Source organism: Actinoplanes sp. L3-i22 (genome assembly GCF_019704555.1).
Classification (GTDB): Bacteria; Actinomycetota; Actinomycetes; order Mycobacteriales; family Micromonosporaceae; genus Actinoplanes.
The window spans coordinates 6731274-6787848 of sequence record NZ_AP024745.1; the positions used below are offsets into that span (position 1 = coordinate 6731274).

The window sequence follows — 56575 nt, forward strand, 5'->3', positions numbered from 1 at the left end:
CCGGTCCGACGCCGTCTTGCTGGCGATGCTGCTGCACGAACGATGGGGCCAGCTCCAGCCCCTTCCCCAGACCAGCCCGGCAGCCGAGGCGATCACCGTCTTGACCCGCGCCCAGCATCAGGCTCAGCTGCTGCGCGAGAAGCTGCAGGCGAAACTGCGCAGGCTGCTGCACCAAGTCCATCCCGCCGCAGTCAACGCCTGGGAAGGCCGCGACTTCGGCCTGCGCCGGGCAGAGGCCCGGGCGGTGCTCGCCGCCGGGCCGACCGCGGAGGCCGCGCAACGACTGACTCAGTACCGGCTGACGAAGATTCTTGCCCCGGTGCGGCTGCGCCTGGTCGACGACGAGGCGTATCGGCTGCGAGATTTGTTCGCCGTACCCGTTTTGCGGCTACCCCGCGACATCGAGATAGCCTCCGCCGTTGAGGTACGGGCCCTGTTGAGCCAGTTCGACCACGCGTGCCAGAGCACCGACAAGCTCACCGCCCAGTTGAGCGAGGCCTTCCTGAACCACGAGCAGGCCGCGGTGTACCTGTCGTTTCCCGGCTGCGGCGCGCTCACCGGCGCCCGGCTCCTCGCGGAACTCGGCGACGACCCGAACCGGTTCGCCAGCCCGCGCGGCCTACGCGCCTACGCCGGTGTCGCCCCGCTGACCTGGTCCAGCGGCAAAAGCCGGCAGGTCACCCATCGCCACATCTGCAATCGCCGTCTCAAAGCCGTCTGCCACCAGTGGGCCTTCACGTCACTGACCCGCTCACCGGGAGCCCGAGCCCACTACGACCAACGCCGCGCAGCCGGCGACACCTACGCCGGCGCGCTGCGCCGCGTCGCCGGTCACCTCCTGTCCGGCCTGCACCACTGCCTGACCACCGGTGCCAGCTACGACGAACAGCAGGCGTTCCCGCTCCGAGAAAACCCCGCCTAACGGCGCTCTGCGGAGGCCGGGACGGTGACCGGAGATGCCTGAAAGCATCCCGAGCCACGAGCTCTGACGTGGGAGCGGCACCCGGTCATCGTCCCGACTCCCGCGACATCGCCAGCACCCGCCACCCGAGAGGAGAACACCCAATATGACCACCGAACCGGCTGCCCCCGAGGCGACCACCGAGGACCTCATCAGCTACCTCAGCGATCCTCGCCACCCCAACATGCGCAGCATCAGCGAGCTCATCCCCGCCGACCACTACGACAGGCCGATCACCGCACTGATCCGCTCGGCGATCACCGGCGACGACGGCCGGACCGCCGCCTGCGCCCGCCTCGCCTACCGGTGGGGCATCACCCTGATCCGGCAGCGCACGGACGCGCAGCCCACGACTGCCACCGCGGTCTACTGCGGCGGCATCCGCCTCGCCGGCTACCTCGGCGCCCATGCCGTCGCCGGATACAGCGCGAGCCATCCCGAAACCAGCGGCAACGACACGTTGCAGCACCACATCAGGGCGATCATCGACGAGCTCGGCCAGCCCGCCTGCGACGACACCAACCTGCTCTCCATCGGATTGCAGCTGCGCAGACACATCATGTTCTGCCGCTACACCGGCCCTGACCTGCAGGCCCTCACCGACCTCTCCCGTGTCGGGTCGACGGACGCAGCGAGCAGGCCCGCTGCGATCGGGCACCTGGCCTGGCAGCTCACACGCAATCTTCCCGGGCGTGGGTACGGCGACCTCATCCGTGACGCCGTGCAGGCGGCGCCGCTGCCAGTGTGACAACGAGAATCCAGGTGGCTGCTGACTGAGGCGGAGCCGGCACCTCGCCGCAGCGGTACCGGAGGCTACTGACTACGCCCGCCGCTCGGGCGTCTATCGGTCGCCGGCAATGCCTGGCCCGGGGAAGGGCTTACTGGCTACGCTCGGGCTGCGAGACGACGGCCGCCAGGGGGATGGACGTGCGACACGGACTCGATACCCAGGGAAACCCGGTGGAGCAGGCGCTGCGGCGGCAAGGGCGGGTGGCGCACCAGCGCGACCAGATACGCCGGGTGGCCGGTCTTGCAGTATGGCCGAGCGCGCTGGTCGGCGCCGTTCTGCTCCCGCATCGACAAGGCTCTGGTGGCCTGGATGCGGCCGCGTCCTGGGTATTGCTGATACTCGCGTTCGGGTTACTGCTTGCCACCAGCGGGTGGTGGATGGCTCGCCAGCTCACGCCGCGGATCCCACCCTGGCCGTGCTCGCGCCGCGCCGCGCGCGTAGGCGCGGCGAACACCCTCCTGGTGGCGAGCATCGTCGCTGTCGCGCTCTGGCGGACCGCGCAACTCGCCGGCCTGATCTTCTGGACCCTGACGGTCGGGGCGCTGGTGCTGATGGGGATTCGCGAGCGGGAGCTCTGCCGGCAGTTCGAGCAGCGGGGACACGAGATCCTCGTACTCGTCGGCTACCGCTGACAGGTCGAGGCTGTGCAAGGCACGATGCAGTCGAGCCAGGAGATTGCGATTGCGCTGCTCTCAGATTGGGTCGACAGCGCCAACGACCTTCAGACATGGTTCCAAGAAATTCAAGCGAGCTACCCCGCCGATCAAATCAGACGCTAGCTCCTCACAGCGGCTGTCACCCGACGGCTCGACATCCTCGGACGTCGCGAAATTAACTGGCAGACTGAGCAGTAATGGGAAGTGCCCGTGCCCAGGCGCGGCGAGATCAGCCGGCCCATCGACCAGTTCGTCGAGCACAGCCGGGCAGATCAGTGGTGTCGCGGATCCCGTAGTCGTGGTCGAGCAACTCCACGCGCGTATCGCGATGATCGTGGATCAGATGAGGCGCTCACCGCAGACAGTGACACTCAGCTACATCGGCGACGATGGGGGCACGGAGGTGGCGGCCGCGATGATGGTGAGGATTCAAGAAAGAGAAAGGCCGGCCAGCCGGCGTGAAGCCCTGTCGCTGCGCGTTGCGGGCCGGATTCAAGCAGCACTCGCCCAGGTGATCTTGTTCGCCGAAATCAACAGTGATCAGCAGAAACCCCAACCGGCACTCGACCTGGCGCAAGCAGGGGAGGCCATCTCCGGGCTCGGCTTAGCGGTCATGAACATGGCACCGGGCACCGAGTACGTCACCATCGGCGCCGACATCGCTGCCTTGGCCAGAGACACCTTGCAAGTCCTGCGTGACCAGGTCCGCACAGGAGTGTGGACATCGTGTCCCTGCGGCGAAGACCATGGCCAAGCTGAAGCGGACGCCCAAGTGCTGTCCGCCGTGTCCGCTGACCTTCTGTTCCTTCCGTCAGCTGCGGAACCAGCCGTCCAAACGCTAATTCCGGTCCGCCCGTAGCGCGGCGCGCCGGGAGCGACGCCGCACGGTGGTGCTAGCCGACAGGCAGCTGGTCGGCAAACCGGAGATACGAACCGTCCGGGCGTAGCGGGAGTTGTCCGTTCGGATATCGCAGTGTGTGGACTACTCCGGCTCTGCCAGCCAGGTCGAAGCCTGTTGCTTGGTGAGGCCGCTCGTCGGTGACAAAGCGCCCGAGCTCATCTCGAGACGATCGGGATGTCGGCCACGACGATGCCGGTTGTCATCAGCGGCACCTGGGCAACGATGTCGCCCTGCGGTGACATGATGCTGGTAGGGCCGTAGGCGATGCGGTCTGCGCGGGCGCCGGTGACGTCGGAGGACACCAGCCACATGCCGGTCTCGCGGGCTCGTTCGGCGCGCATGCTGTGGTGCAGGTCCTTGAACCGGATAGCGGCTGGGCGGCGCATCATGTTCTGCGCCGCGACCAGCAGCAGTGTCGCTCCCTGCGCTGCGATCATGGCGGCCGGCTCCGGGAACTGCGTGTCGGAGCATATGTTTACGCCGTACCGCGCGCCATGCAGCACGAAGGTCGGGTAGTCCTCACCGGGGGTGAACACCGATTCGCCGGGTAGGAGCCGGGTCTTGCGGTAGCGGCCGACGAGGCGTCCGCGGTCGACGACGACGGCGGTGTTGAAGTACCTGCCGTTGTCGGTCTCGATGACCCCGAAGACCAGGACCTGCTCGACGGGCGCGAGGCGGCGCAACACCGCGGCGAATCCTGATGAATTCAGCCGGAGGGCGTACCGGGAGACGTGGTCGTCATCGGCGAGGTATCCCTGAAGGAAGCATTCCGGGAAGAGCAGCAGGTCCGTGCCGCGGCCGTTGTCTTGGGCTGAGAACTGCTCGATGCAGTCGAGCGCGGCGTCGGGATCGCCCAGGATCTCCGGCGTTTGGCAGGCGCCCACCCGAACGACACCAGCAGGCTTTTCACGTCGGTCAGCCACAGTCCGCCTGTGCCTCGATCATCCGACAATCCCCTCGTCCACGGCGCCTCGTTGCCTGCAACGACAGCCGAGCCCGTCTCATCCAAGGTACCGCCGCGATGCTGGCCGAGGCGGGCCGGCGAACAGGTGCGTTTGACCCAGCAGATCGCGTTAATCACCTGTCGGTGATCACACCGACGCCGGCCCTGAACCGGCTGGGCCGGCAGCAACGGTGCTAGCACAGCCCGTTCCTGGTTCGTCAGATTCCGCGCGCCACACCCGATCCAACGATCGACATGCAGGATCATCACGATGATTTAAGAGACGGAATCTAGCTGACGCCGATCCGCCCCGCCAGGTCGCGCAGCGCGGCCGGGGTAGGCGTCGGCGCGTACAGCAGGGTCGCGACCAGGTCACGCACGCTGGCCCTGGCCACGTCCTCCGGCGCGTGACGTTCCGCAGCCAGCAGGGCATGAGCGGCCCGGTCTGGCCGGCCGTGGCGGTGCCACGCGCGAGCGGTGTCGACCAGGTAGCGGCCGTGACGTTCGGCGGTCGGCAGACGGGCCGGGTTGACGGCGGCGGCGTGCTCCAGCGCCTTGCCGGTGTCGTCGAGCGTGGTGTGCACGCTGATCCGGTACATGGCGACGGTGGTCGGGCTGAACGGATGAACGCCGGAACCCACGTGGTCGCCGAGCAGGCGGGCGGCGGCGGCCGCCTCGGTCAGGTACGTGTCGGCATTGGTGGCGTCGCCGGCCTGGGCGCTGGTGTAGGCGGCGGTGCACAGCAGGGTGCCGTACGCAGCGACGGTGCCCGGCGCCGGGTCGGCGTAGGACAGGTCGAGCTGGGCGGCGGTGCCGACGAGCAGATTATGCGCGGCGGTGTGGTGCCCGTCGCGGCGCATGGTGATCGCCAGCACGTGCGTGGCTGCGGTCAACGCGGCATCGTCGCCGGCGGTGACCGCTTCAGATCGTGCCCGATCAGCCATCGCCAGGGCGATCGCGTCATCACCTTGTTTGGTGGCCAGCGACGAAGCGACGGCGTAGGCGCGCGACAGCAGGGTCGAGGTGGCCTCACGGCGGCCGCCGGCGAGCCCTCTGCAGGTGAAGCCGTCGCGGAGCTGGTAGGAGATCTCCCACGGCCCGCGTTTGCGGGCGAGGCTGCCGCTGCCAGCGACGTCGCCGGTCGCCCGTTCGACGATCACGAACTGCCCCGGCTGGCCGGTTACCTTTTGTCGGGCGCTGGCGGCCGCGGTGTCCGGGTCGGCGGGGCCGCCGAGGTACCGGCGCACCCGTGCGTCGGTGGCCATCTCGATCAGAGCGGGTTCGTCGCCGGGAGCCGGCGACCTGATCAGGACCCGTTCGCCCTCCAAGACCAGGCGCGGCCACTCGGGCAGCAACTCATCGCGGGCCGGTTCGCGGGGCGGATCAGCCATGGTCGGCCGGCTGGTCGGCATCGGCGGGTGGGGTTGCGGCGTTGCGCTTCTCGGCGCAGCGGGGGCAGCGGGTGGGGCACGGGGTCAGGGGTGTGGCTTTGCCCAGGCCGCTGGTCTGCAGGATCGTCGTGACGGCCTCGTCGAAGCCGGTGCTCTCGGCGATTTCGTGTTCCCCGTCGACGCCGAGCAGGTCGCCCGGCGCGTACCATCCGCGCATCTGGTCCGTCGCGGCGATCGGCTCGGCACGGTTCAGGTGGCGGCGTACCGTCTCGTCGAACGACACGTCGAAGTAGTAGACGGCGCTCGGCCCGGGATGCTCGGCGATGAGCCGGCGCAGGATCGGGCCGTGGCCGGCGCTGTCCAGGATCCCTTCGAGGACGACGTGATAGCCGGCGTCGAGCGCGGCGCGCGTGGTCGCGGCGATGAACGCCGGTGCGACCGGCTGCATCCGGTTGCCGCCGTGTTCTCTGAGTAGGACCCGGCGCAGGTAGTCCTGCTCGATCAGTGCGGTTCCGCGGCCTGCTCGTCGGCGGACCTCGCGGGCGGTGGTGGTCTTTCCCGAGCCGGAGTTGCCGCGGATCACGACGAGCGTCGGGTGTTTCGGGGCGGTGGTCACTGTGGGCCTGCCGGTGCGGGCCAGGTGACGGCGATCGTGGTGTGCCGGCGCGGGACCAGCAGCCGCAGCTGGTCGCCGTCGGGTAGGGGTGTGCCGGTGGGGTGCACGGTGATGTCCGGGGCCGGGCGGTGGCGGTAGTCGCGGTCCCAGGCCGTGAGTAGGTCGATCAGGTCGCTGGTGAGGGTGTCGGCGCCGGGTCCGAAGCCGTGGGCGCCGAACTGCCAGCGGTTGTCGCCGGTTGTGCGCATGGTCAGGTAGGCGAGGCTGTCGGTGCTCAGCAGGGTGGGGCAGGTGAATTTGTCTTGTGGCTCGAGCAGGCCGGCGGTGCGCTCGCGGTCGACGATGAGGGTGCCGAACGGGCGGGGCTGGCTGGCCAGCCACAGGTGCAGGCCCTCGAAGGAGGTGCCTTCCTGCCCGGTGATGGTGACCGGTGACCACACGTCGGCCCGGGGCCGGTCCAGGGCCGCGGTCAGCGCGGCGGCGTCCACCTCGGTCGGGTCGTCGAGGCGCAGCACGGCGGCGTCGCCGCGCAGGAGGATCCGGCGGGTCAGATCGCGGCCGGCGCCTTGCATCGGCACGAATCCGCATTGCAGCGCTGCGGTCGCGGTGAGGTGATCGCCGCGGCGGCGCAGGGTGAGAGCTCGGGTGATGCCGCGCATCCGCAGCGGCATGACGATGACACCGGCGGGTCCGAGTTGTTCGATGATCGCGGGTGGGATGTCGGCGGCTTCGACGGTGATGATGATCGCGTCGTAGGGGGCGCCGGGCTGGTGGCCGTGTTCGCCGTCGCCGTGCACGACCTGGACGTGCGGATAGCCGGCCCGGTCCAGGTACGCTCGGGCTGCGCTGGTGACGTCGGCGTCGATGTCAAGGGTGACGACATGCCCCTGCGGGCCGGCGAGCTCGGCGATCAGGGCGGCGTTGTAGCCGCCGGAGCCGATCTCCAGGACCCGTGAGCCCGGCCGCAGCCTGGCCTCGGCCAGCATGAAAACCTGTAGCCACGGGGCCGACACGGAACTCATCGTCTTGCCGTCCAGGCCGCGTTTTGTGGCGACGGTCGTGTCCTCGTACGCCTCGGCTGCGGTGACGGTGTCGGGGACGAACAGGTGCCGCGGCACTTTACGCACCGCTGCTTCGATCGCGGGTGTCCGGATCCAATTCTTCGCGACCAACTTGGTCGCCAGCCTGTCTCGTAGCTGCTCGGGCGACATGTCCTCAACGACAGAATCCATTGGCACTGTCCTCTCCATAGGTGCCCGGTCCGGGCCGATACATGCGGGGCTGCGCGGTCAGGGCAGGCGATCTCGGCGGCGGTCGCCAGCCGGGCACGGCTTTGTGGTCAGGCTCGCGGGTCACCAGGCGACGTGGTCCAGCACACGCGGTGGCAGCACGGGCAGGGACCAGTCGTCCGGGACTCGCCACTGCGACCAGTCTTCGGCCAGCGGCCCGTCACCGGATTCAGCGAGCGCCACGGCGCGCTTCCGGGCTGCCCGCACGCGCTCGTCGTCGGCGTCCGAGATCAATCCAAGGGTTCGGGCCTGGGCGTACTCGTCCGCGTCCTTCCACCGCCATCTCCCGGCGATCGGGTCGACCATGAGATCCAGCAGGAGATCACAGGTGTCGATGCCGATCGGCGTGCGGGTGACCGGCCGCTCGAAGTTGATCTTCCATTGGGTCGGGCCGCCGTCGACAGGTAGATACGCCTGGAGGCTGAGGTCGGGGTCGAGGCCGATCCAGGTCACGACCGCCGTGTCCCGCCACACCCACTGGCCGAGTTCCCACGTCCCAGCGGCCAGGTCGGCTACCGCCTGCGGGCGGGATCGACTGTTGCCGTCGGTCAACCATTGGATCCAGGTGGTCAGTGCGTAGCCGACGGTGCCGGGCCAGCTGACGAGCACGAGTTTGTGTCCGTCGTCGTGCAGCACGCGGTGGGCGGCGGCGGTCCACACGCGGCCGTTGAGCACGTCGCGGCGTACCACGGTCGTGCCGACACCGAAGAGTGGCGAGGTCATCGGGGGTTCTCCGTTTCGCCGGTGGATGGCTGGCTGGCCCGGCCCTGGCTGGTGGGCTGGTCGCGGCTCGCGGTGGTGTCGAGCCACTGGTCGACGATCGCACTGACGTGTTTGCACAGGTCGTCGCGGTCGTCGGCGGAGTTGTCGATGCTCCAGTGGGGCCGGATGGTGTGGAAGCCCCAGCCGTCGGCGCTGTCGGCGACGATCGTGATGTCGGCGCGGGCAGTGAGGCGCCGGCGCCGGACGTCGTCGTCGCACCGGACGCCCAGGAAGCAGAAACCGTCAGCGACCAGGCGCGGGTAGTCCACGGCGGTGTCGCGCAGGTCGTCGTTGATGACGACGTCGGCGCAGCAGGCACGCGTCCGGGTGAGGAAGTCGTCGGCGAGGAAGTCCGGGTTGATCCGCCGCAGCTGGGTAGCGAGCACCCGCAGCAACTCGTTGTCGTGAGTCCACAGGTCGACGTCGCGGCCGGCGCTCGCGTAGAGGTGCTGCTGGAGCCGATACAGCGGCAGCGCGATCTTGATGATCTGCATGGTCATGCCGCGGCCGTGCAGGTCCTCGGCGATCAGCCGGCTCACGGTTGATTTCCCGGAGCCCGCGGTGCCGTACACGCAGAGTCGAAGTGTCGGCACCATGGCTATCGCGGCCAGCTGAGCTCGCTGTACGCCAGGCCTGCACGGTAGTCGGTGAGGGCCTGCCGCGCGTAGGGAATCATCGGCGTCGGCAGGTCGTCCAGGTGGTGCCACTGCCACCCGGCGCATTTGTCCGGCTCGGTGTTGGCCGGTTCGCCGGTCCAGGTGGTGACCTGGAAGAACAGGGCGATGCGGCTGGACTCGGTGAGGTGGTGCAGCACGTGCACAAGCCGGGCGTTGCCGGGTTCGATGGTGATGCCCAGTTCTTCGCGGGCTTCCCGGATCAGCGTGGTGAGTGCCGGCTCATGGTCCTCGCCGTGACCGGCCAGCAGATGCCAGCACCCGTCGGCCCAGCCCGTATTGATCCGCTGGCCGAGCAGGATGTCATCGCCACGGCGCAGGATCAGGTGCACATCCACCTGAGCGCGCTGGCGGCCATTCGTCATCGCCATTCGCTGATTTTCCTCGTGTCGTGTCGTGGGGCGGTGGGTGGCAGCGCGTGCAAGTCCCAGCCGGGCAGGCCGGCGCCGTCATACGGCACCAGGCGGGTGGAGAACCCGTCGGGCGCGGGGCGGCCGGCCTGTTCCCACCGCGTGAGCCAGGCCCGCAGCACCGCCATGGACACCGAGCCGGGGCTATCGGCGATGACGGTCGCATCGGTCAAGATCACGGCCGCCGACGTGGCGGTGGTGTGGCCGATCCCGCGGATCTCGTTGCGGAGTGAGACCAGGCTCAGGCTCGGGTCGGCCAGGGCTGCGGTGAAGGCGCTCCAGGACCGCCAGTCCGCTTCCAAATCGCGGTAGGTCTCGGTGTGTCCGGGGTGCAGGAGCTGGTTGAGGCCCGAACGGGCGCCGCTGCCGTCAGGGTCGTCGGCGCGCCAGCCGATGGCGATCCAGGACGGATCCGGTTGGGGGTCGCAGTAGTCGACCCAGCGGCCGGGAACGGTCACGGCGTCGTCCACCGCGGTCGGGGTGCTCTGGGCGTAAATGCCACCGGTGACGGCCTGCACCTGCGGCTGGCCGGCGGCGACGGTGATGGTCGTGATCAGGGTGATGGAGGGCAGGCGTGCAATCGGCAGGCAAACAACGATCCGCCCACCGTCCACGACCTGGTCAACCAAGGCTCGGGGCAGCCGCGGCGGCGTGCACCACACGACAACACGGTCGAAAGGTGCCGCCGGGGGAAAGCCTTCGTGGCCGTCGGCGACGTAGCAGTCGACCCCGGTGACCCCGCGTTCGGCGTGAATCGCTCGCGCCCGGTCGATGAGCTCGTCGCTGATGTCGATGCTCGTGACCCGCCCGGACGGCCCGCACAGCTGGGTAAGGAGGGCGCCGCTGTATCCGGAGCCGGTGCCGATCTCCAAAACGCAGTGCCCGGCCTGAACCTGTAGGGAGGTAACTTCGCGCTGGATCCACTCGGGTACGGAGCGGTGGACGGTCTCTCCATAGCGCTCGTGATGGGTATAGGCAGCAGCGGGTACGGCGCCGAAAACGTCATCGAGGTCGGTCATGGCTCCTCCAAGTGCGCAGGGGAGACGGCTGGTTAGCGGCAGGTGCGGTCTTGCTGCGGGGATCGATAGCCCGTCTGTGGTGGGAAATTCGTTGATCCGGGCCTCTGGGCCGTCGCGATCGGGTCTCATCCCGCGCGACGTCCGGGGCGGGCAGAGCGGGGCCCGGGTGCGGAGGGAGACTCGCTGCCCTGCTCGCTGGACGAGCCGAGCGCCAACGTAGCGGGCGGACCGGGCGCCATGCCGCCGTGAGCATCGTGAAATGTGAGGACCGGGCTGCCAACACGACCCTCGACGGCGCGGGCCACGCGGATCGGTACGGTTTGCCACGGTGGCCGGGTAATGAACAAAGCCGTCACGGTGCTCCTTCACGGCGGCGAACAATCAGATGCGGTGACGACTGTGAAGAGGTGTCAGCGCAGCCACAGGGGATCCCCACGATTGGCCACTATTGCCAGCCGCTGAGCTGCAGAAATGTTCCGGTCCGCCACACCTCGATGGCGGCGACCGTGTACGGATAGGTGTTCTCCGGGATGGCGTCGAGCCCGACCCACCGGATCTCAGCGCACTTGTGCGGCTCCCGGTTGACCGGTTCGCCGTGGCGATCGGGGTCGTAGGCCACGGAGAAGATCACCCCGATCCGCCCGTGCCAGGCGTTGCGGTGATGCACCACGCCGGCCAACTGCAGCTCGTCCGGCTCGAACCGGATCCCGATTTCCTCAGCCGCTTCCCGCCGGACCGCGGTGACGACGTCCTCGCCGTGCTCCATCTTGCCGCTCGGGAGATTCCACTGATGGTCGGCGTAGCCCGTGCCGTCCCGCATCCCCAGCAACACCGTGTCGCCGTCGTGAAGCAGCAGGAAGACGTCCACCGGATGCTGGGGCGGGACCGGGTGCTGGGGCGGGGCAGTCGGCTCGGGTTGGTGGGTGGTGCTCAACGTCGTCTCCTCCGGGGGTGCACAAGGCGGGCGTGGTCAGAACAGGGCATCTTGGGCAGGAGCGGCGCCGCCGGGTGGTGGCAGGCCGGCCAGCTGCTTGAGCTGGCTCAGCCGTGACCACCCGTGCCGGGTGGCGCCGTCGGTGAGCAGCCGCTGCAGCAGCGCGGCGGTGACCAGGGCGTCGGGCAGCGCCCGGTGCCGTCCGGCCGGCACCGGTATGCGAGTGTGGGCCAGCAGCGCGTCGAGGCTGTACGAGGCGAGGCCGGGGTAGGCGTGCTGGGCCAGGCGACGGGTGCACAGCATCGGCGCCGCTGCCAGGGTGGGGCAGGCAGTGGCGTATCGGGCGAGGATGTTGGCCTCGGTCGAGGCGTGATGGGCGACCGCCACGTACGGCGGCTCGCGCAGGCTGGTGTCGAGTTCGGCGAGCACGATGCCGGCCGGTGGCCGGTCGGCGACCATCTCCGCGGTGATGCCGACCTGCCGGGCGGTGACCGGCGCGTGCGCGGGCGGGCGCATCAGCGCCGCGAACCGGCCGACCTCCGCCAGGACAGCGCCTGCCGGGCGCAGCACTACTGCACCGACTTCGATCGGCTCTGCTGGGTAACCCTTCGGCGTACAGCCCTCAAAGTCGACCACGACGAACGTGCTGGTCCTGAAGGCCGGATCGGCGGCGTAGGCGCGAAGATCGATCACCGGGCACCCCTACCGCGGTGGTAAGCCATTACGTCCAGATACAGGTTCGCCTGCTCCCGCCTGGTCAGGTGGACGACCACCGCGCCGCGGAAATGGTCGCTGATGCACGCCTGGACCCGCGGCAGGTGGTCCCGCCGATACCGCCATCCGACATACCAGAGGAAAGATCCGTTAATACGATCAAAAACGCCGTCGGGGTGCCGACCGCCGCGGTAGCGCAGCCGGCGCTGCAGGATCCCGAGCAGGCAGACCAGCGGGTGCGGGTCGACCACGATCACCGTGTCGGCCCTGGCGAGCCGGATCGGCATCGACGCTAGCGAGTTCCCTTCGACGATCCAGCTCTCGCCCGCAACAATCGCCTGCTGCTGGTCGGCGAAGGTGTTCTCGGCGACCGTGGTGCCGTCCTCGGCGTAGCGCAGGTCATCGAGATGCGTAACCGGGATCCCCAAGACGGCGCCGAGCCGGTTGGCCAGCACGGTCTTGCCCGCGCCCCCGTTACCGACGATCGCGATCCGCTGCACGCGGCGACCTCCTCCCGGCAAGGTGACCGGCGGCGCCGAGCAGACGGTCACGGTCGGCCAGGACGTAATCGGCGGCCCGCCGGTAGCCGGCGGCATGGTCCTCGTCGCGGTGCACCGCGAACGCGGGATCGCCGGCGTGGACCCGGTCGTCGATGTGCGCGGCCATCCCCAGCAGGCGCAGCACCGCGAAGTCAACGACCTGTTCGGGGCGGACGCCGCGCCCGTAGGAGTCGGTGAGCAGCCGCAGCCGGCCAGCACGGTCGGGCTCGGTGCCCCAGCCGAAACCGGCCAGCCCGTCCGGCGGGTGCAGCGGAATCCAGTGGTGGGCGGCGTAGGCGAGATCCCAGACGCGGTTCGACGGGCCGGCGAGGTCCCAGTCGATGATGCCGACCACGGTCGTGCCGTCGAAGACCAGATTCCATGGGGTCAGGTCGTGGTGGCCGATGCAGTCGATGACGGCGGGCACGGCCGGCTCCAGGCGGTGCCAGCGGCCCGGCCGCGGCGCGACGAAACCCTGCGTGGCGTCGTGCATATCCCGGATCACGCGGACGACCTCGACAAGGGTGTCGTCGCTGCGCAGCTCGGCGGTCAGCAGCGGATAGCCGGTGTCACCCGGCAGGTGACTCAGGATCTCCCGGGTCCCGTCCGCCGTGGTGCCGAGCCTGCGTGGCGCGAGCTGGAAGCCGACCTGCGCGAAATGATCGAGGAGCGCGTGCACGTTCTGCGCGCCGGGCCCCATCAACCGCTCGACAGCCTCACCGCGCCGGATCGGCCGGGCGAACCGGCCGCGCAGCATCGGATCGGTCATAACGCTTCCTCCGACGACGGCAGTACTCCGGGACTGGTGCCGGCCGCCGGGCGGGTGGCCGGCCAGGCGCGCCAGGGCAGGATGACGACGGTGGCCAGCAACACGGCGGCCAGCGCGAGCAGCGCGGTCCGGGCGCCGAAAACCGCGGCAGCCAACCCGCCTGCGGCGATCATGACCGGTTGGGCGATCTTGCTGCTGACCGCCCACGCGGCGGCGACCCGGGCGAGGTAGCCGTCGGCGGTGGCCTGCATCCGGTACGTCGCGAACGCCGGATTGAACACCCCGGCGGCAAACAGCAGCGCCGTGTCCGCGCCGACGATCATGGCCAGCCCCGCCGTCGTGCCGGGCGCGAGCGGGATGAAGCCCATCCACAGGCAGCGGCCCGCGCCACCGACCAGCAGGACCCGCATCAGCCCGGCGCGGGCGATGATCCGCGGCGCCACCAGCGAGCCGAGCACCCCAGCCGCGCACGGCAGCCCGAGAGCCAGGCCGTATGCGGCCGGCGTGAACCCGAGGTCGCGCAGCATCAGCACAGCGATCAGCGGAGTCGAACCGACAATGCACCCACCGAAGATCAGCGAGTGCGCGAACAGCCGACGCAGGACCGGGTGGGCGGCGATGTGCCGCCAGCCCGCGGTCATATCGGCCATCGAGTGCCGGCCCTTCGCCGGGCCGACCGCCTCCGGTTCACGGTGCCGTATCCGGGCCAGGGACAGGCCGGAGGCCGCGAAGCTAACCGCGTCGACCACGACCGCGGCCAACGGGCCGAACCCGGAGACCAGCAGACCGCCCGTTGGCGGGCCGGCGGTGCTGGCCGTCCACATGGTCGTCTCCCACCGGCTGTTGACCAGCGCCAGCCGGTTCGAGGGCACCAGGTGCTTGAGGAACGCGGTGCTGGCTGCCGACGACGCGATCGTCCCGACTGTCTGCGCGGCGGCCACCACGCACAGCTGCCCGAACGTCAGCTTCCCCAGCCACGCCGCGACCGGCACGCTGACCAACGTCGCGCACCTCAGCACGTCCGCGCTGATCATGGTCGGTCGTTTGCGGTGGAACTCGACCCACGGCCCGAGCGGCATGATCGTCACTGCGGCGGCGACACCGGCCACCGCGGACAGCAGCGACACCTGCCAGTCGGAGGCGTCCAGGACCAGGATCGCGACCAGGGGCAGCGCGCCCGCGCCGACACCGCTGCCGGCCTGCGACACCGCGTACGCCGTCCACGCCTGCCGTACCGTGTCCCGGGCAGCTGGCGCCGGATGGAGGTCGGTGCTGGCGGCGGGTTCGACGGTCACCGCGGCGAACGTCCGGCCGGCGGGTCGTGCGGTGCGTCGATGAGGCCCAGCGCGACGTGGTTCGCGTAATGCGCGGCGATGCCCGCCCGCACGTCGTCGACGAGGTCGTAGTGCACGGCGATCCCGAGCGCGGTCCGCAGCACGTCCTCGATCTCTTTCCCCATCTTCGCCGGGTCGAACCGTCCGAGCTTGGCGACCTTGACCCCAGTTCCTTCGGCGTGGTTGACCTGAGGGGCGAGTTCACCGGCTTCCTCCAGCAACCGGGCCAGCCGCTCGAACGGGCCGTTGTGGTCCGGGAACCGGCGGGTCCGCGCGTGCACCTTCGCGACCAGCTGCGCGAACGTGTCAGGCATCCGCTCCTGCCGGGCCTCGCGGGGCAGTTGTGCCGCGCCGGTCACGCCGCGCCCGCCTGGTTGCCCGCTGGTGTCTGGTGAGCGAGTTCCGCCCGGTACGCGGCGGCCTTCGCCGCGCAGGCGGCGACCGCTTGGCGCGGGTCCATGCCCATGCTCGCGATCGCGGTGAGGCTGGTGAACACGACATCGGCGAGTTTCCCGACCGCGTTATCGACGGTGTGGGTCGTTCCCTTGCGCGGATTACTGCCCAGCAAACCCAGCCGTGCCTCGACGACCTCGCCGATCTTCTTGACGCGGCAGGACAGCTCCAGCTCGCTGGTGCCGTTGCGATCGTCGGGCAGCTCCCGCCACCGCTGCGCCTCCGCGAAGATCTCGTCCGTCATGATCGATCCCTTTCTGCCGCAGATGCAGGCGCCGGCGATGTGGTGGGGCCGAGCAGGTCTGGCCCGTTGTTTTTCGTCGCTGCCAGGGGCAGGGCCGTCACAGCGTCGGCGAGCGCGATCAGCCGCTCGGCCGCGATGACGGCCGCTGCCAGGTCCGGGCGCGCTTGTGTATCGACGGCGTCGGCGAGCCGGCTGCGCAGCGCGGCGCCGTTCGATGCTTTGGGAATGCCGAGCTGTGCGCAGATGCTGGCCAGGCGCGCGTGGTCGCTGCGGGCCAGGTACTTCGCGGCCAGTTGCAGGAGCATCAGGGTTGTCTCGGGTGCTGTGGGGTCACTGCCGCGGGTGTCGCTGCTGGGGTGCCGGTCCAGCAGCGCGATGAACCCGAGGTCCGCGCGCCGCCGTTGCTCAGCGGCGAACAGGAGCAGGCCATCGGCGGGATGAGCGGCGGTTGCCGCCGGCCACAGATACAGGTCCACGAGCACCGGCAGGCCAGCTAGTTCCAGGCACACGGCCAGGTAGGCGCCCCCGGCGGGGGCGTTGCGCGGTTTAGGACGGGCGAACAGCCTCCGGCCCGGTAGGCCCAACCCGGCGAAGACGTCGGACGGCGGGGGTTGCGTGACGGCCACGATCAGGTCGATGTCGCTGAGCGCATCGGCGTCGCCGCGACCCAGCGACCCGAACAGCCACGCCGCGACGGCCAGAGGGTGGGATCGCAGCCGGGTCACCGCCGTGCCGAGCCAGTCCGCGCGGGCCTCGGCAAGAGCAGCGAGCATCGCCGTGGCCGCTGGGGTGGTGTCGTCGCCGCCGGGATTCATGACGCCACGCCGGAGCTGGTGTAGCCGGCTGCCTGCAGCGAGAACAGCTCTCTATATCGGCCGCCGGCCGCGATCAGCTCGGCGTGAGTGCCCTGCTCGACGAGCCGGCCGCCGTGCATGACGAAGATCCGGTCCGCGTGCACGACGTTGGCGAGCCGGTGCGTGATCAGGATGGTGGTGCGCTGCCCTTGCCGGCTGCGGATGGCTTGGAAGAGGGTGTCCTCGGCGCGCGGGTCGAGCGCGGACGACGGCTCGTCCATGATCAGCAGGTCGGCGTCGCGGAGAAAGCCGCGGGCGGCGGTGATGCGCTGCCACTGGCCGCCGGACAAATCCTGGCCGTCCTTGAACGTGCGGTCCAGCAGCGTCTCGTACCCTTTGGGCAGGTCCTGGATCATGGTGTGGGCGGCGGCCATCGCCGCCGCCGCCTCGATCCGAGTCTGCTCGGCAGGAGTGTTGATGTCGCCCAGCGCGATGTTGGTGGCGGCGGTGAACGGCCACTTGTGGTGCTCCTGCAGCACCACCGAGATGCGGGCGCTGAGCGCGATGCTGTCCCAGGCGGTCAGGGGCCGGCCGTTCCACAGGATGGCTCCCGCGCTGGGTGTGCGCAGGCCGGCAATCATCGCGGCGAGCGTCGACTTGCCGGAGCCGTTCTCACCGACGAAGGCCACCGTCTGGCCGGCCCGGATGCTCAGCGTGACGTCGTCAACGGCGGGCGCTTCCCGATCGGGATAGCGGTGCGCCACGCTCCGGATCTCCAGCTCGCGCAAGTCCTCCGGCCGGGCGGCAGGCTCCTCGTGCCGCTCAGGCAGGTAGGACGTTGCCCGGTCGAGGAACCGGATGTATTCGTTGAAGTGCTGGCCCTCGGCGAAAACATGGTCAGCTTGGAAGGTCACCTGCGTCAGGGCGCGCTGGGCCGCCTGGACGGCGACCACGCAGGTGGCCGCTGCCGCAAGGGGGATGCGTCCGTCGAGCAGCAGGACACCCAGCAGCACGTACACGCCGGCGGAGGCGATGCCGCTGACAATCGCGCCGATGCTGGTCGTGGTGGTGACCCGGCGGGCCAGAGCCAGATCGATTTCCGTTTGGGCGCCCATCACCTGGTCGTACTGGCCCAGTAGGAAGTCGCGCAGCCCGTACGAGCGCAGTTCGGAGGCGGAGACGCGTTCGGCCATCAGCTTGTGCAGCACCCACAGTCGGCGCCGGCGGGCGGACCCTTGCAGGTAGGTCTGGAATCGCTCGTGCCCGGCCCGTAGCGCCGCGTACGCATTCGGGGTGGTCGCCAGCAGCAGCGCCAGCAGCAGCAGCGGATGGATGACGATCACAGCAATCGCGACGGCGAGGAAGCTGACGATCCCGGCGAGCAGGTTCATCACGCCTTTGATCAGGTCGATCACCGACTCGGTGCCGCGCGAGGCGCGTTCCATGCTGTCGGCAAAGTCGTCCTGGTCGAAAGAGTCGAGCTGCACGGCGGTCGTGGTCTCGAACAGCCGCCGCTCGGCCTGCTGGTTGATCCGCGGAGTGAGCCCGTTGAGGGCGTACCCGGTGGCGATGCCGAGCCCGCCGCGGACCGCAATCGAGGCGGCCAGCCAGGCGAGTGCGGGGAGCGCGGCCTCGACCCGGGCCGGGGTCGGGCCGGACGCGAACAGTTCGATCAGCACCCGTTGCGTGGCCAGCAGCCCGAAGGTGGCCATCGCGCCGGCCGTCAGCGTCGTGCCCGCTACGGTCGCGGTCCGCATCCGGTCGGCGCGCCAGCTGATCCGCAACGCCTCGGCGATCAGCTTCGGCATTTCGGCGAAGACGCCCAGCATCCCGGCGTCGATGCGCGCCCGCATGCCCTGCTCCCACCACATCGGCCGCAGCTCGGGCAGGACGGATTCGCGCGCAGCCGCGCTGCGCTGTGACGGGAGATCGCTGTGCGGGGCTTCGGTCTCGGGTGCACTCACTCGATCAGCTCTCCTCGAAGTCGTGGGCGAGGCCGCCCGGTGGGAATGGAGGGGGCTGCGACGTCAAGCCAAAGCGGTCACGTTCAACGGGTACCGGACCGCGGGTGTGGCGCGGTGCCGGACGCGCGACTGACTCCGCCGATCCGGCACAGCATTCGCGCGTACGGCCGAAGATCGCGTGTCGCTACCACCGGAAGCGGCCGTCATGTCGCCGCGCTGGTCGTGGTGAGAATCTCCCATCGGTTTCCGGAGGGATCTTCGACGAAGACCGCGTAATAACTGGGCAGGTAGTCATATTCCTGTGGCGGATGCACGACGCGGCCCGTCGCGATCTGCACGACTGCGGAGTGCGCGGCGTCGACAATGCCGCGGTCATCGACCTCGATCGCGAGATGCTGGAGCCCAGGTCGCCCGTGGGTATGCGGTTCACGGTCGGCGCCTTCGACGGGATAGAGCAGGACTTCCGGCGTTATGCCGCCCCAGGTGCAGATGCGAGGGTCGACGGTGCCTGGTTGGTAGCCGATGACACTGAGGCAAGCGTCGTACCAGCAACGGCTGGCTTCCAGGTCGATGGCGGTAAGCGCGACGTGGTGCAGGGCTCCGGCCACGTGAGGTCTCCATTCTCCGGCCGCCGTCAGGCGGAGATTCGTCCGGCATCTGCGTCGGCGTGCTCGGGACACGGCCCGAACAGGCCAGCTGTTTCGGGAAGGCGGCCGAGAACGGGTACCGGAGCGAACGCCTCGGCGTACTGGGTGCCGATGCGCAGGCCGTGGAGTCTGCCGAGCACCTCGGCCATCGGGCCGAAGTGTTCGACGATGGGCTGCGAGCTGTGTGACCGCAGGGCCCGGATCTTGGTTTCCCACTGCCCGGAGGCGTTGATCATGATGGGCAGATAGATGGGCCGGCCATGGCGGTCGAGGTTGTTGTAGCCGTCGCACGTGTACACCCGCGCGGGAAGGCCGGTCTCGATCACGACGTCGGGCAGTGCGCTGATGACTATCTCGGCGGTGCGCCGGTGATCCGGGTGCACGTCGTCGACGTGGTGGGTGATGACGACCTGCGGTGCCAGGCGGCGAAGGAGTTGCTGTACGGACGCGACGGAAACGTCGGGCAGCCGTTCGAGTCGGGCGCCGAGGATGCCGGCGCCCGCGGCGGCCTCGGCGTCGCGGATCGGATCGTGTGCGGTAACGGCGATGACCGCCGACTGGGCGGCGGCGATCGTCGCGCCTGCCCACAGTTCGGCGTCGTCGGGGTGCGCCATGATCGTGAGTAGGTCGACCGCGGGTTTCACCATCGGCCGATCGCCTCCACAACCGCCGCGGGTGTCGGGAGCAGTGCGGACGGCTCAGCGGTGGGTTTGATGTCCAGCGGCAGGCCCCGGTTGAGCCGGATCATGGCGCGCCACTTCAGGACGTCGTCCCAGGCGGCGGACAGGGCAGCGGTTCGGCTACCGCTCATCCGGCCGTTCTCGTGGAGGGTCTCCAGTGTTTGCCCGTCGGCGAGCAGCGTTGCGGCAGTTCCTGGGCCGATGCCGCGGACGCCGGGGATGTTGTCGGCCGGGTCTCCGGTCATGGCGCGGAAATCGGCCCACTGCGCGGGCGTCACCTTGAACTTGGCGAGCACGGTCTGCTCGTCGATGTGGCGTTTGCCGCGGTGCATGGCGGTGTTGAGAACAGTGATCCGCTCGTCGATGAGCTGGTAGAAGTCGCGGTCGCCGGACATGATGTAGACCCGCCGGGCCGCATCGGCGGCGGCGAGGGTGGCGATGACGTCGTCGGCTTCCTGGTCATCGATCTCGGCCCAGGCGATGCCGTGGGTATCCAGGCCGTCCTTGACGGCAGGTAGCTGCAGGATCGGGGCCATCGCGTCCTCATCGACGGGACGCTGGGCCTTGTACGAGACGTCAGTGGCCTTGCGGGCTGCGGTGCCGTGCTCACCGTCGAAGACCACGATGATCTCGGGCGGGTGCGGGAGTTCCTCACGGATGGCAACGCCCAGTAGCGCGAAGAAGCCGAACAGGCCGGTGATGTCGCGGGTCTTGTCTTTCGACATGATCTTGGCGGGGAAGCCGAAAAATGCACGCCACAGAAGGTTGTGGCCGTCGACGAGCAGCAGCGGAACGGACGGATCGAGACGTGACGGGACAGCGCCCATCAGCTCACCACCTTGAGAAGTAGGTCAGCGATGTGGGCGGGCCGATAGTCCCGTGCAAGGTAGTAAGCAGCCCGTGATGCTGTCTCGTAACGTACCGGATCGGCGCGTAGCTGCCAGGCGGCGCGCCACAGGGCTCGGGGTCCGGCTTCGAGGTCGGCGAGCACGCCCCCATCACCGATCAGGGCCGGTAGATTGCCGGTGCGGTAGGCGATGACTGGGGTGCCGCCGGCCATTGACTCCAACGCCACCAGACCGAACGTTTCGCGCAGCGAGGGCACGATCACGAGCCCGGCTGTGGCGAGCCAGCGGGGCGCGGTATCCCAGCTCAATCCGTCACCGAGCGAGATTCCTGCGGCATCGCAGTAGGCGGTGCACCTTGTGATGGTGTCGTCCTGGCTGCCGATGGTCAGCTCGAAGCCGGCTTTCGCCAGCGCCACTTCGATTCGGGTTGACGCGCCGCTGGTGCCGTGAACGCGGCGGTCGGCGCGTACGGCCGCGTCGCCGGCGGCAGCGAGTAACGGCAGGATGCCTTTCTCGGGAGCGGGCCGTGCCATCACCCGAATGGGTCCGTCGGTCCGCAGGCGGGTCCGGTCCTGCCGGTTGGGTGGTGCTGGCTCGGTCAGCAGGGGGTTGGGCAAGATCTGCCATGAGGTGGTGTCGAAGCCGCGTGCGGTGGCCTCGGCTCGCGCGGAGGCAGACGGGACGAGCACGGCGTCCGGCTTCCGGGCGAGTGCAAGTTCGAGGTCTTCTTGGTGACCGATGACGTGGGCGACGAGGACTCGGCGGTGCGGGATGGTGGCCGGCATGATGCGGCCCAGGCCCCACAACGCGTCGACGTAGACGGCGGCGTCCACCTGGAGCTCGCGGTAGATGTCGACGAGTTCGGCGGTGATCAGGTCGGCTGCGGCGGTGATCGTGGCCCGCAGTGTCTGGTCGTCGGACGGCCACGGCACGCGCAGGCTGGTGAGTCTGCGGATGGTCGCTCCGGCATACCGGGCGGGCGCGGCGGGTGCTGCGGTGATGATGATCGTGCGGTGGCCGAGGGCGGCCAGGCCTGCGGCGAGACCGGCGGTGGCGCGTTCCATCCCGGCGGGGGCGTCGGGGGTGAACGAGACGAGCACGAACGCGACAGTGGTCATCGGCGCTGTACCCGCTCCGGGATGGTCAGCACCTCAGTGCGCTGGCCGGGTTCGAGGTCGTGCTCCCACGGGAAGTGCACCCAGTCGGCGACGTCCCACAGCCACAGATCCGGCGTGTACGCCGAGCCGATGTTGCGGCACAGGGCGACGGTGCGGATGTTGGCGTCCGCCTTCAGGTACGGGCCGAGAGCGTCGGTCACCGCCGCGAACGTTTCGCCCGTGCCGCAGATGTCATCGACCAGCAAGATCTCGCCGAACAGCTTCCGGCTGTTCAATGCCTCGGCAAGGCCGGTGACATCGACGGTGACGGAGCCGGTGGCCTGCTGGTAAAGCTCGTCGGTGGGGTTGTGCTGGGCGCGGACCGTATGGGCGATCCGCCCGGCGGACTTCGCGATCCGTTCGGCCGGGATCCGGCCGCCGCCGGCGATGCCGATGGTCACCGTGAAGCACGCGTACTTGACGTATGCGGCACTGGAGAGCATCTCGCAGCCTTCGGCCAGCACGGGGTCGGTGACCTGCCAGATCCGGCGCCGCTCGAAGACACGCTGCCCGCTGTCTGCCGGCGTCATGCCGCTGCCACCGGTTCGGGCAGCAGATCAGCCGCTTCGGTCAGCGGCTTGGTGCCGGCGATCTGGGTGCCATGCGGGTCGTTGCGCCAGACCCGGGCGTCCGCGCGGATCACGGTGAAACCGCCGGCACCGGCCCGGGTCCGCAACCGCAGCCGGAATCCGGCAGGAACGGCGAGAGCGCCGACGAGCTCGGTGGCCTCGTCGTCGGTGAGCATCTGTCCGGTGACGGTGGCGCCGGCCCCGATCGGCAGCATCTGCAGGAAGGTGACGCCGCCAGCACCGAGCCGCACTGCGAGGTCGACCATGGCGGCGGCCTCGGCCCGGTTCGAGCGCATCAACACCATCTGCAGTTGCACGGGAAGGCCCGCCGCGACGGCCGCGCGTACCCCGGCGGTCGCGCGCCTGAAGCTGCCGGCCGAGCGATGGTAGTCGTGGGTTTCGCCGGTGGCGCCGTCGAAGCTCACCCGCACGGCGTCGAACGCGTCGACCAGTTCGCTGGCGCGCCGCTCAAGGTGCCATCCGTTGGTGGTCACACTTGCCGCGGTCCGGCCGCCGCCGGCAACCCGGCGGCCCAGGTCCGGCAGCTCGCGCAGCAGCAGCGGCTCGCCGCCGGAGATGTCGACGCCGAGCACTCCGGAGCCGGCGAGGACTCCGGCAACGCGGTGTCGTTCGAGCTGGTCGGTTTCGTGCACGCTGGTGTCGTCCAGGCAGTGGGCGCAGGCAAGGTTGCAGCGCACCAGCGGGGACCAGCACAACGACACGGGCATGGCCCGCGACACGGAGATCGGCGGCCCGAGTTCGCCGTCGTCGAGGACGAGTCGTCCCGTTGGCGGCTGGCTGGTCAATCTGAGGGGCAGGTGGTGGTTTAGGCCGGTGGCAGGGTCGTGCAGGATGCCACCGAGGTCGGGCGAGGCGGCGAACACGCGGATCATTTCAGCTGTATCCCTTCGGTGATCAGCTTCAAGGCGGACGGCTGCTTGGTGAGCGGAGCAGTGTTATCGGGGGTGTCCAGCAGCCGCCAGTAGCGCTCGACGTTGCGTGCAGCGGTGGCGAACTTCTGCTGCCACACCTGCTCGGCCTGCGGAGGATCGAGGTGGAATCCACGCACGGAACGCACGGGCGCTACCTTGCAGCCGGCGGCGATCAGCCGGGCACCGAGGTAGGTGTCCTCGCACCCCCACCCCTCGGAGAAACCCGGGTCGAATCCGCCGCAGGCGACAACCCTCGCGCGGGGAACCGCGACGAGCGCGGTCACGACCATCCGCGGAAGGTCCCAGTCGTAGTACCGCTGCCCGTGCCCCAGAGCCCGGAACTCGTCGGTGTCATCCAGCGGCTTGCCGTTGACCGGCTTGTCGAAGACCATCCCGGTGTAGAACATCGGGACGCCGGTAGGCGGCCGCCACACCACCCGATGGTCGGCGGTCAGATCCGGCTCGCCGGCCGGTACGACGGCGACCCCTTTTGGCCCTTCTTGGAAGGGCACGTTCTGTCGGAACCCGACGAGGACAAGGTCGTCGTGGGCGCGCCCGGCAAGGGTGGCGAGAACGTGTCGCGGCAGTGCCATGTCGGCGTCCAGGTAGACGACGGTCGGCGCTTCGGCGAGCATTGTTCCCACGTTGCGGGCCGGGCCTGAGCCGACCTGCTGCGGCAGCCGCCACACGATGCTGGTGACCGGGTGCGCGGCGGCGATCTGGCCGGTCGAGTCCGTGGACGCATCGTCGACGACGATGACCTCGTACTTGCCGTCAGTCTCCTGCCGGGCCAAGGCGTCCAGAACCGATGGCAGGCAATACGCGCTGTTGCGCGCCGCGATGACCACGGACACGGAGGTACCGCGGGCGTCCGAGCGTGGCGACGGATCGTGCCAGCCGGCCCTCAGGTTGCGAGACAGACTGGCGATGATCGGGTCGTAGTCGTTGTCGCGCCCGGCCAGCCGCTGCAGCAGGGTTTGTGCGACGGTCACGGCCATCCCCATCCGTCCAGCACTGCGGACGCGGCGTACCAGCCGCGCGGATCCTCGATCCACCGCAGCCGGCACGACGCCGGAAGCTCACCCAGCAGCTCGAGGTACGCCGGCTCGGCGACGACGAGCAGCTCGGCGGGGACACCGCCGGCTGCCAGCTCGCGGGCGAGTTGCTGGTCGACCAGCGCGGTGAGGCTGACCAGGTTGGTGCCGTTGATCGGCTGGTCATACGTCCGCAGCGGGGCGTCGGCGGAGACGAGGCCGTGCCGGGCGGACAAAATTCGGATCCGGGCACGCAGGGCCGGCTGGCCGCCGAGCCGGGCCCGGATCTGCGGAAAGCAGCCGCCCTGGTATAGCTCCAGTGCGGGCATCGGCTCGGTGCTGGCGGTTTTACGTCGCGAGCAGCCCAGCACGATGAGCCTGCCGCCCACTGGATCGTGGTTCACGCTGCTGGCGACTGCGGTCGGTGTGGGGTTCATCGTTGCCTCACGATTCGTAGTCCGATACCGGCAGAGCGCAGCTCTTGCGGTGCGGCGTTGAGGAAGGTGCTGCGGGCGTACAAGGCAGGCGAGCAGTACGAGCCGCCCCGGATGATCCGTCCGTCGCCCAGCACCGGCGTTGCGGTCCATTCCCAGACCAAACCGGCAAGATCGAGAACTCCGTCGGGGGTGGCTCCGGCAGGCCGGCCGCCGACAGCGACGGGCTGCCGGTAGCCGGTCGGTCGTAGCACCGCCCGGCAGAAGTCAGCATCCGCATCACCCCATGGGTACGCGCGCCGATTGGGGCCGGCGGCCAGCCATTCCCATTCCACGGAGCGGGGAAGCCGGCCACCGAGCCGGGCCGCCAGGTCGGTGGCCTCGCGGTAGGTGATCTGCGTGATCGGCAGGTCCGGTTCCGCGCCCGGATAGCCGGCCTGCATGTGTGTGATCGGGGTGGTCGTCACCTCGAGGTCCGCGACCAGCACAGGCCGGCCGGCGTCGCCGTACCGGCACACTCCGCCGGGCACGAGTGTCCAGGCCATAGCGAGGGCCATGGCGTCACCCGTCGATCAGGTAGAGATCTTCGGGATGGCTCGTTCCCGGCTCCCGGATCCGGCTCTTGCGCCTGTTCGGCTTCAGACCCAGGCGAGCGAGGGCATCGCTAATCCGGTCGAACGCCGCCAGGGCGTGTTCGCGGTTGGCCGCGAAGACGGTGTAGTTGTCGGCGAACCGGACCACGTGCAGACCGTCGAGCAACCGGTCGGCCTGGCCGAGGCGCAGCTGGAACAGCACGGGCCACAGCCCGGTGCCGGGCGCCATGGGCCACGGCAAGCCTGTGATCGCGGTGCGCACCCGGTCCAGGAATGTGCCGTCGTGGACGATCTCGGCGAGCCAGCCGACACACTCGTCCACGTCACCGCCGAACGAGGCGTCGGCCACGTCGACGTCGACGATCCAACGGTTGCCGCTGGACAGGTGCGCGGCGGCCTGCCGGACCGCGGTGAGCCGGTTGCGGCGCGGCCGGTACGCCGACACCCACGGCGCCAACCAAGCGTCGAGCAGCGGATCGACCGCGGTGCGCATCGCCCGGTGCACGATCCGGTCCTCGACCGTCGGGATGACCGCGGTCATCAGCTTTCCGGTGTAGGTCTCGATGTCTACGAGCCGGTTCACCGCGGGCTGCCACGTGCCGTCGGCCAGCCGGGCCGCGAGCGCGGCGAGCCGACCGCGCAGATCACGGCGATAACCGGCCCAGGTGAGCCCGTCGGCGCCCGGCGCCGAGCTGCGCCGCATACAAAGCCGGGCGGCACGGTGCAGATGTGCCACATCGATGAGGTATGGCACCAAGGAGTGCGCGGCACGGCCCTGATCGGCTACCGTGTTGTCCGCCTGGGCGGCAGGAACGATCCCGCCACCCAACACCTTCACAGCGCCGCTTCCCTGCACACGCGGCGCGCGGCGGCCGGAACGACGGCCCCGCCCAGGCCCAGGACCCTGGTCAACGACCACGCTCGTCACCCCACAGCAGAACGTGCAGCCGAGGCGTGAGGTTCCAACCCCGGGCAATCACCGGGTCGGCCAGCTCGCGGCTGCGGCGCAGAATCGTGTCCGCGTCGGTGCCCTCCGGCATCACCCAGATCGGCGCCAACCCGAACCGGGCTTCCCACTCGGCGATCTCGTCCAGGTCCTCGACACCAACCGCGACGAACTTCCACACGGCTTTCCCTGTCGCCAGAAAGGCGTTAACCGCTGGGTCGCGGCGACGCCGTCGTTCGGTCATGCCGGACGCGGCGAGCTTCGGGCTGACATTGAACTGATCGACCACGCTCACCAACGCCGCGGTCGGCGCGATGGATCCGGACGTCTCCACCTCGACACGGACCTTCCCGGCCCGCAGACGGCCAGCAAGGTCGGCGACGGCGCCTTGTTGCCTCAGCGGCTCGCCCCCGGTGATGACCGCCATCCCGGCGCTGCCGGCAAGGACCTTCTCCGCGACATCGGAGACCGGTAAAACCTCCCGGAAGTCATCGAGATTGAAGCGCGTCGAGTCCCAGGTATAGGCGGTGTCGCAGTACAAGCAGCTCATGTGGCAGCCGGACAGCCGGACGAACATTGTTCGCCGGCCCAGCAAGGTGCCTTCGCCTTGGATGGTTGGCCCGAAGATCTCGGAGATCACGAGGTGACCAGGTGGCGCGTGCAGGACGGAGCCGGTCATAGCGAATCCGGCAGGTATTCGGCCCACGTGCTCCGCGTCTCGGACACTCGCGCCGAGTTCACCTGAACTCCGTCGGGGAGGTCGAGGTGGGCGCTCGTCCAGGTGAACAGATGCCGCGCGAGGTACTCGCTGGTCGGCGGTTCACCGCCGACGCTCTCGTTGAGCGACGATCCGTCCAGTTCCTCGGCGGCGTACTTGAAGAACGGGCCAAGCAGCGCTGACGCGTCTGCGTCCGGATCGCTGAACACGACCGTGGCGGTGTAACTGTGTCCGTGCAGACGGCCGCACTTGTGCCAACCCGGCAGGCCCGGCAGCTGGTGCGCCGCCTCGAACGTGACTTCGTCAGCGCCGAGCCGGTCGGCGGTGGCCGGCAGCGGCGACCACACCGCGACCTGGTCGAGTTCGACACCGTCGCGCAGTGGGAGATGTCTGGCGAAGAGGTCCCGCACGAATTCAGTGATCCCCTGGTCCGTCGGCTGCGTGAGCACATCAACCTCGTTGAGGTTCCGGTGATCGAGACATTCATCGACTCGCTGGAGCACGCCGCCGAGCACGCCGAAGTCGACCACGAAACCCGGGTCCTGCAGGACGTCCGCAGCCAGGACCACCTCGAGGGTGTAGGTATGTCCATGCAGCCGGGCCGGACACCCCGGGTTGCCCTGCGCAGGCGTGTGCGCGGCATCAAAGGACATCCGTTTCCCGATGCGCCACGTCACGATGCCACCGCCAGGTACGACGTGGGATCGGGTACGCCGGCGTCGCGGAACGCCTCACGCCGTTCCGTGCAGGTGCCACACGTGCCGCAGTGCAACTCCCCGCCCTTGTAGCAGGACCAGGTCGAGTCGAAGGGGACATTCAGCGCCGCGCCCGCGACCACGATGTCCGTCTTGGACCAGCTGAGGAACGGAGCGGTGACGGCGAAGCCCTCCGAGATGAAGCCGCTGTTGCCGGCGCGAGCAGCTTGCTCATACGGCTCAAGAAATTCGGGCCGGCAATCGGGATAGATCGCGTGATCGCCGGCGTGCGCCCCGAACGCGACCAGGTCCGCCTTGATCGACACCGCTAGTGCCACAGCGAGGTCCAGCAGGAGCGCGTTGCGATTCGGGACGACTGTGCTTCGCATCGTCACTGCGGCATAGTGACCGTCCGGTACAGGAACGGCTTCGTCGGTGAGAGCAGAGCCCTGCAACAGGGCGGTTATTGACGTCAGGTCGACAAGATGATGAGGAATCCGGAGGACGTCCGCGATACGTGCGGCGTGATTCAGTTCTTTCCGGTGCCGCTGACCGTAGTCGATCGAGATACTCGTCAGCCGGACACCTTCTGCCCTAAGCCAGTAGGCCAGCACCGTGGAATCAAGACCGCCGGACAGGACGACGATGCCATAGCATCCCGTGAGAACCCGTGGGGGTCGTCCGGCAGATGGCTGTGGCCCGGTCATCACCTCGCCACCAGCGACATTTGCAGAAAATTTGGGCAGCATCGTGGGACCTCCTGGACATTCATGATCAATATTCCCGAGTGGAGGTATCGGGATCGCCTACTTGCCTAGGTGACGCGAGATGCAGAGACGGCCAGTCATCCCGGGCAGCCGGCGTCCATACCGTCAGGGCACGCCGAAAGAAATTCCCCACAGAATGATTCGTGGGTCATCGCGATTTCACCAGCTGTTCCCGGCCCGGCATAAGGCGGGCAGCGCGTCGCGAAAAGTGCAACTTGCAAGCAACAAGGCCCGCCAGGGCATTGACCTGCAGAAAATCCCTTCTCCCTTGGTGTTTCAACGCCAACGTACGGAGTCAATCAGGCCATGACCGATGTCGGAAAGAGTCGCAGCCACACTCCGACATTGCTTCCGAAATCCTTGACCAGGAGTCGGCTTAGATCCGACTGGACGACCGAACTAATGCCGAAAGCACCACGGCCGTTGAACAGGCTCTCCTTAGCAACAAGCACGGCTCTCCCGCGCGTGTCAGCCGGACACCGAAAGTCTCACGCCGCGTGTCAATGAGATCCGGCAGCACTCCGACAAAGTTCCGACAACGTTTCGACGAGTCTCACCCTAAGAACCACGTTCACACCGCGGCGGGCGTGGTCGTAGTCCTCAACCTGGAACTCACGCCTGGTGGGACCCGAACTGGAGCAGAGGAACGTCGTAGAGGTCCGCTTGTCGCTGGCGGTGCAGCTGTGGCTCGACGATCTCCACGATGATCATCTCGGTGAGGAACTGCACAGTGGCATCGAGCAGATGACTCGTGTGTCCCGTCGCGCTGTGTGCTTTCAAGCCCACGGCAACGTGAATGTGTGGCGCGATGCTTCCGCTGGCGTCGTCCCAGGCGAGGGTGCCACCGCCGAGGGCTTCGACGTTGGTGAGATGGACTTTTGACCAGACTGGAGCTTGAGGGTCTTCGAGCTGTTCACACGTTCCGACCAGGTCTGCGGTGGCGAAGCCGGCGATGAACATGGGGATGTAGCCCTGGTGGATGCCGTTCTCGGTGCACGCTTCGGCGAGAGCGGTGTAGAAGTCGTCTCCGTGGTCGAGCACCACCACGAAGGTGCGGCCGGTCGTGACCTCCCGAGAACGCATCACGCACCGCCGGCCATGGCGTGAGCTGATGGCGCGATCTCGGCGCCCCAGGGCCACCTCTCGCTGCCGCCGAGCCCGGCGGCAGCCGCGAACGCGGCCACAACCTGATCCCGGTCCGCTCCGGCGGCAAGCGCCAGGTACAGCAAAATTCGGGCCTTGTACGGGTCGAGGAGACCGGCAGGGATCAGGCCGCGGCTGATGAGGTCGCGTTCCGAGCCAGGGAAGGCGTAGGTCTTGGCGAGGACCGGGCCGCTGCCGGTACGGGAGGTGAGCACGACCGGGATTCGCGCGGCGGCCTCGGTCAGCGTCGCCAACCAACTTTCCGGGACGTGGCCGACACCGAACCCGGCCACGACGAGCCCATCGGCGCCAGCGGCAAGGGCGGCCAGCGGTGCACTGTCATCGCCGAGCGTCGCGGTGTAAAGCCGTACGAGTGGCGACGGGTGACGGCCGGCGGGAATGACGTGGCGGCCGGTGGCGTGGTTGACGATCGTGACGTGGCCTTCGACGAGGTAGCCGAGCGGGCCGCCGTTCGGTGAGGCGAAAGTCGCGATGCTGGTCGAGTGGGTCTTGCGTACGCGTCGCGCGGCGTGGATCTCGTCGGCAAGGACCACGACACAGCCCAGGTCGCGGGCGGCGCTGCTGGCGGCGACCTGGATCGCTGCGAGGAGGTTGGCGGGGCCGTCGGCGCCGGCCATCGTCGGGTTGCGCATCGCGCCGGTCACTACGAGCGGCTGTGGACCGGGGTGGAGCAGATCGAGGGCGTACGAGCTCTCTTCGATCGTGTCGGTGCCTTGAGTGATGACGACCCCAGTGATGCCGGCTTCCCAATACTTGTGGAGCGTGGTGGTCAGCTCGGTGAGATCGTCGATGGTCAAGGAGGCGCCGGGCTTCGTGCGGAAGGTCAGCACGTCGACTTCGATGCCGGTCTCGTAGAGGCCGGGGACCGCGTCGACGAGTTGTCGGGCAGTCAGCGACGGGGTGACCCCGCCGGAGTCAGTCGCGGTCATGGCGATGGTTCCGCCCAAAGCGACCACGAGCACGCTTGGCGCCGGCGTGCTGGTTTCGTCAGCCACAGTGCGACCTTCCTCTACCGGTGAAACGATCGATCATGGAGCCTAGTTGTCGCGGCGGCCACACTCGGCCACGAACTGGCAGGCCCGGTCCACGCCGTCGAGCGAGAGCAGCCGGCTGCGGGGCTGTGCGATACCCGCGGTGCCCCACTCGGCGAGTTCCCGGCAGCGGGTGATCATCCACCGCCAGTTCAGGCCGAGGTAGCCGGCGAGGTTCGCCAGTCGTGCGTGCGCGGTGGAGGCTCCGATTACCGAATGGCTGGTGGCATACCCCGCAGCCTCGCCGTAGGCCCGCAGCGTGCTGCGGTCGTCGGCGATGTCGACGTACCAGATGCCATCGGCGCCGACCCAGGTCGCGGTGATAGCCCGTCGATGGCGGTCGGTGACGAAGCCTGCCGTGCCGGCCAGTTCAGGTGTGTCGGTGACCGCGGTGCGGATGCCGTAGGACTCCATCAGGGCGACCGCGAGCAGCAGCAGTGCCCGCTCGCCCAGCGGAGAGTCGGTGACGGCCTCGCGCGGGATGCAGAACGCTCGCACGATCGGGTCGCTGCTGGCCTGGGAGCTGTTCGAGGTGTCTCGTAGATAGACGTGCTTGTGGGTGAACAGCAGCCAGGTCGCTGCTTCCTCGCCGCGCTGTTCGCGAGTCCAGAAGACGGGCGTGTCCGTCAGGGCCGGCGAGTGGCGGCGGACGTGGTCGGCGCAGAACTGCGAGCCCAGCCACATGCGGCCGACAGGGCTCGCGTCCGCGGCCATGTCTCGGCTGGCTGCGGACTTCGTCATCAGCGCGTAGCCGGTGCTGTCGGCCAGGCTCGCCGCGATGACGGCGTCGTCAGCCAGCAGAGCCTCGTCGAAGTTCGCTACCGCCCACAGCAACGCGAAGGTGAGCTCGTCGAGTAGGTAGGCGGGAGGAATCAACAGCCGGGCGTTGTCTCCAGCGTCGCGCAGCCGGCGGCGCGCATGCCGGCTGTCGAGCACGTATGCTTCGGCATCTGGTCCGTCAAGCTGACCGATCACGAGAGCTCGCCCCGGGCGTTGGACAAACGGGTGCTGAGCGTAGGCAGCCGGGACCTGGGCCACGACCTGATCGTCACGGACTGCCCGGTGGACCTGCGCGGGGATAGTCACCCCTGGCAGCGCCCTTCCCGCGGGTGCCCACAGGTAGTGGTCAAGACCCGCCCCAGGAACATCCTGCCCGGCTAATGCTTCTACCTGCTCGGCTGAGACCCACGCGGTAGGTTGCAGAGAGATCCGTGCAGGGTCGATGAACGACGCTGCCGCGACCGGAAAGTTCTCGATATCGGAGCCGGCGATGCGGCGAGTCGGCCAGACCGCGGCGGGGCGTTGGTAACGGCGTTGGAGGGCCTCGGCAGCGTCGTACTCTCGCACCAGCTCGCCGACCGCACCGAGGAGTCGATCAGCCTTCTCCCAGAAGGACCGATCGACGTGCTGGCGCCCGATCTCGATGTTGGCGATGCTGCTGCGGCTGTACGCCGATCGTTTCGCGAGCTCCTGCTGACTCAGGTTCGCCGCCTTCCGCTTGGCGGCGAGTCGCAGGCCCGCCTCGCGCCATGCTGCTCGAACAGCTTGCGGATCGGTCACCCCAACCTCCCGCTTCATACAAGACGCCAGCTCGCGACCGCCACGACGTACCGCCTCCGGCGGCCCGACGGTGAACGTAGCGTAATCCACCGGCGTAACTTGTCGGCTACTCAGCGCGCACTTCCGACAATTCTCCGACAACGTCATCTTTGCGATCTGGGGTCCGTAGGCCTGATGGGGGCAGCGATGTAAACGTATCGACCGGCCCTGGGCGCGGCCAGCCAAGATAACCATGCCGCTGCGGCCGCCGGCGAAATTTGTTGAATCTGATTTGCCCAGAAGAGTCTACGGATGCCAGTTGGTCCATCTCATGATCTGGTGGCGTCGGTGACTCCAAGGGCCTGCAGGTGATAGGCGAAGGCATCCGTGAGGCTCCTCAGAAGTGCATCGCCTTTAATTGCGTTCGCCAGACTCGGGCGGCCGATGACGCCACTCTTGGTATAGGCACCCATTCCGTGAACGGGCAGGAAGGGTCTCTCATTGGCAGAGTGATCGGCTGCTAGCGCTCCATCATCTACTGCGTCGGGACGGCATGACAGGAGGATCGATACTTCAAGCTCGCCAGCGTGCATATCTTCGTGTGCATTGGACTCCAATCCCGCCAGGCGACGCGCGGAATCCCAATCGTTGCGGGAGGGAAATAGTGACATTGATGAAGATTTATCGGCGTTTGCAACCTGCGCAACGTTACTGAGTACATAGTTGCCGCCATGCCCATTGATGATTACGAGACGGCTGATTCCTTGCCTCTCCAAGGACTGGGCAACATCCGTCACGAGGTAGGCCAACGTGTGATGGCTGATGCTTACCGTGCCCGGCCAGCCGGAATGCTCATGCGAGCAGGACAATGGCACGGCGGGCAGTAGGAGAGCGTTGTATCGCGCTGCGACGCTGGCGGCGATTGCGGACGCCACGATGGTGTCGGTGGCCAACGGCATGTAGTCACCGTGCTGCTCGAAGCTGCCTACCGGCAGGACAGCCACACTCGGTGCGTCGCGGCGTACGTTGGCGCTGGTCGTGCTCGGAATAAGATCCACGGCTTCATACTGGCAGTAGGGCGACGAGGGCAACCCGGTGCGCTGATTGCAGTCGCTCGGCCGCTTTATCAGACGGCACCTTTGGCCGGCCCGCACTCGCGGCGGATGTCGCACCGATGATGACCGCAAGAGCCAACCTTGCGTGCCAGCCGGGCCTGTCTGCTCCAGAGGCCCGGGTGAACAGAAGGTCGATTCTCAAGTCGCGGTCGGCGGCGTATTCTTAAGCGGCCGACATCCGGTGATGTTAGTGATGGGCCAGTGGCACTCTTTCTAGAACTTCATAGGCGTAGCTGCGGTCTTCCCGCCGTAGTTCGACGAGTTCAACCGCCGAGATCTGCGCCATGATGGAACCATGATGACGCACCTTTTCTACTGCGCCGATAGTCTGCATTGCATCACAGTCTTCGCTATTATAAGCGATGCTGATGTGCGGTATGAAGTCTGAATCATCAACAGATTTGAAGCGCCCTCCAATCGTTTCAAAAATAGCCGATTTGCAGGCACTTCGAATATCCCGGATTGGCTCATGAGGCCCGACGCTGAAACGAACTGCTCCAGCAGATCCCGCCAGTGGCCCCACGATGATATTAATGACGGGCATCCGTGAAATCGCATCCTTTGATGCGCCGGCAACCGCTCGTGCTTCATGAAGGGAAACTTCGTCAGTGAAGCCGACTCGTTGGATCGTAAGGTGCAACGACGATAGAGGAACCGCGTCGAGTGTGGGGAGAAGCCTCAGTTCATTCCAGCATCTACTGGCATATTGCCGTAGCGGAGCAAAGTCCCCGAAATGGATCAGCCAGTGGTAGGAGCGGCGCCCTGAAGTCCAGCCGGGCCGGTCCCAATGGTTTACAAGCCGGTCAAGCGCACGGTAGCGCTCCCAGTCCCTCTCCGCGTGTCGTCCGGCAATCGCCCTAGCTCCTGAGGTGCCAGATTTCTGCATGCGTCGGCACTCCTTCTGCAGCCAAATAGGAACGTCCCCTACACCAGCCGACCATGAGCGCTCACCCCGCCTCCTACTGAGGACCTCGGCACGCCACTGAAGTTTGGGCCCGATACGGGAGGACGTGGCCGGTTCTATTTTCCTATCGGCGGGATGGTCCGGAGAAGGTCGATGACCGATTGCCACAGGAAAGGATCGCGGGGGTCGGCGGGACGCAAAGCCTCCACGTCGGTGAACAGAACACCGGCATCACGCAGCAACCGAAGGTTCCCCGCGAAGGCCGGATGCGACACCAGGGCAGGTTTGGCGTAGACGGACGCGACGATAGGAACATCAGTGCCTAGTGACTCATTGAGGATCGCTAGTGGAAGGGTGTTGTTTATGCCGGCGGCCCACGCATTTATAGTGTTGAATGTCGCTGGCACGACGGCAATCGCCTCTGCATCGGGATGCCGGCGCGGTTCGCCTGGCCGCCGTTGCCGGTTTAGGACTGGTCGTCCGATTCGTTGCTCGACTTGATCTTGTGGGATCCAGGTCATCGCGGTAGGAGTAGCGATGGCATAGACATCCCAGTCTTCAGCATGCAGTAGATCGATCAGCTCGACGATGTTCGCACAAGGCGGCGCCGCACAGATGATCAAGAATAGGACTCGCCGTGATCCGCTCGATGTCACGCTTCCACCCCGACGCGGCCCGCAAGTGCGCGTAGCCCCGGCGTCGCCGCCCGGCGTTCACGGGTCAGCAGTCCCTCGATCAGGGCCTGCGCTGGCGGATGCACTCGCAGCAGCTGCGGCGTGAGTCTCTCGGCCTGTAGCAGGTGCAGCACAGCAGAGGCATCACCGCTTGCTTGCTGGGCAAACGCCAAGGCTAGATCGAGGTGAACCTGACTGCGTCGGCTGGACAGCGATGGATGCAGGCTCGTTGTATTGAGTTTCTCGCCCAAGGCGATGGCGCAGTCTGGCTGGCGCCGGGCGGCGATGCTGACTTCGTGAATTAGCACGTTGGTGGGGCCGAACGCAGTCCACAACGCGTTGTGGTCGCCACCGAGGTCGACCGCTAGCTGGCGGGCGGCGCGAATGTGGGCCTGAGATGCGGTGTGGTCATTGAGCCGGCCGGCGATAACCGCAGCGAGGAGATTGAGGGCGCCGAGAGCCGAGATCCCCGCTGGGCTACGTCGGTCCTGCGGTGTCGCCGTGGAAAGGGTGTGCTCGACGAGGTTCGCGGCGTCCTGCACTCGGCCGGGCAGCGCGAGCAACGCACAGCCGATTGAAACGAGCGCGATCTGTAGCTGTGGGCCGCTGTTAGCGTAGGCGAAGTGGGTGTGCGCGCGGTCCGCGGCGACCCACGCAAGCTGGGCATCTCCGAACTTCAACGCCAGCTTCGACACAGCCAGGTGCGCGCTGGCAACGGTCGTTTCGACCCGCCGCCGATCATCATGTCGAGCGTTCGAGGCCAGGGCAGATACCTGACTCAGCAAGTCAGGTATTAGCGCGGCGGCGTCGTCATACTGGGCTCGTTGATAGGCCAGATGTACTCGACCAACTTGCTGTTCCACCTGATCGAGCCCAGCCCCACCATCTCCGGCGGTGCCGCCTGGGGCAAGCACGGCCGCACGGACTGCATCGGGTAGATCGCTCTGCCTCGCAGGGCCGCCGAGGACCACGGCGGCGGCGCCCGCTTGAGCCGCCTGAAGCACAGCACGACGGCTGATCCGAGCGCTGCGGTCTTCGCCGTGGGTCACCATGCGAACGATAATCGAGTCGTCAGTTCCGACGGTCTGATCAGCCGCGGCCATAGCCAATGCGTTCCTGCTGACGACGCCATCGTCTAGCACCAGAATCAGTGATGACTCGAAGTCCCGCGGAGCAACTCCGTCGTTGTCGCCCGCTAAGTCAATCGCTGCGTCGTCAGGTGCTGATCGATGCGCGGGGCGTTGGTGATGGCGTCGGAGTGCCTCGGCCAGATCGTAACCTCGGACGAGTTCATCTTCGGCACCTAGGACCTCATCGGCCTTCTCCCAGAAGGACCGGTCGACATGCTGGAGCCCGACCTCGATGTTGGCGATACTGCTACGGCTGTAGCGGGTCTCGACGGCGAACCGCCTCTGACTGAGGTTGGCTCCCTGACGTCGCGCTGCCAACTGACGGCCCAGATCGCGCCAAGCCGCGCGGACCTGCTGTGCATCGGCCACCTCAACCCCCGCTCCGTCTCGAGTCGGTGCTACCGGACGCACCTGCGCCCAGAGCCTCGGCGTGGCAAAACTGTAGTCCAGAACTGTGATCAACTGACTACGCTGTCGGCCAACTCCGACAAAGTTCCGACATCGTCACGCTTGCCAACCGGGCGTCCCCCAATCGGGGCTTGCGGCGATGTGACGCTTTATTGCCAGCGCCAGGGTAATCTCGCCTGCTTGGGAATCTTGAGACGCGGGCTGTATGGACCCGTTTTCGTCTGTGGCACCATGAGGACGTGAACATCGACGATGCTGGTCTTGTTGTCTGGGATGTCGACGGAACGCTAATACCTGCCGATCTGCGTTGGTTACGAAGAGCGATTGCTCGTACCTATGGCCTTGCTGAAGACGCGGTTAGGTTTCCAGATAAGAAGGTTCACGGTTACACCGACGAGTCAATTGTGATTGATTCGGCGATCGCGTCGGGGGTTGGCGACTCTGAAGCAGAGGGCGGAATCGGTCGGTTCGAGAGCACCCTGAGATCGGTCATGGCTGAGGGATTGTCGGAGCTTAAGCGTGACCAGGTCCCGTATCCGGGAGCGCTCGAAGCTATTTCGCAGCTACATGAACGCGGATACACTCAAACCGTCCTTACGGGAAATCTGCGTTCAGCAGCCGAAGTTAAGCTGGGAGCATTTAATCTTGATCGATACATGGATTTGCGTATCGGCGGATTCGGTTCGGATGAGCGGGATCGATTTCAACTTCCAGCCGCGGTAAGCCGGCGGTATGCCAGGCTATATGGCAGAAACCTGGATCCGAGTCGAGTGGTCATTATTGGTGACGCGCCAAACGACATCGCTTGCGCAAGGTACGCAGGGTTTCATGTAGTTGTGGTAACCCACCGAGCTCGGGTCGACGAACTCGCGCCGTATATGCCTGATGCGATTATCGATAGCCTGGACCCCATTCGCCTTATACCGACTATTGACGCCGTACTCTCGGGAGGCACTTACCCGTCAGGAGGCTAGGCGGCGGCCATGCTCTCGTCTAAGGCTACGACCGCTCTCTCGCCATTCCAGGGAGAGAGTCTTTCTCGTGCACGCTCTGCTCGACCGAGGCCTCGGCGGTTGCCGGCTACCTTCAACTGCCGATAAGTGTCGGCGAGCAGGCTGCAGGAGGACTCCAAATGGCCGGAGCCGGCGTACGCGGTTGCTAGGTCCACTTTTGCAGCTAATAGAACGTTGTTATTAGCTGCGTCATGCCTTAGTTCCTTTGTGGCTTCCTGGAGTGTCCCCACCGCCCTGGAATGCTCTCCTAGCAGAGTCTGGCAGGTGCCCTTGTAGACCAATAGTCGCGCGGGACCCCAGTCGCTGTAGAGTCCAGTGCAATGTTCCTTGGTCATTCCGCTAACGGCTTCCTCAGCCCGGCCGAGCGCAAAGTCCGCTTCTTTCCTGAGATTTAGTGCTGCGTATGCTTGCGCCTGCTCTGCCGCGATGCGAGCACGGGCCGCTGGCGTGAGGTAGTCGACTGCAGCCTCTGCCTCTTCCAAGAGGCGTAGGCCGATCATGATGTCGCCGTCCTCCTCAATTAGGGTGGCGGCCTCAGAATGCAAGTTGCTTTCAAATATTCGCGCGGTTGCACCGACTCTTGCACTTCCAAACCGATCGGCGAGCTGGCGCGCGTACACGCAGTGCGCCAGAGCCATGGCGCGATTTCCTTGCGCACTCCATAGTCTGCTCGCAACAATCGATGCCTCGCCGAGCATTATGCCGATATCGGCGCGCAGGGGATCCCTTTTGGCCTTGCGATACAGGGTAGAAAGGCAATCGCGATGAGCTTCGACCAAACTGAGCAATGCCCCTGGCGGGACCGCCTGACGTTGCTGCGCCAGCATGGCCGTAACTTGCGAGAATGAACCCCATTCGCCCGTATCTGCTACAAGCCGATCCGCCTGCGGGATTGCGATCTCGGATTTCCATCTCGGTGCATGAGAAAGGTTCGTAACAATGGCCGCTTCGGCCGCCTCGTCATCGTTAAACCGGGGCATCTGCAGTTTAGTTGGCCGTTGGTGTGATCGTTGAAGTGACTCCGCGGTGTCGTAACCACGTATTAGCTCGCCGTCGCCTCCAAGACAGTCGTCTGCTGCCTCCCAGAAGGCTCGGTTGACATGTTGTAGGCCGGTCTCGATGTTGGCGATACTGCTGCGGCTATACGCCAATTTGTTTGCGAGATCCTGTTGGCTCATTTCCGTGGCTTTGCGTCGTGTAGCGAGCTGCTGGCCTAGGTCGCGCCATGCAATTCGGAGACTCTGTGGATCGGCCACTTCAACCCCGCTCTGCGCGTAGCGCCGACTCAGAACCGCCGCAATGCAACAGCCCGCCCGGCGGCCCGGCGGTGAATGCAGAGTAGTTATCGAGGTGACATGTCGGCTACTCAGCGGCGGTCTCCGACAATTCTCCGACAAAGTTCCGACATCGTCACGCTTGCCACCCGCGCGCTCAGAGGGTTGGCATCTCGTCCGCTTCGCGGCCACGGCAAGCCAGCTGAGCAGCAACAATCAAGAAGTCGGAGCCAAGCACTGCGCCGGGGTTCTCGACCAGCTGATCGCCGCATTTGCCGAGCAGGAGGTTGTGTTGTCGGAGCCATCCGACCAGGACGACCAGGCCTACGCGCCGGTCAGCTGGTCGCATGGCGTGTCGAAGCTCGGGGTCGCGCTCGCTCGGCTCCGCAGGGAGCGAGGCCGGCATCTGTTCACCGTGAAGAAGCCGATCGACAACAAAATGGCTGGCCTGGAGCACGAGAGCGAAGTCTCGGACCGGGCCGCGATGCACGCTGCGCTCGTGACGATGGGCTGGGCTCCGACTGTTCGCATTGGCAAGAGACGCGGCACGGGTAGCTGCAACGGCGTGTCGGTGTGCGTCGACGTTGTGGACCAGCTGGGTTCGTTTGTCGAGGTCGAGCGGGTGGTGAGTGCGGCGGAGTCCGTTGAGCGGGTCAAGGCCGAGCCCGGGTTGGTCCGTTCCTCGGCTGCGAGGTTCGGCGGGTGAGCGACACCTACGACTCGCTGATCCGGAACCTGACGGCCGCCGAGGTCTAGAGCGAGGTGGTGTCCGACGGCGTGGCGAGGTCAGCAGCGGCGAGCAGGTCGGGCGACATAGCTGCCAGGTGAGTGGGACGTCGGCATGGTCACCGAGGACGCCTGTACGGACCTCCGGTAGGTGGTCGTAGCGGTGGCGAGGTCGGTGCCGGTTTGGAGTTAGTCGAAGCGGTAGCCGTTGCCGCCGCGGCCATACCACCTGTACACCTGGATGCCCGGGTGCAGATCCTCGTGGACATCGGCCATGCCCCGGTCGGCGAGCTGGTCGAGGGCGGCGTACTTGAACGGCTGATAGACCGGGTAGCGGGGCCTGTGCTGCCGACTGATGACGTTGTAGGCGCCGGGCATCACCAGCCGGCGGCACTCGTCATCGCCGATCTTGGCGATGGCGTACAGCACGCGCCGGCCAGGAATGCCTGCTTCTTGGGGCCCTTGGCCGGGGCCCGGTCGCTGGAGGGCACTTAGATCCCGAGCAAGGTCACCGCCGGCTCGGTGTCCAGGGTGATCACGGTGGCCTGCCGGGCAGCAAGACGTCCTCGATTAGGTCAGGGCGGACGCGGGCCGGGAGGCGGCTTGCCAGGCGCAGCCGTGGTCCCCGTCGATTGAGCGTCCGTGGTCGACGATCAGGTCGGCATCCCGGAAGCGGTCAAACAGATGAGCGGCGTCGGCGCCGTTACTGGTTCGGTCAGCACGATTGCATGATCGTCACGCTGGGCCAGCCAGCCGAGGATGCGCTTCGTGCGGGCAAGAGCGGCGGCTTGGAGGTTCAAGGTCAACAGCGACAGCACAGTTAGCAGTCCTGTCAGGGCTATTGGACTGCGCTGATCAGCGCCCCGAGGATGTCACCGACGACTTGCTCCTCGGTCCGACCAGCGCAGCTGATGACGTGCTGCTTCCACTCCTGCTCGTCGAGGAATGCTTTCGCCTCCCGGTACAGGACAAGTTCCCGTTCGGGAGATCCGCTGGCCTCCAGCCGCGACAGGGTGGCGCGCTGGCAGAGACGTGCCCTGATCGTGGCGGGATCGTCCTCGAGGTAGATGACGGTGGCCGGCAGGACGTAGCGGTTGTATGACCAGATCTCGTCGAGGTCGAGGCCGTCGATGCGTTGCAGCACCAGCGAGGACGGGACGTAGCGAGCGGTCACGACGTGCCGGCCGTCGTTGAGCTGCGGGATGATCTCGGTTTCGACGTGCGCGTACCGGTCCGCGGCCAGCGCGAGAGCAAGAGCCCGGCCGTGCAACATGTTTTGCTGACGGCGCACGAGCTGCCCGAGCGGGGTCCGGGTCGGCTCTGCGGTCAGATGCACGCCGATGTCGCCAATTGCGGCGAGCCGGTCGGCCAGCAGCTCGGCGATCGTGGATCTGCCGACGGCGCTGGGTCCCTCGATCGCGATGAACTGCGCGCTCATCGGGACACGCCGACAAGCGGCAGCAGCGTGCGCTCACCGGGCTCGGCGACCGGGCAGTGCTCAGAGTCGAGATCACCGACGAGGCCACCTCGGGAGACCACGGCCGCAGGACATCCCTTACCGCAGGCCAGGAACTCGGTGTCCTGATACATCGATGCCGGAATATGCACGGCGAAGGCCAGGTACGGGCGCACGGCGACCCGCCCGTCGTCGAACACGTAAACCAGCCGGCCCGCGTCGCAGCCGCCCAGCGGCAAGTCGTCGTTCGGGAACCGGATCTTCACGACGGCGAGCTGATCGGCAAGCAAGCTCGTCACCGCCGCGACAGCTCGCATCGCATCAGCGTCGGTGGCCGGCCTGCCCTGGCTCCTCACTCCGCGCCTGAACGCGGACAACGGATTCATCAGCACGTACTGCACGCCGATATCCGCCTGCGTGGACGAGACGAAACAATGAGCGCAATTCAGATTGCGCCGCTCGGTGACCTGCACTAGCGCTTTGCGTCCATCACCGCCGACCGAGGTACGGAAATAGCACGACGACGCGTGCGTGTCGACAATCAAACGCTTCATAGACGACTCCCGCCGATGTGGGGTCGGCCTCTAGCCGCCTCGTCAGGCACTATCAGAGATGCCTACGAAATTCCACCATGCTTCGCGCATTGTCGGAAACCACCTTCGCCGAGTTCCGACAATCTCCGACATCCGGCCGGCAACTCAGCCGATGATCATCGCCCGCAACCGCCGCGTACGGCCCGTCATCGGCGTGATCCGAGACCCAGGCGGTCCACGGTCAAGCCCTGATCAACGATCACTCACAACCTGGCGGACGACCATGCTCAGCGGCATCTCGGGGCTGGGTAGGCGGAAACACGAATCGGTGAGTTCATTGTCGGAGTTTGTTTTCCCGTCACTCCGACACTTTCCGACATCCCCATTAAGGACTTAGCTGATCTCAGCGGTGAGGCCCGCCGCCGCGGATGCCATTTCGGGGAGCAAGGCCGAATGAGAGCTGAGCGCCTTGATGGCAGGACCACCCGAGTCTCTGCCCCAACAGTTTAGCTCTCGTCACTCGGCCACCAAGGTACAAAGTTTTGCGATAGGAATCTCGGCTCTCCCGGAAGACGCTTGAGGGCGGGCGTGCTTCAAACCGCCGCCCGCCTTCGAGTACACCGCACCACACCAGGAACTTCCTGCACGTCACGAACGGCACTTTCGGCGCCGTCACAACCGATACCCGAGAAGGAGGATGCCGATGGACCCGAGCGCAGCCTTTCGGCTTCCTCACCGTGACGTGCAGACCCGCGGTGGTGTGCCGGCCGGTGCTGCCCCCGTGGCTGGCCGGCACACCACCCCCGCCATCACCGTTTCGTTCTTCCTCGCATCGAGAGACCCATCAACCATGTCCACTCATGGGCTGGCGAACACCCGCCCTTCCCCGCCGCGGGTCCACGGCCGAACCCTGTGGGCGACGGCCCAGCAGCGCATCGGTATTGCGGCCTACGCCGGCGGCCTGCGAGCTGCGCGTCGCGCCGGGCCGCCCACCGACACCGCGCGTGAGGCATCCCGAAGCGACGGTGCCAGTGCGCAGGCATCGCTATGACCGAACCCACCGAACCGCTGAAGTTTGGCATCCGGAATGCCACCCAGTGGGACGTCCCGGAGGTCTCGAGTCTTCTCGCAGCTGCACTTGCTTCCAAGTCAGTCGGATTTTGGGTAGTGCCGGAACCTGATCGGCGTCGTTTTCTTCTCCGGTCGTTCTACGACACCCGTGTCGTCGATGCGCTCGTGGGCGGTTCGGCTCGTATTGCCGTTGCGGCAGATGGTGCTCTGCTGGGTGCTGCTCTCTGGCTGCCGTGCGTTGCGCCGGTCCCGGGGATCCGCAAGTTGTCCTCGGAGTTCGTCGAGACGGCGGGTGCCTTCGAGGTGAGCGAACGGATCGGGCAGTTGCTGGACGCGGCGTGGCAGCCACATGCGCCAGAACCGCACCAGCGCCTGATCGGTCTGGGTGTTCTCGAGGACTCTCGCCGGCGGGGTGTCGCCACGGCGCTGCTCACTGATCGGCAGCACGATGCGGTCCGGCCGATCCGGTGTCTCGTTGTGGATGACGCGGTCGTGGGGCTGTGCCAGCGGTGCGAGTATCGCGAGTTCTGCATTCCGGCCTTGCTGCGGCCTGGTGCCGTGATCATCCGATCGCTGGCGTTCGCCCCGGAGCCGCCCCTGGTGCGGGTTCGTAACACTGCCGCAGCCCGCTACTCGGCCGGCACCGTCCTGGGTCATCTCGGTCAGGGCCTTCCTGTAGTCCGGCCACGACGCGGAGGTTGTTCATGAGCGCATCCGTTGGGATCGACACCGGAACTCCTCAGTCGGCACGCATCTACAACTACCGGCTCGGCGGCAAGGACAACGTCGCCGTCGGCCGGGTGGCGTGCTACAGGCGCGATCCCGGCATGCTGGTCGACGCGGAGGTTGACCGGGTCGGCCGCTGCCATGATCGGGTTTGCCGCCGCCATGAGTCCGTGGACGTGTGGTGAGTACCGGCAGACCCGGGATCGGGTGCGAGGTGCTGGCGGCGCTACGAGAGCAGGTGCTGAACCGGCCGGAGGCCGCGGTCCGGCTGCTGCAGGTGCCGACGCAACGGAGTCGTGACGGCGCTTGCCGTCCGGCGGTTGCGGTACGCCGTGGTCTGCTGGCCGAAACGTATCTGCGGCTGGATGCGGCGGAGACTGGCTTCGCCGCCGGCCTGGACGCGGTCGATGCCTGCGACGCCGGGGCTGAGCCGTCCGATAGCACCGTGGGACAGCTGCTGCCGGCGGCGGCGGTCTGCGCCGACCTGGCTGTCTATATCGGGCACGAGGATGCCCCGTTGTTCTGCCGCTCGTACGAGCTACTGGCCGAACGCGCCGGCGACAGGCAGCGACTGCTATTGGCCGGAGGGTTGCACGCGGTTGCGGTCTATCACCACGAGGACAGCAGCCGCGGCCGGGACGAGCTCGAACAGGTCCTGTGCCGCTATCGGCTCGTGTCCGGCGACGACCGGACAAGCCAGATGATCGCCGAAGCACTGGCGGCGATGGCCGAGGGACTCACCATGGGCCTGTCCTCGCCATCGGCAGTGCCGCCGTACCGGTTTGCTGTGCCCGGCGGTTACGCCGTGCCGGACCACACCCTGGTCCAAAGCGGCTACCTGGCCAGCCGGGTCGGCCTGTTTCCCGCATTCTGCAGCAACGACTTCCGAGGACCAACGACATGACCCTCGACGATGCCAACAGTGGCAGCCTGGGGCGCAGTGGGACAGGCAGTGACGACCAGCGTTCGGTCGAGGATGCTCGCGCCGCGGTCACTGCCCGCGCACAGGCGTTGTTCGCGTACAACCGCGACGACGAAGCGTTCGCCCTGGTCAAGCTGTTGCTCCACGATCTGGACCCGCGGGCCGAAGGTCCGGACGCGGTGCTGGCCGACGCCGCGATGATCTACCCCTACAGTGGTCTCGACGATCATGACCATGCGCTGAATATTCCATGGGCGCGATACGCCAGCACCACCCGTGAACAACTCTTTGGCCTGGTGCATCCACTTACTGTTGCGGCGATCGCGGTGCTGGCCCATGCCTACGAGTCCACGGCTGCCGGCTCGTTGTCCGCGGCCGGACGGGCGGGCTTCTACCGGCAGGCAGCCGACGCGTATCGGTCGATGATCAGCGTGCATGACCAGCTGGGAATGCCGATCGAGGCGGATCAGGCTCGAGTGCGGCTGGCGATGTGCCTGCAGGCGACCGGCGGGTGTGGTGAGGCGATCCGGCTGATCGGGCGGTGCTGGCAGAGTTGGCGCCGGGCACCGGACCGGCGCACGAGCCACGGTTGTGTCATCGCAGGCACGTACACCGCGATGCTCGACCGGTGCGGCAGGGCGGCTGAGGCGCGAGCTGTCGAACGCGATGCTCGCGAGTTGCTGCCGCGCGACTACCAGCCCGGAAGCCTGTTGTTCGACATGGCCGTCGTGGACGTTGACGCCCGTCCCCACGACCAGGTCTGTGCTCGCCATCTCACGTCCGAGACCATCCGATGAACTCCACACTGGCAGCGAGTTCGGGTGTCCGTCGCGCGAGCACCGCGGCGGCATCATCCTGCGCTGAGGCCGTTGAGCCCCACGCTGTGCGAGCGATACGGGTGGTGTGCTGCGGCCGAGGCACCGCCGTCGTCTGCGCAGCTGCACGAGTGCACGTTGCCGGCGCGGATCGGGTGCATGGCGCTGCCGCAAGTCCCGCGGTGACCCGCGACGTGTCGTGGCCGCGTCCGGACTACGGCCGGCCGGTCAGCGGCTCGCTCAGCAGGAGCTTGTCGTGACTGAAGAGAGCCGTTTCGACACCAGAGTTGCGCATTCGGCGCGTGTCCGTAACTACCTGCTGGGTGGTAAGGACAACTTCCAGGTCGACCGCACGGTCGCCGAAGCCATGGTCACCGCCATTCCCGGCCTGCCGCGCATGGTCCACGAGAACCGCGCATTTCTCCGCCGTGCCGCCCGGATCATGGCCGAGCAGCTGGGCATCCGCCAGTTCCTTGTCCTCGGCACCGACCTGCCTACCTCGTTGAACCTGCACGAGATCGTCCAGGCCATCGAGCACAGCACGCGGGTGGTCTACGTGGACAATGATCCATTCGTGCTGGCCGTCGCCCGGGCGTTGCTGACCAGCCATCCTCAGGGCCATTGCGCGTACGTTGACGCTGACCTGCGGGACCCGCGAACGATCCTGGCCGATCCGGCACTTACCGGTGTGCTCGACCTGAGCCGGCCGGTCGGTGTGACCCTGACGTCGGTCTTGACGCTGGTTGCCGATGAGGACGACCCGTGGGGCAAGGTCGCCGAGTTACGGGACGCGATGCCGTCGGGCAGCTGTGTGGCGATCACGCACCCAAGCGCCGACTTCGATCCTGAACCGGTCAACCAGGCCGTTGCCGTAGCCAGGGGGGCCGGGATGACCTTGGTCCCGAGAACGCGGGAGCAGGTCGCCGGTTTCTTAGGTGACTGGGTGCTGCTGGCGCCAGGGCTGGTCCCGGCCGCGGCGTGGCGCCCGGACCCGGGCGCTTTCGAGCCCGCAGACGCCGTGTGCTGGGCGGGAGTGGCATGCAAGCCCTGAACTCGAGACGCCCTGCCCGCCGGCGTTCGCAGGTCACGATGTGCGGTGAGGTCGGCGTGGCAGCGTTGCGGCAGGACGCCGGCGGGCGGCGACGGCACCGTGGGGACGACCGCTGCTCGCGCCCGGCCGCGCGATCGCTGTCCGAACGCGCCGGTCGATGTGCGAGGGCGTCAGTCAGGGGCAGCTCTGTCGCGCGAGGCGGTGTCAGCGGCACGCGGAGTGAGCGGGTCGCACGGACGGCCGCGGGGCCGTCTTCCTTGTTGGTGGCAACCGCGTTGGCTACGCCGGGCGCGGCGTCGCCGACGGCATGAGACGGGGGATCAAGCATGGCCAGCCATGCCCAGACGACTGAACGACCCGAGGACCTGACATCCGCAGAGGCCTCATCGGAGTCGTCGGAGTTCACGCCGAATAAGGTACTGATGGACCTGATGAAGTGCACGCCTTCGGCAGAAGACAAGCTGCCTGATGGCAGCCCCGCTCGGATTGATCGGCCCGAGGCGGTGGACGCCATCAACGCGATCATGAAGAAGGAGTTCCCGGGCATCGATTTCGCCAAGATCTACGGCGGTCTTCTCGACGACCGTGAACTCGGCCGCTACGAGCGCGGCGAAGTCCACTGGCCGTCCGAATACCGGCGTACCGCGATGCGCATCTTCTTCGGGGTGGACACGGACAAGAAGCTCGGTTTCTCCCGCCGCCGGCTGGCGCTTCAACCCGTGCTCGACCCTCAGCAGCTCAACCGCGAGGACGGCAGTGAGGCAGCAGAGTCCGCCGGCGGCGCGGCAGTCCAGGCTCTGACAGGCAGCCGGCCCGCGGCTGCGCATCGGGGGAGGTCACGGACGGTGGACGCCAGCACGGCACATCCCGCTCGCGTGTACGACTATTGGCTGGGCGGCAAGGACAACTTCGCTGTCGACCGAGCGTTCGCCGACACGCTCACCACGAAGTTCCCGTGGGTACCGACCGCGGCCCGGTCGAACCGTGATTTCCGGGTCCGGGCGGTTGAGGCGGTAGCGGCGGCCGGTGTCCGCCAGTTTTTGGACATCGGCACCGGCCTGCCCGCGCCGGGCAACACCCATGAGGTCGCGCAGCGGATCACCCCGCAGGCCCGAGTGCTGTATGTCGACAATGACCCGATGGTCGGCGTTCATCAGCGAGCCCTGATGACCGGGAGCCGCGAAGGCCGCACCGACTACGTCGAAGCCGACATCCGCCAGCCCCGCCTCATTTTCGATGATCCGGCCCTGGCGAACACGCTGGACCTGCGGGAGCCGGTCTGCCTGGTGCTGGCCGCCGTGCTGCATTTCATCCCCGACCTGGCCGAGGCCCAGCGCATCGTCCGGGCGCTGCTGGACCCGCTCCCCTCAGGGAGCTTTCTGATCGTCTCGCACGGCACGCCCGACTTCGTGACGCCGCAAGAGGCCGCGGAGTACGAGCGGATGTACACCGCCGGCGAAGCCATCGCCCGGACCAGGACGAAAGACGAGATCGCAACGTTCTTCACCGACCTGGACATCCTGGATCCCGGGTACGTCGCAGTCAGCGAATGGCGGCCCGCCGACGAGTCCGACAAACGGCCAAAGCCCCACGACGTCAGCCTCTACGGCGTCGTCGGCCGCGTTCGATAACCCGCGGCACCGTCCGGCTGCCCTCGAACATTCCGCCGTACAGGATCTGCCACTGCAGCGGCAGATCGGCCACGGAAACAGAGTGACTGGCACTCGTGCAAATCCGGGCGCGGGCCGCGACGCAAGGAGGTTCACCTCTAGCTCCAGCCGTTTCACCCGCATACATCGTGCGCTACCCAGCCATGTCGTCCTGCGCCACTCCAAGGACTGCGGAAGATATCGCCTCTACGCCAATTTCGGCGAGCGGCGGTATCGCCGTGGCCCGCGTTGCCTACCGGCTCTATGGTGTCGCCGACCGGCAGGGTCGGCCATGTCGACGTACCCATGACGACACGCATTCCAGGTGCAGCGGAGGGCGCCTATCGTGGGAATTTCGGTAGCTTCGCCACGACGTTGCTTTTGGGCATCATAGCTGGTCACAGCAATGTGGCAGGAATCTGGCACGCGGATGCGCGCGATTTTGGTATTTCCAACTGCCAATGGGCCTGCGATTATTGGCAGCGCGTTACCGCACGACCTACGCCTTCATGGCGGAACTCAAAGGGTGTCGCCGAGCGACTATCCGTGAAAGGTCTTCTATCGTGTCGATGATCGATGAGCGGGCACCACCATGCACCGCAGGAAAGGCTTGAGGCGTTCTCCGAAGCGTCGCCACAAGAATGCTGCCCGCCGCCGAGACTGCCCGGCCGGTTCCGGCAGGTGAGCAGAGCAGCGTCCCGGCCCTTTCGGCCAGCACAGCGGGGCCGGGACACCCCGGTGCGGCGGGCACGACACTTCCCACGCAATGGCGTGCCGGGCCCGCCGCGCCCTCTTCATCCTTCCCTTTTCCGTCGAGATAGACCCGAGCCATTCGGGGGTTCGATGTCCTACCCGCATCCGCAGGATCTGCACGATCCGCGCCAGTACCCGCCCACGCCCCGGCACGCCGCCGGCCACAACTGGTCACCGGGCCCCTACGCCGGACCCGCCGCGCCGGGCGGCGATCAGCCCATCCCGGCCGGCTACCCCGTCGGCCAGACGCCGTCGCACGCCACGCCTGCTGTGCCGCCTGCGGTTCCGGCCGCCGGCCCACCGCACACCGTCGCTCAGTACGCCGTCGTGGCCCCTCGTCCCTCACGCCCGTCGGCGTGGCCCCGATTCGGCGACGACCTGTTTCGCCTGGCCCACGATGGAGGGAGGCTTTTCGTGGACCAGGATCTGATCGCGCTCGGGTTGGCCTGCGCGATGCTGGCCGAGCTGGGGGCCGGCCAGCACATCGACGTCGACCAGCAGGGCCGGGTCGTGGTCGTCAACCGCCGGCCGCCGCCCGACGCGCTGGCGCACACCGTGCTGGACCAGCTGGCCGCCGAACCCGAACCGGTGCACGTCTATGACTGCCTACGGTTCTTGTCCAAGGACGCCTACCAGCAGGTCGCCCGGCGCATGGTGCTCTCCGGTGATCTGCGGGAGATCACCCGTAAGCGGCTGTTCGGCGGGCAGCGCACCAGTTACGCGCCGACCGACAACAACACGGCGTACTGGGCGTGCGCACGGCTGAACACCAGCATGAGCAAAGGCCGCGACTTCGACCCGTTCGACCGGGTCCTGGTCGGTCTGCTGCTGTCCACCGGCGTGTACCGGCGCGTCTTCGAGAACACCTCCGGCTCCGCGGTCACCCAGCTGACCGCATACAGCCGGCAGACCCGCCAGCCGATCCCCGCTCTGCTCGGACATCTCGACAGCTTTGTCGGCAACACCGCCTCGACGGTCACGGCGCGCTGACCCGCCCCCGGCCACCCCCTCTTTCCTTACTGCTGTTCTGTGAGTTCAGGAGCTCCTTCGTGTCTGAATCCCCTCGATCACACCCGGTCAGCCCGGTCCGGCAGGCGCTGGCAGCCAACCGGCTGGGCATCTTCGCGGTGATCGCTTTCATGATCGGCGCTGCCGCGCCGTTCACCGTCCTCGGCGGCGGCGCCCCGACGGGATGGGCCGTCACCGGCCTGCTCGGTATCCCGCTGGGCTACATGCTCATCGCCGTCGTGCTGTGTGTCTTCTCCATCGGCTACCTGGCGATGTCACGCCGGATCGTCAACTCCGGCGCGTTCTACACCTACGTCACCCACGGGCTCGGCCGGGTCGCGGGCGTCGCCGCTGCGGCGGTCGCGGTCCTCGCCTACTGCGCGATGGGCGACGGCCTCTACGGCGGCCTCGGCCCCGCCGGCACCGACTTCGTCGCGTCGCTCACCGGCTGGTCAGGGCCATGGTGGTTGTGGGCGCTGATCGGCTGGGCGATCATCACCGTCCTGGGCATCATGCCCGTCGACGCCGTCGGCAAAGTCCTGACCGTGCTGCTGCTCGCCGAGATCGGCGTGTCCCTGACCTACGCCATCGTCCAGATCGCCCACCCGGCCGGCGGACACGCCGAATACACCGCGATCGACCCGAGCCAGCTGCTCACCCCCGGAATCGGCGTCCTGCTGACCCTCGCGATCACCGGCTTCGTCGGATTCGAGGGCGGCCCGGTGCTGTCCGAAGAAACAAAAAATCCTGTCCGGACCGTACCGACGGCCACCTACAGCTCCCTGATCCTGATCGGCGGACTCTACGGCTTCGGCGCCCTGGCCATGACCGTCGCCGCCGGGCCCGCCAACATCGTCCAAGCCGCCACCGAACAGAGCACCAGCCTGATCTTCAACCTGACCGCCCCCTACGTCCCGGCCTGGCTCATCACCGTCGGACACGGTCTTTACTTCACCAGCCTGTTCGCCGCGACCCTGAGCTTCCACCAGTTCGTCACGCGCTACCTGTACGCGCTGGGCCGTGAACGGGTGCTGTTCCACGCCTTGGCCACCACCAGCGTGCGCAGCCGCATCCCCAAGACCGCGTCGCTGGTGCAGAGCGCCATCGCGTTCGCCGTGATCTGCCTGTTCGCGTACGCCGGCTGGGATCCGGTCGTCAACCTGTTCTTCTGGATCACCGTCACCGGCGGTCTCGGCGTGCTGATCCTCATGCTGATCACCTCGGTCGCCGTGTTCGCCTACTTCCTGCGCCGGACCAACCGTGACGGCGTCGGCGTCTGGCGCGGGCTGCTCGCCCCGATCGCCGCCGCAGCGGTGCTCGGCTGGATCCTGGTGGTCACCTTGCAGCAGTTCCACGTGCTGCTCGGCGTCGAGGAGTCCTCGCCCTGGCGGTGGATCTTCCCCGCCGGATTCGGCGTCGCGGCCCTGCTGGGCATGCTGTGGGGGCTGTACCTGCGGGCCGCTCGACGCGACGTGTACGACACGATCGGCGCCGGCGCCAACCGCGGCCTGATCAGCGGCACCACCGGCCTTGCCCCCACACCGGCCGGCCGGTGATGCGGCAATGACCGACGCCGACATCATGCGAGTACGCCGCGCCCAGGCAAACGACACCGACGTCAGCCTGGTCACCGGCATCCTCGCCGACGCGTTCTTGCACGGCGACCTCGCCGGCTGGCTCGTGCCCGACCCCGACCTGCGCGCCCACATCTACCCGCCCTACTTCCGGATGCTGGCCGAACACGCCATCGACCACGGTCTCGTCGAACTGCTCGGCGACAACGCCACCGCCCTCTGGTACGACCTCGACCACACCCCCGCACCGGCGATCGCCGACTACGACGTCCAGCTCGCCACGATCACCGGCACCGCCCTGACCCGCTTCCAGCAGCTCGACCACGCCATGCACCAGCACCACCCGGACCCGTCTGGCCAACCGCACGCCTACCTGGCGTTCCTGGCCGTACGCCCCGGCCAGCAAGGCAAAGGCCTCGGCGCCGCACTCCTCGATCACCGGCACATCGCGGTGGACCTGCTGGACCGGCCCGCCTACCTCGAAGCCACCGGACCGCGCAACCGGGCCCTCTACCGGCGGCACGGCTACCAGCCACTCGAACCGTACGAGGTGACCCGGGGCGGGCCGCCGCTGTTCCCGATGTGGCGGCCACCCGCCGCGCCCAAAACCCGGGGAGTCGGCAGCTACCCGGCCTGAGCCGCCGATCGGTGAGCCGCAGCTTCCCGCAGGTCAGCGCCGCCCTTCCCCCGGGGCCTGCGCTGACCCGGTCACCGGAGGCGTCCGCCTTTCCGTCCCCGGTGACACCCGGGGGGTGCCGCTGCTACGGCGTCCCCCCGGGACCGGGTGCGCATCTCCAGAACCTGCAGGTGCGCACCCGGCCACCCCAATCCACCAACCGCCGTGCGAAAAGGATGAGATTGTCATGGCTTCGCAACGTCGCCCCGGCACCCGGCAGCGCGGCCGGCAGCACACCCCGCTTCTCGGGCGCCTCGATAGTCTTCCGGCGGCGCTCGCGGCGGCACGGCAGCTGCAGCAGAACGGGCAGACCGCCAGTGCGGTGAACCTGCTCGCCGCCCACCTGCACGAACGCACCCACAACATGATGGCCGACGCTCCGATGCTGGCCGACGCCTGCATCCTGTACGCCACCCTCACCACCGGCGACGACCAGCTCCGCGCCGCGGCCTATGCCTACCGGGCCAGCCGCAACCTGCACCCCGGGCTGCCCACCCACCCGCGTCGCCTCGAGGCCGCCGCCACCTACGGCAGCGTCCTGCAGCAGCACGGCCGACACGACGAAGCGATCACGGTCCGCCGCGGCCTGCTGGCCGCCTACCGCGACCTGGACCGCACCGCAGACATTCTCACCGCCACCACCGATCTCGCGGCCAGCCTGCACACCGCCGGCCACTGCGCCGAAGCCAGCCGGGCAATCGCCTGCGCCTGGCACATCTGGTCCGACCACACCCCACACACCGACCTCGACACCGGGACCGCCGTGCTCGCCGCGCACATGCGGATCCTGCGGTCCTGCCGCCGCCACCTCGACCTGATCGCCCTGCTACACCGCACCCGCGACACCCGTACCTGGAACGACCTGGCCGCCGCCCGCACCGCCGCCACCGATACCGCCGACACCGCCTACATCGACAGGCACTCCTCCAGCTGCACCTACAGCCCACAGCAGGCGACGGGCACCCCACCGGCCGTTCCTGCCCCGCACGCCAGCCCGCAGCCGGCGGCACCACCCCCAGCGGCTTTGCGACCGCCCTTCGTTCACGTCGTCGCTGTACGCCGGGTCCGACAATCCCGTGCTCGTGTGCGGCATCCGCTGGCCAGCTACCAGCCAAGCGACATCGCTGGCGCGTTCAGCATCGTGGTCACCGCACCCGAAGCCCAGCCCCTGCTCGACCCCGGCCACATCCCGGAGGCCGAGCCCACCGCGGCACAACACCAGCTCACCGCCCGAGTCGCTAGCTACCTCGCGCACCAGCGCGCCCGCCGGGCCACCCTGCGCACCGCAGCAGCCGTCCTCCCGATCGCCGTCGTCCTGCTCACGCTGCTTCTGCTCTGAGCCTCAGCTGGGCAACAAGTCTCCCTCCCTGCCGCCTACCCGCCTCGGAGCCATACGCAATGAAACCCCTAACCGACGAGACGAACGCCGGCACACCACCGACCGAACCCACCGAGCCGCCCCACCAGCCGGTACGGCGGCTGTCGGCCAAGGCTCGCGCCGCTCTACAGGAAAAGGCTGTGCGCCGTTATGGCGAGGGCGCCTCCATCCGCAGGATCTGTGCCGAAACCGGACGCTCCTACGGTTTCACCCATCGGCTCCTCACCGACGCCGGCGTCCAAATGCGTAGACGCGGCCACCACCACGGAGCCGGTGACAACCCAGGCAGTCCCCCACCTGCTAACTAGCTGGCCCTGTCGGCAGGCACAGCGATCACGCGGACCGCCAAATGTCGTTCGGCCGAGCCGGCCCCATCCATTTCCTTAACGCACCGCTGAGCCGGGCCGCGGTCTGGGCGGTGGTGGTCTCGCGTTCGGCGATCAGGTCGAGCAGTGTGGTCATGTGCGACGGTTCACCGCCAGGTCGGGGTGCTGGTGCCGGTCAGCCGTCGGATCATGGTGGCTGTTGACGCCCACAATGTTCGCGACACCGACGCTTCGGTCCGGCTTCTAGTCGCGGGTCAGCCGACAGTGCAGCATCAGGGTGCCGTAGACCTGTTCGACGATCCAGCGCTTCTTGACCGGGACGAACCCGGCCCGGGTGTCGGATCGTTTGACGACTTCGACGTCGATATTCAGGACGGCGCCGTGGGCGGCGAAGTCCTGCTGGAAGCCGGCGTTGACCCAGGCCCGGGTGACCGTCGGGGTGTGTTCGGCGACCTGGTCGAACAGCCGGATGCCGATCAAGTTGTCACTGATCGACGCGGTGGTCACCACAACGGCGATGATCAGGCCGAGGGCGTCGATGGCCAGACCACGTTTGCGGCCGGGGACTTTCTTGCCGGCGTCTTTGCCAATCGTGGTCTTGGGGACACGGTTCGCGGCCCGGATCGACTGGTGTCGAGCACGACCGCGGACGGGTGCTGGGCGCGACCGGCCCTCTCCCAGGCCTGGCAACGCACCAGATCGAGGACGCCCGAAATGGCTGGCTGCCCGCACTTCCGGTCGCTGGACCCTACCACCCAGCTGGTCCGCGATCAGGCCCACGCCAACCGCTGTCTGGTCGTCGATTCCCGATCGCCGGCCAGGTCGACGCGGCTCCGTTTCGCCTCTCCCTGGGCAGAGACCGCGTGATACTGCCCAGGGGCAGGCGCGCCCACTTGGTCCGCGACGTTCGAAAATTCGCCCGGCGAGTGATGATCAAACAACACAAGTCATGCAAACCGCCTGAACCGCAATGACGGCCCAAAGTACGCTGATTAGCCGCCCTCTCATGCCGAGGGTAGATAGATGGCGCGGGATTGAGGATCATAAACTGCCAATCCTTTCTCCCCAGCCGTTCTCAGGACAAAATCTTTAAGCTCACCCTTTCTCGACCACGATATTGCCAGCAACACGCATTCCTCCGTGCGATAGACCTCCGAGGCCCAGGGCGAGTCGTCGTCATCCGTTTCATCATCAGCATCCGGATATGCTTCCATGACGGCGTCATAGAAATTGCTCACATCCAGACTAGCCTCAACCACACCCGCAATACCATCAGTCAATTGATCATATATATGGAATGCCTGGTCAGGGTCAATCATTGTCGTCTGACGCCAGATTGCCAGGTCAAAGCTCATAGTTTTCACACCCTTCGATCACCGTTTACGTGCCTACTATTTACGGTCAATCCAGACGTCGAACGTGCCTACAATCGTTTTTCCATCTTTAGTAGTGACAGTGTTGCCAGGCTCGTTCAGCCAGTCATCGAATGCTTGCTGATGAGGGTTGCGCTTGCCAGTGGCGCCCTTAGTTTCGATGCCGAGCCACTGACCTTCGATCTCGACAAGACCATCGTACTTCCGGGTTTTCTTGAAAGCTGGCGACCGAACTTGGGTTTCCTTCCGAACAACGTTCGCGCCATCAAGCTCGAGGTGATCCCATGCGTTTATCTCGTCATCCTCACCGACTTGCCCTCCGCCATTACTTTTACCAAATGTGCCGTTACCCCAACGGACCTGACCGCCAGTACCGCAACCACACGTCCCGGAATGCCCGGTGACTGAACCGCCGCAGTTGTGGACTAGAACTGGCTCGTTTCCAACCAAGACATAGTACGTATGGAGGTCGTTGACCGTCAGGTCGTCCATCCAATTGAGGCCGGTCCAGATCGTGACTGCGGCGACGGTCTGGGTCGACACACCGTCAGCGTCGCGAAGTTCGTCGCCCACCTTCAGGTCTTGAGCCTCATCCCATTTGCTGTCAGTGGCGTTCCAGAACGGGTGCTTCACAGTCGTATGGACGACAGCCGCCTTGGCCGTTTTACCATCCTGAACCGTTATGTCGACCAGGTCGGTATCTTGATGGTGATGCAGGACGCTTACCGATTTATTCTCGGTTTTCCCGGACTTCGGATCAGTCGCCACAACTTGATCACCAAGCTTGACGTCACCAATCTTCTTCTTGCTGCCGTCCGCCATTAGAACCTGAGTCGACGGGGCGAAGCTGTGGTTGTCGGATTTCGGGCAACTTCTGTTTCCTCCACTCCTTCCACCAACAACGGCTCCGACCAGTGCGCCAGTGCTGGCGGCCTGCGCAGTCTGGGACCAATTGACGTGGCCAGTTGTAGCCACCTGTTCGGCGGCGTCTGCGACTCCGCCGCCGACTCCACCGGCGATACCGCCGGAGATAGCTTTGCCGAACAAGTTCGCGCCGAGCTTGCCGGCCGCGTAGCCAGCCACCTTGCCGCCGATCGCGCCGCCAAGGCCGCCAGTTGCCAGGCCGATTGCACCGGAGATGGCTGCGCTGGCGAAAGAATTACCAAGATCGGAAAGATTGTGGATGTCGCCGGAGGCCGCGTCCTTGAGCATATTGATCGCGATGCCAGCAGCCATGGCTCCAACCGGCCCGAGCGGCGTAAACGCCAGAGCGACAGTCGCAACTACGGCAACGACAGCAATAATTTGCTTCTTGTGCTCCTTAACATACTTTACGGACTTTTTGGCAGCGTCGCCGACGATTTTGACGGCCTTGACTACTGCTCGGGCTGCCCGCTGCTTGAGCGCAGCGCCTTTTCGTTTGGCTTCTTGGTGAGCTTTATACGCCCTATGCTGCTGCGCACGCTTCTTTTGTGTGGCGCGTTTGCGGCCTTGCTCGGCCTTCTTGGCCAGGCCTTTCATGCCGGTGTGCCGGGCTACCGTGGCGACAGCGCTGTACACCTTGGCCTTGGCCGAGTAGTAGGTGGCGGCCGCGGAGTGGTAGGCGTACGAGCCGTAGCTGTAGGCAGCTGAGTATGCCTGCGCGGTGTAGGAACCCACCGCGTGATAGGCGGACGAGGCCACCGACTTTGCTTTGTTGAACAGGCCCCCGAGGCTCATGTGGCCGGTGGGGTCGGTGTTCATCATCGGGTTCGCGCTGGCGTACTGGTACCGGTTGGCGTCGATGGAGTCGGGGGCCGGGTTGTTGGCGACGGTGTCGCGGTTGTCGAACTGGCCGGTGCCGGTGTTGTACCAGCGGGCGGCCATGTTGACCCGGCCGGTGGTGGTCTCGGTGTACTCGGATTGGTAGCCGAGGTTGCCGACCATGCCGGTGCTGGTCTTCACGGTGCCGAGCGGGTCGTAGATCGTCTTGCCGGCCAGTGTGGTGCCGGCGGTGGTGAACTGGCCGACGACGTCGTCGTGCAGGTCGGTCCAGACCAGGCGGGTGTTGCCGGCGGAGGCGGCGCCGACCAGGTCTGATCCGGGGTCGCGGACGTAGGTGGCGCCGGA

Annotated in this window: 62 protein-coding genes and 1 pseudogene (2 of these 63 only partly in view); 16 read left to right on the forward strand and 47 right to left on the reverse strand. The window is 67.1% G+C overall.

Annotated features, from left to right (window positions below):
* The 4 genes from L3i22_RS30285 to L3i22_RS30300 all read left to right on the forward strand — a co-directional run.
* Positions 1-922 carry the 3' portion of a transposase gene (locus tag L3i22_RS30285; RefSeq protein WP_221320922.1) on the forward strand. Its footprint begins 323 nt before the window's first position, so only the last 922 of its 1245 coding nucleotides appear in the window; its start codon lies off the left edge, out of view; its stop codon occupies positions 920-922.
* A gap of 145 nt (positions 923-1067) precedes the next feature.
* Complete coding sequence (locus tag L3i22_RS30290) at positions 1068-1709, forward strand: hypothetical protein (RefSeq protein ID WP_221320923.1); 642 nt, start codon at positions 1068-1070, stop codon at positions 1707-1709.
* A gap of 212 nt (positions 1710-1921) precedes the next feature.
* Complete coding sequence (locus tag L3i22_RS30295) at positions 1922-2383, forward strand: hypothetical protein (protein WP_221320924.1); 462 nt, start codon at positions 1922-1924, stop codon at positions 2381-2383.
* Positions 2384-2705: 322 nt separating this feature from the next.
* Positions 2706-3266: a hypothetical protein gene (locus L3i22_RS30300; protein WP_221320925.1), complete on the forward strand. Its 561-nt coding sequence runs from the start codon at positions 2706-2708 to the stop codon at positions 3264-3266.
* Between the two features lie 197 nt (positions 3267-3463).
* Here the strand turns inward: L3i22_RS30300 and L3i22_RS30305 are convergent, their stop codons facing one another.
* From L3i22_RS30305 to L3i22_RS30480, 37 genes are all read right to left on the reverse strand, one after another.
* A complete protein-coding gene (locus L3i22_RS30305) occupies positions 3464-4231 on the reverse strand; it encodes a carbon-nitrogen hydrolase family protein (RefSeq protein ID WP_221320926.1) in 768 nt (255 codons plus the stop codon).
* A 310-nt stretch (positions 4232-4541) separates the two neighbouring features.
* Positions 4542-5642 (reverse strand): GNAT family N-acetyltransferase, encoded by a 1101-nt coding sequence (locus L3i22_RS30310; RefSeq protein WP_221320927.1) that lies wholly within the window; start codon positions 5640-5642, stop codon positions 4542-4544.
* Positions 5635-6258: an AAA family ATPase gene (locus L3i22_RS53795; RefSeq protein ID WP_255657268.1), complete on the reverse strand. Its 624-nt coding sequence runs from the start codon at positions 6256-6258 to the stop codon at positions 5635-5637. Before L3i22_RS53795 ends, L3i22_RS30310 begins: the two co-directional genes overlap by 8 nt.
* A complete protein-coding gene (fxlM, locus tag L3i22_RS53800) occupies positions 6255-7490 on the reverse strand; it encodes a methyltransferase, FxLD system (RefSeq protein ID WP_255657269.1) in 1236 nt (411 codons plus the stop codon). The genes L3i22_RS53795 and fxlM overlap by 4 nt, the downstream gene beginning before the upstream one ends.
* A gap of 120 nt (positions 7491-7610) precedes the next feature.
* Complete coding sequence (locus L3i22_RS30320) at positions 7611-8270, reverse strand: DUF402 domain-containing protein (RefSeq protein WP_221320928.1); 660 nt, start codon at positions 8268-8270, stop codon at positions 7611-7613.
* Entirely contained in the window at positions 8267-8848 is a 582-nt protein-coding gene (locus tag L3i22_RS30325) for a hypothetical protein (protein ID WP_221320929.1), read from the reverse strand. Before L3i22_RS30325 ends, L3i22_RS30320 begins: the two co-directional genes overlap by 4 nt.
* Before the next feature lie 59 nt (positions 8849-8907).
* Complete coding sequence (locus L3i22_RS30330) at positions 8908-9354, reverse strand: NUDIX domain-containing protein (RefSeq protein ID WP_255657270.1); 447 nt, start codon at positions 9352-9354, stop codon at positions 8908-8910.
* A complete protein-coding gene (locus L3i22_RS30335) occupies positions 9345-10412 on the reverse strand; it encodes a protein-L-isoaspartate O-methyltransferase (protein WP_221320930.1) in 1068 nt (355 codons plus the stop codon). The genes L3i22_RS30330 and L3i22_RS30335 overlap by 10 nt, the downstream gene beginning before the upstream one ends.
* A 445-nt stretch (positions 10413-10857) precedes the next feature.
* Positions 10858-11346, reverse strand: a complete 489-nt coding sequence (locus L3i22_RS30340; RefSeq protein WP_221320931.1) for an NUDIX domain-containing protein — start codon at positions 11344-11346, stop codon at positions 10858-10860.
* A 36-nt stretch (positions 11347-11382) separates the two neighbouring features.
* Positions 11383-12039, reverse strand: coding sequence for a PolC-type DNA polymerase III (locus tag L3i22_RS30345; RefSeq protein WP_221320932.1), 657 nt, complete (start codon positions 12037-12039; stop codon positions 11383-11385).
* Positions 12036-12560: a topology modulation protein gene (locus tag L3i22_RS30350; RefSeq protein WP_221320933.1), complete on the reverse strand. Its 525-nt coding sequence runs from the start codon at positions 12558-12560 to the stop codon at positions 12036-12038. The genes L3i22_RS30345 and L3i22_RS30350 overlap by 4 nt, the downstream gene beginning before the upstream one ends.
* Complete coding sequence (locus tag L3i22_RS30355) at positions 12535-13368, reverse strand: phosphotransferase (RefSeq protein ID WP_221320934.1); 834 nt, start codon at positions 13366-13368, stop codon at positions 12535-12537. Before L3i22_RS30355 ends, L3i22_RS30350 begins: the two co-directional genes overlap by 26 nt.
* Positions 13365-14663, reverse strand: a complete 1299-nt coding sequence (locus L3i22_RS30360; protein ID WP_221320935.1) for an MFS transporter — start codon at positions 14661-14663, stop codon at positions 13365-13367. The genes L3i22_RS30355 and L3i22_RS30360 overlap by 4 nt, the downstream gene beginning before the upstream one ends.
* Complete coding sequence (locus tag L3i22_RS30365; protein WP_221320936.1) at positions 14660-15016, reverse strand: hypothetical protein; 357 nt, start codon at positions 15014-15016, stop codon at positions 14660-14662. The genes L3i22_RS30360 and L3i22_RS30365 overlap by 4 nt, the downstream gene beginning before the upstream one ends.
* A 41-nt stretch (positions 15017-15057) precedes the next feature.
* Positions 15058-15399, reverse strand: coding sequence for a hypothetical protein (locus tag L3i22_RS30370; RefSeq protein ID WP_221320937.1), 342 nt, complete (start codon positions 15397-15399; stop codon positions 15058-15060).
* Positions 15396-16214 carry a nucleotidyltransferase domain-containing protein gene (locus L3i22_RS30375; protein WP_221320938.1) on the reverse strand — a complete coding sequence of 273 codons (819 nt, stop codon included), beginning with the start codon at positions 16212-16214 and terminating at the stop codon, positions 15396-15398. Before L3i22_RS30375 ends, L3i22_RS30370 begins: the two co-directional genes overlap by 4 nt.
* On the reverse strand, positions 16211-18064 hold the full coding sequence (locus L3i22_RS30380; protein ID WP_221330227.1) for an ABC transporter ATP-binding protein: 1854 nt from the start codon (positions 18062-18064) through the stop codon (positions 16211-16213). The genes L3i22_RS30375 and L3i22_RS30380 overlap by 4 nt, the downstream gene beginning before the upstream one ends.
* A gap of 296 nt (positions 18065-18360) precedes the next feature.
* On the reverse strand, positions 18361-18765 hold the full coding sequence (locus tag L3i22_RS30385) for a VOC family protein (protein WP_221320939.1): 405 nt from the start codon (positions 18763-18765) through the stop codon (positions 18361-18363).
* Positions 18766-18791: 26 nt separating this feature from the next.
* Entirely contained in the window at positions 18792-19451 is a 660-nt protein-coding gene (locus L3i22_RS30390) for a PIG-L deacetylase family protein (protein WP_221320940.1), read from the reverse strand.
* Entirely contained in the window at positions 19445-20311 is an 867-nt protein-coding gene (locus L3i22_RS30395) for a 5'-3' exonuclease H3TH domain-containing protein (protein ID WP_221320941.1), read from the reverse strand. Before L3i22_RS30395 ends, L3i22_RS30390 begins: the two co-directional genes overlap by 7 nt.
* Positions 20311-21450, reverse strand: coding sequence for a glycosyltransferase family 4 protein (locus L3i22_RS30400; RefSeq protein ID WP_221320942.1), 1140 nt, complete (start codon positions 21448-21450; stop codon positions 20311-20313). Before L3i22_RS30400 ends, L3i22_RS30395 begins: the two co-directional genes overlap by 1 nt.
* Positions 21447-21953, reverse strand: coding sequence for a phosphoribosyltransferase (locus L3i22_RS30405; protein ID WP_221320943.1), 507 nt, complete (start codon positions 21951-21953; stop codon positions 21447-21449). Before L3i22_RS30405 ends, L3i22_RS30400 begins: the two co-directional genes overlap by 4 nt.
* Before the next feature lie 62 nt (positions 21954-22015).
* Positions 22016-22951, reverse strand: a complete 936-nt coding sequence (locus L3i22_RS30410) for a radical SAM protein (RefSeq protein ID WP_221320944.1) — start codon at positions 22949-22951, stop codon at positions 22016-22018.
* The gene (locus L3i22_RS30415) at positions 22948-23988 is read right to left on the reverse strand and encodes a glycosyltransferase family 2 protein (RefSeq protein WP_221320945.1); all 1041 of its coding nucleotides are present in this window, start codon (positions 23986-23988) and stop codon (positions 22948-22950) included. The genes L3i22_RS30410 and L3i22_RS30415 overlap by 4 nt, the downstream gene beginning before the upstream one ends.
* Positions 23979-24461: a DUF6884 domain-containing protein gene (locus L3i22_RS30420; RefSeq protein WP_221320946.1), complete on the reverse strand. Its 483-nt coding sequence runs from the start codon at positions 24459-24461 to the stop codon at positions 23979-23981. Before L3i22_RS30420 ends, L3i22_RS30415 begins: the two co-directional genes overlap by 10 nt.
* Positions 24458-25003 (reverse strand): SUMF1/EgtB/PvdO family nonheme iron enzyme, encoded by a 546-nt coding sequence (locus tag L3i22_RS30425; RefSeq protein ID WP_255657272.1) that lies wholly within the window; start codon positions 25001-25003, stop codon positions 24458-24460. Before L3i22_RS30425 ends, L3i22_RS30420 begins: the two co-directional genes overlap by 4 nt.
* Positions 25004-25019: 16 nt before the next feature.
* Complete coding sequence (locus tag L3i22_RS30430; RefSeq protein ID WP_255657274.1) at positions 25020-25889, reverse strand: reverse transcriptase domain-containing protein; 870 nt, start codon at positions 25887-25889, stop codon at positions 25020-25022.
* 70 nt (positions 25890-25959) lie between these two features.
* Positions 25960-26637: a 4Fe-4S cluster-binding domain-containing protein gene (locus L3i22_RS30435; RefSeq protein ID WP_255657276.1), complete on the reverse strand. Its 678-nt coding sequence runs from the start codon at positions 26635-26637 to the stop codon at positions 25960-25962.
* Between the two features lie 35 nt (positions 26638-26672).
* Entirely contained in the window at positions 26673-27392 is a 720-nt protein-coding gene (locus L3i22_RS30440) for a 6-pyruvoyl tetrahydropterin synthase family protein (RefSeq protein ID WP_221320949.1), read from the reverse strand.
* Positions 27389-28159 (reverse strand): 7-cyano-7-deazaguanine synthase QueC, encoded by a 771-nt coding sequence (gene queC / locus L3i22_RS30445; protein WP_255657278.1) that lies wholly within the window; start codon positions 28157-28159, stop codon positions 27389-27391. Before queC ends, L3i22_RS30440 begins: the two co-directional genes overlap by 4 nt.
* 630 nt (positions 28160-28789) lie before the next feature.
* Positions 28790-29260 (reverse strand): PPC domain-containing DNA-binding protein, encoded by a 471-nt coding sequence (locus L3i22_RS30450; RefSeq protein WP_221320950.1) that lies wholly within the window; start codon positions 29258-29260, stop codon positions 28790-28792.
* Positions 29260-30270 (reverse strand): asparaginase, encoded by a 1011-nt coding sequence (locus tag L3i22_RS30455; protein WP_221330230.1) that lies wholly within the window; start codon positions 30268-30270, stop codon positions 29260-29262. The genes L3i22_RS30450 and L3i22_RS30455 overlap by 1 nt, the downstream gene beginning before the upstream one ends.
* A gap of 108 nt (positions 30271-30378) precedes the next feature.
* Positions 30379-31932: a helix-turn-helix transcriptional regulator gene (locus L3i22_RS30460; protein ID WP_221320951.1), complete on the reverse strand. Its 1554-nt coding sequence runs from the start codon at positions 31930-31932 to the stop codon at positions 30379-30381.
* A 308-nt stretch (positions 31933-32240) separates the two neighbouring features.
* Positions 32241-32969 (reverse strand): creatininase family protein, encoded by a 729-nt coding sequence (locus tag L3i22_RS30465; protein WP_221320952.1) that lies wholly within the window; start codon positions 32967-32969, stop codon positions 32241-32243.
* Between the two features lie 244 nt (positions 32970-33213).
* Complete coding sequence (locus tag L3i22_RS30470; protein ID WP_221320953.1) at positions 33214-33912, reverse strand: 2'-5' RNA ligase family protein; 699 nt, start codon at positions 33910-33912, stop codon at positions 33214-33216.
* A 134-nt stretch (positions 33913-34046) separates the two neighbouring features.
* Positions 34047-34586, reverse strand: a complete 540-nt coding sequence (locus tag L3i22_RS30475) for a flavoprotein (RefSeq protein ID WP_221320954.1) — start codon at positions 34584-34586, stop codon at positions 34047-34049.
* The gene (locus L3i22_RS30480; RefSeq protein ID WP_221320955.1) at positions 34583-36196 is read right to left on the reverse strand and encodes a helix-turn-helix transcriptional regulator; all 1614 of its coding nucleotides are present in this window, start codon (positions 36194-36196) and stop codon (positions 34583-34585) included. The genes L3i22_RS30475 and L3i22_RS30480 overlap by 4 nt, the downstream gene beginning before the upstream one ends.
* Positions 36197-36381: 185 nt before the next feature.
* Between L3i22_RS30480 and L3i22_RS30485 the strand changes: the two genes are divergently transcribed.
* Positions 36382-37116, forward strand: a complete 735-nt coding sequence (locus L3i22_RS30485; RefSeq protein WP_221320956.1) for an HAD family hydrolase — start codon at positions 36382-36384, stop codon at positions 37114-37116.
* Here the strand turns inward: L3i22_RS30485 and L3i22_RS30490 are convergent.
* Complete coding sequence (locus L3i22_RS30490) at positions 37113-38411, reverse strand: helix-turn-helix transcriptional regulator (protein ID WP_255657280.1); 1299 nt, start codon at positions 38409-38411, stop codon at positions 37113-37115. The two genes, L3i22_RS30485 and L3i22_RS30490, sit on opposite strands and share 4 nt — an antisense overlap.
* Positions 38412-38571: 160 nt before the next feature.
* Here L3i22_RS30490 and L3i22_RS30495 point away from each other — a divergent pair, with 160 nt between their 5' ends.
* Positions 38572-39135: a CYTH domain-containing protein gene (locus L3i22_RS30495; protein ID WP_221320958.1), complete on the forward strand. Its 564-nt coding sequence runs from the start codon at positions 38572-38574 to the stop codon at positions 39133-39135.
* Positions 39136-39344: 209 nt separating this feature from the next.
* Here the strand turns inward: L3i22_RS30495 and L3i22_RS30500 are convergent, their stop codons facing one another.
* The 5 genes from L3i22_RS30500 to L3i22_RS30525 form a co-directional block, all read right to left on the reverse strand.
* Positions 39345-39584 carry a hypothetical protein gene (locus tag L3i22_RS30500; protein ID WP_221320959.1) on the reverse strand — a complete coding sequence of 80 codons (240 nt, stop codon included), beginning with the start codon at positions 39582-39584 and terminating at the stop codon, positions 39345-39347.
* A gap of 224 nt (positions 39585-39808) precedes the next feature.
* Positions 39809-39973 (reverse strand): hypothetical protein, encoded by a 165-nt coding sequence (locus L3i22_RS30505; protein ID WP_221320960.1) that lies wholly within the window; start codon positions 39971-39973, stop codon positions 39809-39811.
* A gap of 20 nt (positions 39974-39993) precedes the next feature.
* On the reverse strand, positions 39994-40593 hold the full coding sequence (gene tmk, locus L3i22_RS30510) for a dTMP kinase (protein WP_221320961.1): 600 nt from the start codon (positions 40591-40593) through the stop codon (positions 39994-39996).
* The gene (locus tag L3i22_RS53805) at positions 40590-41165 is read right to left on the reverse strand and encodes a hypothetical protein (protein WP_255657281.1); all 576 of its coding nucleotides are present in this window, start codon (positions 41163-41165) and stop codon (positions 40590-40592) included. Before L3i22_RS53805 ends, tmk begins: the two co-directional genes overlap by 4 nt.
* 1128 nt (positions 41166-42293) lie before the next feature.
* A complete protein-coding gene (locus tag L3i22_RS30525) occupies positions 42294-42872 on the reverse strand; it encodes a hypothetical protein (protein WP_221320962.1) in 579 nt (192 codons plus the stop codon).
* A gap of 47 nt (positions 42873-42919) precedes the next feature.
* Here L3i22_RS30525 and L3i22_RS30530 point away from each other — a divergent pair, with 47 nt between their 5' ends.
* The 10 genes from L3i22_RS30530 to L3i22_RS30575 all read left to right on the forward strand — a co-directional run bounded on the left by L3i22_RS30530 (position 42920) and on the right by L3i22_RS30575 (position 53075).
* Positions 42920-43126 carry an SAM-dependent methyltransferase gene (locus tag L3i22_RS30530; RefSeq protein ID WP_221320963.1) on the forward strand — a complete coding sequence of 69 codons (207 nt, stop codon included), beginning with the start codon at positions 42920-42922 and terminating at the stop codon, positions 43124-43126.
* On the forward strand, positions 43123-43845 hold the full coding sequence (locus L3i22_RS30535) for a hypothetical protein (RefSeq protein ID WP_221320964.1): 723 nt from the start codon (positions 43123-43125) through the stop codon (positions 43843-43845). Before L3i22_RS30530 ends, L3i22_RS30535 begins: the two co-directional genes overlap by 4 nt.
* Complete coding sequence (locus L3i22_RS30540) at positions 43842-44660, forward strand: hypothetical protein (protein WP_221320965.1); 819 nt, start codon at positions 43842-43844, stop codon at positions 44658-44660. The genes L3i22_RS30535 and L3i22_RS30540 overlap by 4 nt, the downstream gene beginning before the upstream one ends.
* 274 nt (positions 44661-44934) lie before the next feature.
* The gene (locus tag L3i22_RS30545) at positions 44935-45729 is read left to right on the forward strand and encodes an SAM-dependent methyltransferase (protein WP_221320966.1); all 795 of its coding nucleotides are present in this window, start codon (positions 44935-44937) and stop codon (positions 45727-45729) included.
* A gap of 326 nt (positions 45730-46055) precedes the next feature.
* On the forward strand, positions 46056-47360 hold the full coding sequence (locus tag L3i22_RS30550) for an SAM-dependent methyltransferase (protein ID WP_255657282.1): 1305 nt from the start codon (positions 46056-46058) through the stop codon (positions 47358-47360).
* Positions 47361-48221: 861 nt separating this feature from the next.
* Positions 48222-49121: a GPP34 family phosphoprotein gene (locus tag L3i22_RS53810; RefSeq protein WP_255657283.1), complete on the forward strand. Its 900-nt coding sequence runs from the start codon at positions 48222-48224 to the stop codon at positions 49119-49121.
* A 59-nt stretch (positions 49122-49180) separates the two neighbouring features.
* Entirely contained in the window at positions 49181-50695 is a 1515-nt protein-coding gene (locus L3i22_RS30560; RefSeq protein ID WP_255657284.1) for an APC family permease, read from the forward strand.
* Between the two features lie 7 nt (positions 50696-50702).
* Entirely contained in the window at positions 50703-51350 is a 648-nt protein-coding gene (locus L3i22_RS30565) for a GNAT family N-acetyltransferase (protein WP_221320968.1), read from the forward strand.
* Positions 51351-51576: 226 nt separating this feature from the next.
* A complete protein-coding gene (locus tag L3i22_RS30570; RefSeq protein WP_221320969.1) occupies positions 51577-52728 on the forward strand; it encodes a hypothetical protein in 1152 nt (383 codons plus the stop codon).
* A 59-nt stretch (positions 52729-52787) separates the two neighbouring features.
* Positions 52788-53075, forward strand: coding sequence for a helix-turn-helix domain-containing protein (locus L3i22_RS30575; RefSeq protein WP_221320970.1), 288 nt, complete (start codon positions 52788-52790; stop codon positions 53073-53075).
* 25 nt (positions 53076-53100) lie between these two features.
* Here the strand turns inward: L3i22_RS30575 and L3i22_RS53815 are convergent, their stop codons facing one another.
* The 4 genes and pseudogenes from L3i22_RS53815 to L3i22_RS30590 all read right to left on the reverse strand — a co-directional run.
* Positions 53101-53229: a hypothetical protein gene (locus L3i22_RS53815; RefSeq protein ID WP_255657285.1), complete on the reverse strand. Its 129-nt coding sequence runs from the start codon at positions 53227-53229 to the stop codon at positions 53101-53103.
* 10 nt (positions 53230-53239) lie between these two features.
* A pseudogene (locus L3i22_RS30580) lies at positions 53240-53794 on the reverse strand (transposase); the annotation flags it as partial.
* 303 nt (positions 53795-54097) lie between these two features.
* Positions 54098-54448: a hypothetical protein gene (locus L3i22_RS30585; RefSeq protein ID WP_221320971.1), complete on the reverse strand. Its 351-nt coding sequence runs from the start codon at positions 54446-54448 to the stop codon at positions 54098-54100.
* 36 nt (positions 54449-54484) lie between these two features.
* On the reverse strand, positions 54485-56575 hold the 3' end of the coding sequence (locus tag L3i22_RS30590; protein ID WP_221320972.1) for a LamG-like jellyroll fold domain-containing protein. The gene runs 9090 nt beyond the window's last position; the window shows 2091 of its 11181 coding nt (coding positions 9091-11181); the start codon falls outside the window, past its right edge — the gene reads right to left on this strand; it ends in the stop codon at positions 54485-54487.

What these genes read in the sequence shown, in the direction of transcription:
- L3i22_RS30415 (WP_221320945.1), bottom strand. Translation starts at nt 23,988, where the DNA reads ATGGCCGTGACCGTCGCACAAACCCTGCTGCAGCGGCTGGCCGGGCGC.
- L3i22_RS30400 (WP_221320942.1), bottom strand. Translation starts at nt 21,450, where the DNA reads ATGACCACTGTCGCGTTCGTGCTCGTCTCGTTCACCCCCGACGCCCCC.
- L3i22_RS30450 (WP_221320950.1), bottom strand. Translation starts at nt 29,260, where the DNA reads ATGCGTTCTCGGGAGGTCACGACCGGCCGCACCTTCGTGGTGGTGCTC.
- L3i22_RS30310 (WP_221320927.1), bottom strand. Translation starts at nt 5,642, where the DNA reads ATGGCTGATCCGCCCCGCGAACCGGCCCGCGATGAGTTGCTGCCCGAG.
- L3i22_RS30320 (WP_221320928.1), bottom strand. Translation starts at nt 8,270, where the DNA reads ATGACCTCGCCACTCTTCGGTGTCGGCACGACCGTGGTACGCCGCGAC.
- L3i22_RS30570 (WP_221320969.1), top strand. Translation starts at nt 51,577, where the DNA reads ATGGCTTCGCAACGTCGCCCCGGCACCCGGCAGCGCGGCCGGCAGCAC.
- L3i22_RS30420 (WP_221320946.1), bottom strand. Translation starts at nt 24,461, where the DNA reads ATGAACCCCACACCGACCGCAGTCGCCAGCAGCGTGAACCACGATCCA.
- L3i22_RS30525 (WP_221320962.1), bottom strand. Translation starts at nt 42,872, where the DNA reads ATGACCCAGGACGGTGCCGGCCGAGTAGCGGGCTGCGGCAGTGTTACG.
- tmk (WP_221320961.1), bottom strand. Translation starts at nt 40,593, where the DNA reads ATGAGCGCGCAGTTCATCGCGATCGAGGGACCCAGCGCCGTCGGCAGA.
- L3i22_RS30470 (WP_221320953.1), bottom strand. Translation starts at nt 33,912, where the DNA reads ATGCAGAAATCTGGCACCTCAGGAGCTAGGGCGATTGCCGGACGACAC.
- L3i22_RS53810 (WP_255657283.1), top strand. Translation starts at nt 48,222, where the DNA reads ATGTCCTACCCGCATCCGCAGGATCTGCACGATCCGCGCCAGTACCCG.
- L3i22_RS30370 (WP_221320937.1), bottom strand. Translation starts at nt 15,399, where the DNA reads ATGACGGACGAGATCTTCGCGGAGGCGCAGCGGTGGCGGGAGCTGCCC.
- L3i22_RS30330 (WP_255657270.1), bottom strand. Translation starts at nt 9,354, where the DNA reads ATGGCGATGACGAATGGCCGCCAGCGCGCTCAGGTGGATGTGCACCTG.
- L3i22_RS30565 (WP_221320968.1), top strand. Translation starts at nt 50,703, where the DNA reads ATGACCGACGCCGACATCATGCGAGTACGCCGCGCCCAGGCAAACGAC.
- L3i22_RS30455 (WP_221330230.1), bottom strand. Translation starts at nt 30,270, where the DNA reads ATGACCGCGACTGACTCCGGCGGGGTCACCCCGTCGCTGACTGCCCGA.
- L3i22_RS30365 (WP_221320936.1), bottom strand. Translation starts at nt 15,016, where the DNA reads ATGCCTGACACGTTCGCGCAGCTGGTCGCGAAGGTGCACGCGCGGACC.
- L3i22_RS30290 (WP_221320923.1), top strand. Translation starts at nt 1,068, where the DNA reads ATGACCACCGAACCGGCTGCCCCCGAGGCGACCACCGAGGACCTCATC.
- L3i22_RS30390 (WP_221320940.1), bottom strand. Translation starts at nt 19,451, where the DNA reads ATGGTGAAACCCGCGGTCGACCTACTCACGATCATGGCGCACCCCGAC.
- L3i22_RS30550 (WP_255657282.1), top strand. Translation starts at nt 46,056, where the DNA reads ATGGCCAGCCATGCCCAGACGACTGAACGACCCGAGGACCTGACATCC.
- L3i22_RS30585 (WP_221320971.1), bottom strand. Translation starts at nt 54,448, where the DNA reads ATGAGCTTTGACCTGGCAATCTGGCGTCAGACGACAATGATTGACCCT.
- queC (WP_255657278.1), bottom strand. Translation starts at nt 28,159, where the DNA reads ATGCTGCCCAAATTTTCTGCAAATGTCGCTGGTGGCGAGGTGATGACC.
- L3i22_RS53815 (WP_255657285.1), bottom strand. Translation starts at nt 53,229, where the DNA reads ATGACCACACTGCTCGACCTGATCGCCGAACGCGAGACCACCACCGCC.
- L3i22_RS30375 (WP_221320938.1), bottom strand. Translation starts at nt 16,214, where the DNA reads ATGAATCCCGGCGGCGACGACACCACCCCAGCGGCCACGGCGATGCTC.
- L3i22_RS30410 (WP_221320944.1), bottom strand. Translation starts at nt 22,951, where the DNA reads ATGATCCGCGTGTTCGCCGCCTCGCCCGACCTCGGTGGCATCCTGCAC.
- L3i22_RS30395 (WP_221320941.1), bottom strand. Translation starts at nt 20,311, where the DNA reads ATGGGCGCTGTCCCGTCACGTCTCGATCCGTCCGTTCCGCTGCTGCTC.
- L3i22_RS30425 (WP_255657272.1), bottom strand. Translation starts at nt 25,003, where the DNA reads ATGGCCTGGACACTCGTGCCCGGCGGAGTGTGCCGGTACGGCGACGCC.
- L3i22_RS30380 (WP_221330227.1), bottom strand. Translation starts at nt 18,064, where the DNA reads ATGTGGTGGGAGCAGGGCATGCGGGCGCGCATCGACGCCGGGATGCTG.
- L3i22_RS30575 (WP_221320970.1), top strand. Translation starts at nt 52,788, where the DNA reads ATGAAACCCCTAACCGACGAGACGAACGCCGGCACACCACCGACCGAA.
- L3i22_RS30335 (WP_221320930.1), bottom strand. Translation starts at nt 10,412, where the DNA reads ATGACCGACCTCGATGACGTTTTCGGCGCCGTACCCGCTGCTGCCTAT.
- L3i22_RS30540 (WP_221320965.1), top strand. Translation starts at nt 43,842, where the DNA reads ATGACCCTCGACGATGCCAACAGTGGCAGCCTGGGGCGCAGTGGGACA.
- L3i22_RS30530 (WP_221320963.1), top strand. Translation starts at nt 42,920, where the DNA reads ATGAGCGCATCCGTTGGGATCGACACCGGAACTCCTCAGTCGGCACGC.
- L3i22_RS30355 (WP_221320934.1), bottom strand. Translation starts at nt 13,368, where the DNA reads ATGACCGATCCGATGCTGCGCGGCCGGTTCGCCCGGCCGATCCGGCGC.
- fxlM (WP_255657269.1), bottom strand. Translation starts at nt 7,490, where the DNA reads ATGGATTCTGTCGTTGAGGACATGTCGCCCGAGCAGCTACGAGACAGG.
- L3i22_RS53805 (WP_255657281.1), bottom strand. Translation starts at nt 41,165, where the DNA reads ATGAAGCGTTTGATTGTCGACACGCACGCGTCGTCGTGCTATTTCCGT.